Raw genomic sequence first — 56,180 nt, 5'->3', positions numbered from 1 at the left:
AGACCCACCTGGCGTCGGGCGCCATGCCGGCCAGCCACTTGCCGCAGCTCTGCAGCACCACCGGACCCGAGGTGATGTGCTGGGTGCCGGTGTTGAGGTCGCGGAAGAACCGCTGCAGCGGGCCGCGCCGGATGAGCGCCGTCGCCGCCCATTTCTGCACCGTCTGGCCGACCGCGTGCACCGACCAGGTCGTGTGGTTGAGCATCAGCCGGGTCAGGGTCTCCTGCTCGGTGGACAGCAGGTCGCCGCGGTCCAGCGTCGCCTCGTTGCCGGCCCAGGTCTCCATGGCCCAGGCCCGCGCCGCGCGCAGCCGCGCCTCGGCCCCGGCGTATTCGGCGTGGAACTGGTCGGTGTCCACGGCGGCCCCGGGCCCGCCCGTCCGCGCCGCGGCGTAGGACTTCAGCTCGTCGAGCATCCGGCGCCCCACGCCCAGCGCCCAGCCGGTGTGGCAGACGCCGGACATGTTCGCCAGGCCCATCCGGTAAACGGCGCCGCCGTGGAAGGTCGTGGTGGTGGCCGCCTCGTGCACGTGGGTCTCGGGCACGAACACGCCGTCGAGGGTGTAGTCGATGCTGTGGGTGCCCGACAGCCCCATCACGTCCCAGTTGTCGATGAGCGTGCCCTGCTCCTTGGGCAGGGTGAACACCAGCACGCGGCCGGTCTCCTCGCACAGCGCGGCGGTGTGGATGTGGGTGGCCATGTTGATGCCGGAGGCGAAGCCCCAGCGCCCGCTGACCCGGTAGCCGCCCGGGGCCCGCACGGCCCTGCCGGGGCGGGTGCCCTGCCCGGCCATGAGGGCGTGGCGGCCCGCGGGCACGTCCGGGTACAGCTCGGCGACGGCCTCGGGGCCGAGGTAGGCGGCCGTGGTGCCGGCCACCATCTGCAGCGCCATGTAGCTCCAGCCCGCCGACGCGTCGGCGTAGGAGATTCGGGCGATGGTGTCGATGACCTGGCGGGGCGAGAACTCGTAGCCGCCCAGCTCGCTGGGGATGCCTACCCGCAGGGCGCCGGTGGACAGCAGGGCCTCCACGGCCTCGTCGGTGAGGCGCCCGAGCCGCTCGCCCTCGTCGGCGGCGCCGTCGAGGACGGGATGGAGGTCCTCCAGCCGCTTCAGCAGCGGTTCGAACTCGTCGCTGACGTGGATGCCCCGTTTCGGGGCGAGGGGAGTGGTCGCCATGGCGGATCAGCTCCTTGCCTGCGCATGCTCGTGTGCGGTGATCCAGTCGAGGACGGGAGTGATCGTGCGGTCGGAGTTGGCTTCGAGGGTGAGCCCGTGGCCGTTGCCGGTGATGCCGTGGTCGGGCAGGTGGAGCTGCTCGGCGCGCGCTCCGGCCGCGGTGAGGAAGGCGACGACCTCGGGTGCGAAGTCCGCGAAGTGCGAGGCGCCGCCGGTGACCACGGCGACGGGTACCCCGGCCAGCGCGGGGATGCGCAGCGTCGCCGGGTCGGCGGCGCGCGCCTGCGCGGGGCCGGCCAGCGGCGGGTCGTAGGCGATGGGGGCGGCCGTCAGCCCCCAGGAGAGCGTGCCCATGCCGGGGATCTCGGCGAACGCGGGGCCGACGGGCTCCACCGCCGCGATGGCCGCCACCGCGCCGGGCCGGGCGTCGGCGGCCAGCCAGCCCACCGGCCCGCCGGCCGAGTGGGTGACGACGACGGCGGGGCCGGTGATGTCGAGGAGGCGGCCGATCCGCTCCGCGTCCAGGCGCTGGGACTCGGCGAAGTCGGCGGGCAGCGGCCCCATCGCCGCCACCAGTTGATCGACGTGGGCCGACCCGGCGCCGCCGTAGGTCCATCGGGTCTGCTCGGCCGCGGCGGTCTCGGGGAAGAAGACGGCCTGGGCCGCCTCGTAGGTGAACTGGGGGCCCATGGGCCCGATGACGTCGGGGTGGAACGGGGAGCGGCCGTGGCCGCACCGGTCGACGATGTAGACGGCGAAACCGGCCTCGACGAAGCGGGCGGCCCAGCCGGGGCGGCCGTCGGGTGTGCCGGTCCAGTCCGTGCCCTGTCCTCCGCCGCCGTGGACGAGGATCAGGGGGAGGGGGCGCGGGCTGTCGGCGGGGGCCTCCCAGTAGACGAACATGGGGGCGCGCTGGCAGGTGCCGTGGTCGGTGCTGACGCGGTCTCCGGGGATCCAGAACCGGCCGCGGCGCACCGCCGGTCCGGGCTCGGCCGTTGTGTGGGGCGGGTTCAAGGAGGTCATCGTTCCCCCTGTCTCCGGCGAACGGGACGCCGGCGGGCGGGGCCGCCGGGGGTGGGTGCGGCCGCTGCGCTGCGGCCGGAATTCCGCGCGGCAGGGCTCACCTTAGGCGGCTCCCGCCGGAGCGGATAGGGAATGCGCGCACCCGGGTGTGGGATGCGCGCACGATTCGCCGGATTCCGCGGCGCTGTTCTCTGGAGTATTCGCCATCGGGGCCGGCGGGTGCGGTGCGGCCCCAGTTTTTGCGGGCGGCCGGTGATGTTTACGAGGCGGGAGGGGAACCGCCGGTCCCGTATCGGCGCATCCGGATTCGCGTGTTGCGACCCCGTTTTTGCGGGCGCTCCGCCTTGTTATGATGCGCATCACACCGGGCCGGGGCGTGCGAGCGCCGGCGCCCCGCGGGCCCGGTCCCGCTCCGTATGCACGGGAGACGAGGACGGTGTCGCTGATAGAGGGCCTGAAGTCCTCCGGGCTGATCGCCGAGGACCTTCCCCCGCCCGTCCGGTTCGGTTCCTGGACCGACGCGGTCGCCCGCAGCGTGCTGCATTTCGAATTCGACTGCGACCGCCCGGGAAGTTTCCGCGGAGCGCTCAGCGACCGGTCCCTGGCCGGAGTGGCGTTCATCGACATGGAATGCGGGCGCCACGCCGCCCACCGCGGCCCCGAATCCATTTCCCCCCGCGACGCCGGATACTACATTCTGACCTTGCAGCTCTCCGGGCGGTTCCGGCTGACCCAGGACGGGCGCACCGCCGTGCTCACCCCCGGCTGCTTCGCGCTGTACGACTCCGCCAAGCCCGCCAGCGTGGTCTCCAGCGACGACTACAAGTCCACCTGCATCAAGTTTCCCCGCGAGCGGGTCGGCGCCGGGCCGGACACCCTGGCTGCGATCACCGCCACCGCGTTCGAATGCGGTCCGGGCCTGCCCTCGGCGGTCTGGTCGGCGGTGCTGGGGCTCAACCGCGAGCTGGAATCCCTCGGGGCGAGCGGGCCGCTGGCGGTGCGCGGCATGATGGAACTGGTGACCACCCTGCTCGCGAGCCGCCTCGGGCGCCGGCCGGCCGTCGACCGCCGCGCGGAGCTGCGCGACCGCATCCGCGAGTACATCGACGCCCACCTGCCCGACCCCGGCCTGACTCCCGGCGCGATCGCCGCGGCCCACTACATCTCGCCGCGCCACCTGCACCAGCTCTTCGAGCAGGACGAGGACACCGTGGCCGGGTGCATCCGCTCCCGGCGCATCGAGCGGTGCCGGCGCGACCTCGCCGACCCGCGCCAGGCCGAGGTCCCGGTCTCGGCCGTGGCCGCCCGCTGGGGCTTCGCCGACGCGTCCCACTTCGGCCAGGTGTTCAAACGCCACACCGGCCAGACCCCCGCCGAGTTCCGCCGCACCGCCGCCCGCCACCCGGCACAACCGTGATCGCCGAGCAGCCCTGGAACGGCCGCGCGAGGGGCGTCCGCGCTCGTGCCGGGAGCTTCTGACCGGGACGGCGCGCGGGTGGCTGGAGAGGTCCCCGCGTCGGCTGGCGGTGATCGGAGGGGCCTCGGGGGTGGTGATGGTCGGTCTGGGGATCCGGCTGGCGTTCAGCGAGCGGCACTGACGGCCCGGACGGTCCCGGGTATCGGTGTCCGAGCACGCCGGCCGGCACCCCACCGGTGCCGGCCGTGCGCGATCGGCCCCGCCTGCGTCAGCGGCGGGCCGCGGCGGGGGAGTGCTCGGCCAGAACCTCGGCCAGCGGGGTGCGCAGGCGGCAGTTCTCCAAGCGGAACGAGCGCATCAGCGTGTCGATCTCCTCTTCGGTGACGCCGCGGAACAGCTCCGCGAACTCCTCCACCAGCGGCTCCGAGAGCAGGATGTGCCGGACGAGCTCCTGGATGTCGCGCGAGGCGCCGAAGGGGAAGGGCGCGTAGTCGGGGAACTCCCGGGCGAACAGGTCCCGGATCGGCTGCATGACATGGGCGATGCCCTCCTCGGTGCCGCCCCAGGCGTCGGCGCCCAGCCGGGCCTTCTTCTCGGCCATCGGCGCGATCCGGCGCATCCAGGGCGAGTCGGGCGCGGCGTAGGCCACGCCCTGCAGCCCGATGTCCTTGTAGAGCCAGATCGCCCAGCTCGCCCCGTAGCGGTCGTAGATCTCCAGCTGGTCGCGCAGCACCTGGTAGCGCATCGCGTCGGCCTCGGGGTCGCCGGTGTAGACGGGGCCGAACTCGCCCACCCACACGTGCAGGCCGCGCTCCAGCATGTAGGCGCTGCGCCGCCGGAAGGTCTCCTCCAGCACGTCGCGGTCGACGTAGGTGCCGCGGCTCACCCCGGGGTAGGGGCCGCCGTCGACGAACCCCGGCAGCGCGTAGTCGTGGTTGGTGTAGACGACGCCGTCCCAGGGCTCGCCGAACATGTGGAAGTCCTGGGAGTACCGGTTGCCCTCCAGAAAGATCACGTGGTCGGGGTCCTGGGCCCGGATCGCCTCATAGAGCCGGGCGTAGAACGGCATGATCATCTCTTCGCTCGGGTCGGCCGGCTCGTTGATCGGGTTGTAGCCGGCCACCCACGGGTTGCCGCGATAGCGGCGGGCGATGGCCTCCCACAGGTGCACCGCGCGGTCCTGGAAGTGCTTGTGCCGCCACAGCAGCGCGCGGTGGGTGGGATTGTCGGAATGCCAGTGCTGGTTCTGGTAGCCGGGCAGCGCGTGCAGGTCGATGATCGTGTAGACGCCGTGGCGCGCGCAGGCGTCGATCACCCGGTCCAGGTGGCGGAACCCCGACTCGTCGATCTCGAAGGGCCGCATGTCGTCTTCGAAGTGCCGGTAGTTGATCGGCACCCGGAGGAGGTTGAGGCCCAGCGAGGCGATGTAGCGCGCGTCCTCCTCGGTGAAGAAGTGCTCCAGGAACCGGTCGAAGAACAGCCGGTACCTCTCCTCTCCCAGGACCCGCCGGATGGACTCGCGATGCGCCTCCTCGTTGGCCGGGTATCCGGTGATGAAGTTCTCCATGTTCATCCACCCGCCCAGGCCGAAGCCGCGCAGGGTGACAGCGGTGCCGTTGCGGTCCACGAGCGTCGAGCCGCGGACGGACAGCAGAGCCTCGCCGGTCAAACCTGACTCCTCTCAACCGTGGGCGGTGCGCCGAGGGCTGCCCGAGGCGCACCGCCCGTTGCAATCACCTGCCGAAACCGGCAGCCAGTCCCCCCAGGAGCTGCCTGCGGGCGACGATGTAGAGGACGATGATGGGCAGCGTGGACAGCAGCACCGCGGCCATCAGCCCGGGGACGTTGACGCCGTACTGGCCCTGGAACTGCTGCAGGGCCAGCGGGATCGTCCGCACGTTCGCGCTCTGGGTCAGCACCAGGGGGAACAGGAAGTTGTTCCACGCCTGCAGCGCGTTGTAGATGACCACGGTCACCAGCGCCGGACGCGAAAGCGGCAGCACCAGGGTGCGCAGCGTGCGCCGGTGCCCGCCGCCGTCGAGCTTCATCGCGTCGAAGAGCTCGTTGGGGATGTCGCGGATGAAGTTCACCAGGATCAGCACCGTCAGCGGGATGCCGAAGGCCACCTGGGGCGGGATGAGGGCGTAGAGGGTGTCGTACAGCCCCAGCTCCACGATCAGCAGGTAGACGGGGATGATCGCCGCCTGCAGCGGGATGGCCAGTCCCATCAGGAAGGTGTTGAAGACGGCGCGCATGGTGCGGCTGCGGATCCGCGCGATCGCGTAGGCGGCCAGGAAGCTGACGAAGACGATCAGGGCCACCGACAGCGCGACCACGAACAGGCTGTTGGCGAAGTAGAGCGCGAGCCCGCTGCGCAGGACCGCGGCGTAGTTGCTCAGCACCGGCTCCAGCGGCGGCAGCCACGGGCTGCCTTCGAGGTAGTCGCCCTGCTCGCGCAGGCTGCTGATGAGCATGTAGTAGACGGGGTAGAACGCCGCCGCGAACCAGACGATCCCCATCAGCGGCACCAGCGGGAAGGACCACCGCGGGCGGCGTGTGGGGGGCCGGTCGCCGGCGGCGCCGGTTCCTTCGGCGGAACCGCCGTGTGTGCGTGCCAAGGTCTAGGCTCCCTCCGCCTGGCTCTCCATGCGCGAAAAACCCGAGATCCGGAGCAGGACGAGGGAGAAGGCGAGCCCGAGCGCGACCATCAGGATCGCGATCGCGCTGCCGTACCCGAACCGGGTTTCCTGGAAAGCGGTGATGTACATGTGCAGGGGCAGGATCCGGGTGGAGCCTTCCGGGCCTCCGCCGGTGAGGATGAAGACGATGTCGAAGTAGGTGATCGACCCGTTCACGATGAGGATCGAGGACGTGATGACGGTGTACTTGAGCTGCGGCAGGGTGATGGAGAAGAACTGCCGGATCCTGCCCGCGCCGTCGATGCGCGCGGCCTCGTAGAACTGCTGGGGGATCTGGCGCACGGCCGCCTGGTAGAGCAGCGTGTGCAGCGGGATGAACTGCCAGGCGATCACGACGATCACCGCGTATATGGCGGTGCTGGAGTCGCCCAGCCAGGGGTGGGCGATCGCGTCGGCCCCCGCCGCGCGCAGCAGCGAGTTCACCGCTCCCTGGGGGCTGAGGATCGCCTGCCAGATGAGCCCCACCGCCACGGCGGAGAACAGCAGCGGCAGGAAGTAGAACACGCCCAGGACGGCCCGGTAGCGCTGGTGTCCGGCCAGGAACACCCCCAGCAGGATGGCGGCCGGGGTCTGGAGCAGCCAGGACAGGGCGATCACCAGCAGGGTCAGCTTGATGGAGTTCAGCGTCGCCGGGTCGGTGAACGCGCGGGCCCAGTGGTCCAGGCCGGTCCACTGCGGCGGAGTGATCCCGTTCCACTGCAGGAAGCTCAGGCACAGGGCGGCGATCAGCGGTCCCAGGGCGAATACGGAGAAGAACAGCAGCGCCGGCGTCAGCAGCAGCGGCGCGCGCCAGTCACGTCGTTCGGACACGAGTCTCCCCTGTGTCGGGGTGGGTGGCGTGGGCGTGGGGCGTCGCCGTCCCGGGCGGGCCCCGGGGCGGGAGCGCTCAGGGCTCCAGGGTCTGGTTCATCCGCTGCGCGAACTGCTCGGGGGTGATGCTGCGGGCGAACACGCGGCCCATGTTCGTCAGCAGCTCCTGGGCGGCTTCGGGCGGCAGGGCCTGGTCCCAGGACAGGTCGAAGTAGGGGGCGCCCTCCACCAGCCGGTAGATGAACAGCAGCCAGTCGGAGCGGTCGCTGCGTGCCAGCCGGTCCTCGATTCCGGTGACGGGCGGTGCCAGGCCCAGGCCGATCAGCCGATCGACCATGTAGTCGTTCATTATCGCCTCGTCGAGGAACGCGACCGCGTGCTCGCGGTTCTGCGATGCGCTGGTCAGCCCGTAGAAGTTGGTGAGGTTGCCGGCCACGGCGTCGGGGGAGCCGCCGGCGCCCTCGACGCGGGGGAAGGGGAACCAGCCCAGGCGGTCGGCCGCGAAGTCGGGGGCGTCGGTGACGAACCGCTGGTAGTTCCACGCGCCCTGCAGCAGCATGGCCGCCCGCCCGGAGTACACCAGCTGGGTGTCCTGGTTGGTGTCGGCGTTGATCGCGGCGAACCCGTCCGGGAACGCCCCGGCGGCCACGAGCTCCTGGATCATGGCGACGGCCCGCTCGAAGGCCGGGTGGGACCAGGCTCCGGGCTCGCCGGCGAGCACGGCCTGCAGGGGCTCCCGGTCGGCCAGGCGGTTGACGAGGTACTCCAGGTACATCATGTTCGTCCACAGGTTCTGGCCCGCGAGCGAGATCGGGGTCAGCCCCGCGTCGGAGAGCACCTCGACCGCCTCCAGCAGGTCGCTCCAGGTGGCCGGCGGGCGCAGGCCGTGCTCGGCGAAGAGGTCGGTGTTGTAGAAGAAGACCTTCGGCGCGGTGCCCGACTTGGGGACGCTGTAGACGCGTCCGTCGAAGGTCACCGCGTTCATCACCGACGGAAAGTAGCGGTCCGTGCCGACCGACGGCGGGATGGGCGCCGCCTCTCCGGCGTCGACGAACGCCTTGAGCTGGCCGCCGCCCCAGTTGTGGAAGACCTCGGGCGGTGTTCCCGAGATCATCGAGGTCCGCAGCCGGTTCTTGTAGGGGTCGTTCTGGAAGTACTGGACGGTGACGGAGGGTCCGCCGTAGCGCGCGTTGAAGCGCCGGGCGACCTCGTTGAGCAACTCTTGTTCGCTTCCGGTGGATATGTCCCAGATTGTGGCTCCCGTGCTCGTCCGGGAGCTGCCGATGCCGAATCCGCAGCCGGACATCAGCAGGGAGAGCGAGGCCGCCGATCCCGCGGAGAGCAGGTGGCGGCGGGAGAGTTCCCTGGCCATGGGCGTCCTTCGTGCTCGGTGCGCGGCGCCGTACCGTCGTCGGGGGTGTCGGGGCCGTAGCGGTGCGGCGCTTCGCACACGGACTGCTCCAAGCGACGCGGAGCAATGGCGTTGTGACGCTGCTAATTTGTGCTGTGATCAAACTAATTCGGGTGGTGAGCGGCGGTCAAGGGGCGGGGGAGATCCCCGTCACAGCACAAGCCGGGCCGGGCACCGGAATCGCCGCCGCGGCGGCGCTGTTGGAGTCTGCGTGACGCGAGGCGAAGCGGCGCGGCCGGTGGAGGTCGTGGTTGCCGGCGCGGGACAGGCGGGGCTGTCCGGCGCCTACTACCTGCGGCGTGCCGGGCTGGAGCCCGGACGCGGTTTCGCGGTCCTGGACCACAACACCGGACCCGGAGGCGCCTGGCGGCACCGGTGGGACACCCTCACCACCGAGACGGTGAACGGGGTGCACTCCCTGCCCGGCATGCCCTGGACCCCGCCCGACCGCCCCGCCCCGGTGAACGCGGTCGTCCCGCGGTACTTCGCCGCCTACGAGCGCGAGTTCGACCTGCGCGTGCACCGCCCCGTGAGTGTGCGCCGGGTCCGCGAGGGCCCCGACGGGCGGCTGCTGGTGGAGACCACCGAGGGCACCTGGTCGGCGCGCGGCCTGATCAACGCGACGGGGACCTGGGAGCGCCCGTTCTGGCCGCACTTCCCCGGCCGTTCGTCCTTCCTGGGGCGCCAGCTGCACACCGCCGACTTCGCGGGCGGCGCCGAGTTCGCCGGACAGCGCGTGGTGGTGGTCGGCGGCGGGGGTTCCGCCGCGGACATGCTGGTGGACCTGGTGGGGGTCGCGCGCAGCATCACCTGGGTGACCCGCCGCCCGCTCAACCTCATGAGCGGCCCCTTCACCCCGGAGCGCGGGCGCGCCTCCGTGGCGGTGATCGCCGAACGGGTCCGGCGCGGCGAGCAGCCCGGCAGCGTCGTCAGCGCGACCGGCCTGCACCTGCCCCCGGAGCTCTCCCGCGCCCTCGACGACGGCCGCGTCGTGCTGGAGCGCGTCTTCGATCGGGTGACCCCCGAAGGCGTGGCCTGGGACGACGGCCGGTTCGTGCCGGCCGACGCCCTGCTGTGGGCCACGGGCTTCCGGCCGAGTGTCGCCCACCTGGGGCCGCTGAACCTGCGCGAGCCCGGCGGCGGGATCCGCGTGGAGGGCACCACGGCCGTCGCGGACCCGCGCGTCCACCTGATCGGCTACGGCCCCACCGCCAGCACCATCGGTGCCAACCGGGCCGGCCGCACCGCGGTCCGCCGGCTCCGCGACCACCTCGGCGGGTTCGACACCGCCGCGGAGACCCCACTCGCGGTCTGAGCACCCGCCGCCGGGCCGGAGCGGTCCCGCTAACTGGGGCGCCGCCGCGGCTCTCGGCGGAGCCGGCGCCGGACGCAGCCGCCGTCGCGCCGACCCGCGGGCATCAGCCGGACCAGGGCGCGGCGCCGGTGCGGGGCCCGTCGCCGCCGCCCGGATCCGGCGCCCCGCCGCGCCGGCGGTACTCGCCCGGAGTGGCGCCGAACGCGCGGCGGAACGCCAGATGGAAGCCGGTGGCCGAGGCGAAGCCGACGCGGCGCGCCACCTGCTCCTGGGGCAGCGACGTCTCGGTCAGCAGCCGCGCGGCCTCCTGCATCCGGCGCTGAGTGAGGTGGCTCATCGGCGCCTGCCCGACAAGCGAGCGGAACCGGGCGGCGAACAGCGACCGCCCCACCCCGGCCTCCGCGGCCAGCGACCGCACCGTCCACGGCTCGGCGAATCGTGTCTGGACGGCCAGCAGGCCCGGGCGCACCACCGGGTCGCCCAGCGCGCGCATCAGCGGCGGATCCGCGCCGATCGCACCGCGCAGCGCCAGCACGAAGACCAGCTCGAAGGCGCGCAGCGCGACCAGCCGCCCGCCGGGCCCGGTGTGCGCGGACCCCTCGGCCAGCCGGCGCAGCGTGTCGGCCAGCAGCGGCTCGCGCGCGACCGCGGCCCCCTCCAGCACGAGCACCGGCGGCAGCCCGCGGTACAGCGGCGCCGCCGCGGCGCGGTCGTAGTGCAGTCCGCCGCACAGCACCAGCGCGGCCGGGCCCGAGCCGCCGATCTCCACGGCGCGCACGGCGCCGGGAGGGCGGCGGGGCAGCAGGTCGGAGAGCGCGACCGCGGCGCGCCCCGGCCGGTCGGCCACCCGGTGGGCCGTGCCGTGCGGGAACACCGCGAGGTCCCCGGCGGCCAGCCGCAGCGCCGTCCCGTCAGGCATCTCCACGGCACACTCGCTCCGGTGGACGTAGTGCAGCAGCGCGCAGTCCTCGCCGTCACCGGCCACGCCCCAGGGGGCCCGCGCACTCCACCGGCTGTAGAAGACGCCGCGCAGCCGCAGCGGCGCCAGGAGTTCGCTGAGAAGGTCGGTCTCGGTGTCCATGGACGGTTCTTAAGGATGCGCGGATCTCGGTTTATCGATCCTACGCCGGTACCGGACCGACACTGGGCCGTGCACGGAACCGACCAGGAGAGGGGACCGCTTCCCATGTCCACCACCAGTCACCCGAACGGCCCGGGAGCCCGGACGGCCGCAGAAGCGCCCGGGAACGCCGGAGCCGACACCGGACTCGATGCCGACCTCGGCGCCGTCCGCGCGGAGGCGGAGCGGCTGCACGCGGTGATCGAACGGTGGTTCGCCGGTTCCAGCGCGGCCGCCGACGCGGACGCCGAGCTGTTCGCCCGGGCTCAGGCGCCCGACTTCTCGTTCGTCGGCGCCGACGGCGGTACGGCCGAGCGGCAGGCAGTGCTGGAGGCGTTCGCGGGCGCCCGCGGCCGCTCTCCGGGCCTGCGAATCCGCATCGAGGACGTGCGGCTGGTCGCGGCGGATAGGGAGGTCGTCGTCGGCTCGTTCCTGGAACGCCACCTGGACGCACCCGGTGCGCGCTCCCGCCGCTGCACCGCGGTTTTCCGCCGCGACCCCGACACGCCGCACGGGCTGCGCTGGCTGCATCTGCAGGAGACGCACACGCGGGGATGACCGCGCCTGTCCAAGCGCCGTCCGCGGCCGCCCCCGACGAGCCGGCCGGCGGCATCGCCGCGCGCCTGGCCGCGCGCAGCCGCGGGCCCGCCGCCGGCCGCCGCCTCAGCCCGGCCGCTTCCTCCTGCTGAGGTAGTTCTGCGCGAGCACCACCGCGATCAGGAACGCGCCGCTGACCACCTGCTGGTAGGCCGAGGTCAGGCCGCTGATCGCGTTAATGATGTGCTGGATCGACTCCAGCAGCAGCACGCCCACCAGCGACCCCGACACGAACCCGTAGCCGCCGACCAGCAGCGTACCGCCGATGACCACCGCCGAGATGGCGTCCAACTCGATGCCGATACCGAAGATCGTCACCCCCGACCCCAGCCACACCGCGTTCAGCGCCCCGGCGAGCCCCGCGAGCAGGCCGGAGAGCGTGTAAGCGGCGATCTTGGTGCGGGCCACCGGAACCCCCATCAGCGCGGCCGCGTCCTCGTTGCCGCCCACGGCGTAGACCTGCTGGCCCCACCCGGTGCGCCGCAGCAGGATCCCCCCGGCCGCGAAGAGGGCGAGCACCGCGAAGACCGGGTAGCCGATCCCCAGGAAGCGGTCCTGCACCAGCGGGGTCAAGGCGAGCCCATCGGGGATCACATAGGTCTCGGTGCCCTCGTCGGACACCGCCAGCATCAGTCCCCACGCGCCCAGCATGGTCGCCAGCGTGACGATGAACGGGGCCAGGCGCGCGCGGGCGATGAGCACCCCGTTGAGCATCCCGATCAGAGCGCACACCGAAAGCGGCAGCGCGAGCGCGGCCAGGCTGCCGTACTGCGACGCCCACGCCGCCAGCACCCCGGCCAGCCCGAAGACCGTGCCCACCGACAGGTCGATGCCGCCGGTGATGATCACGAACGTCATGCCCAGCGCGATGATCGCGGGGAACGCCGCGCCCACCGCGATGTGGTTCAGGTTGCCCACGCCCAGGAAGCCGTCGAAGGCCAGCGCCGCACCGGCCAGCACCGCCACCAGGACCACCAGCGCGCCGTGCCGCTGCACGAAGTCGGTCGCCGACCCGCCGGCTGGCGCCCCGCCGCTCCCGATGCCCCGGAACGGGCGCCGACCGCCCGGGCCGCCCGGCTCCGAAGCGGCCTCCCTGGGCGCCGCCGTGCCCGTACGCTCCACCGCCGTCATCTCCTCCCCCGTTCCCTCGCCACGTAGACGGCCGCGATGATCACCGCGGTCTGGGCGATCTGCGTCCACGACGGCGGCAGGTCGTGCTTGATCAGGGTCGACACGAGCAGCTGCATCAGGACCGCGCCGGCCACGGTGCCGGCGACCCGCATCCGGCCGCCCTGCAGCGGCGTACCGCCGACGACCACGGCCGTGATCGCCGACAGTTCGATCAGTTGCCCGATGGAGTTGGGGTCGCTGGCCTGGAGCCGCGCGGTGGCCAGCACGCCCGCCACGGCCGCGAACAGGCCGCACAGCATGTAGACGGCCAGCAGGGTCCGCCGCACCGGCAGGCCCGACAGTTCGCTGGCGCGGCGGTTGCCGCCGATGGCCACGAGCCTGCGGCCGAAGACGGTGCGCCGCACGACGAAGGCCACCACAGCGATCAGCGCCGCCGACACCCACACCAGGTAGGGGACGCCCAGCAGGTCGCCCGCGCCCAGCTCGCGGATGCCCGCGTTGCGGATCCCGTCGAGCTGGGGCAGCAGCACCAGCGACAGCCCGCGCCCGCCGATCATCATCGCCAGCGTCGCCACGATCGCCTGCACACCGGCGAAGGCCACCAGGGCGCCGTTGACCGCGCCCGCCGCGGCGCCCGCCACCAGGGCGACCAGGATCGCCGCCACCGGCCCGTAGCCCAGGTACAGCGAGATCATCGCCGCCGCCAGCGCCATCACCGACCCCACCGACAGGTCGATGCCGCCGGTGGCGATGACCAGCGCCATCCCCAGGGAGAGGATGAGGACCGGGGTGACCTGCACCGCCTGGGTGCGGAAGTTCTCCACCGACAGGAAGTGCGGCGTGAAGGCGATGTTGAACACCAGCAGGGCCGCGACGCCGACGTAGACGCCGTACTCCTGCAGCCAGCCGATGACCCGCTCGCGGTCCCCGCATACAGCCGGCACGTCCACCGCTGTCACGGCTCCACCTCCCGGTCCGCGCCCGCATCGCCGCCGGCACCGGCTCGGCCGGCCCGGGCGATGGCCTGCATCAGCGCGCCCTCGCTCACCTCACCGCCGCTCAGCTCGCCCACGACGGCGCCGTCCTTGAGCACCACCACCCTGTCGGCGCCCTCGATCAGCTCCTCCAGGTCCGAGGAGATGAGCATGACGCCCAGCCCTTCGGCGGCCAGTTCGTCGACCAGGCGCTGCACCTCGGCCTTGGCTCCGACGTCGATGCCGCGCGTGGGCTCGTCGAGCAGCAGCACCTTCGGGTTGAGCGCCAGCCACCGGGCCAGCAGCACCTTCTGCTGGTTGCCGCCGGAAAGCTCGGCGACCTTCTGCCGGGTCCCGGCGCACTTGATGCGCAGCCGCTCGACGAACACCTCGACCACGCGGTCGATGCGCCGCTCGGAGACCAGCCCGAAGCGGGCCAGGCGCGGCATCGCCGCCAGCGCGATGTTCTCCCGTACCGACAGCTCCGGGACGATGCCCTCGCCCTTGCGGTCCTCGGGCAGCATGCTGATCCCGGCGCGGATCGCCGCGGCCGCCGACCGGCGGCGCAGCGGCACCCCCGCGACGGCGACCCGGCCCGAGCGCAGCGGCAGCGCACCGGCGATGGCGCGGGCGGTCTCCGTGCGCCCCGAGCCCAGCAGCCCGCCCAGGCCCAGCACCTCGCCGGGGTGGATCGCCAGCGAGACGCCGTGCAGCCGCCGGTGCGCGTCGAGCCCTTCGGCCACCAGCACCGGCTCGGCCGCCCGCTGCTCGTGGGCGCCGCCGAAGGTGGTGGCGCCCTGCCGCTCGACCTGCGCCATCTCCCGGCCCAGCATCAGCGAGATCAGCCGCAGCCGCTCCAGGCCGGCCATGGCACCCGTGTGCACCACGCGGCCGTCGCGCAGCACGGTGACCCGGTCGCAGATCCGGTACAGCTCGTCCAGCCGGTGGCTGACGTAGACCACCGTGATGCCGCGCTCGCGCAGCCCGCCGATCACCGAGAACAGGGTCTCGACCTCGCGCGGCTCCAGCGACGACGTCGGTTCGTCCATGATGACCACGCGGGCGTCGGCGACCACCGCGCGCGCCAGCGCCACCATCTGCCGCGCGCCCATGGACAGCCGGTCCAGGGGCCGGGTCACGTCGACCTCCACCCCGTAGTCGTGCAGGATGCGGGCGGCGTCGCGGTGCATCCGTCCGAAGTCGATCAGCCCCAGCCGCCGCGGTTCGCGTCCCAGGAACAGGTTGCGCGCCACGCTGAGCAGCGGAATCAGGTTCACCTCCTGGTAGATGGTGGAGATCCCCGCCTGCTGGGCGCGCAGCGGCGTCTCGAAGCGCACGGGCGCCCCCCGGTAGCGCACCTCGCCGGAGTCGGGGGCGTGGACTCCGGTGAGCACCTTGATCAGCGTCGACTTGCCCGCCCCGTTCTCGCCGACCAGGGCGTGCACCTCGCCGGGGGAGAGGTCGAAGTCCACACCGTCGAGCGCCAGCACCCCGGGGAAGCGCTTGGTGAGGCCGCGGGTGCGCAGGATGGGGCCGACCGCCCCGGCCCCGTCCTGCGCCGCGGCGGCTGTCATCGCCACCGCGGCCTCCCGCGGGGAGCCGGCGGGCCGCCTGCGCGCCTAGTAGGCATTGGACAGCTCCTCCTCGGCGTTGTCCCGGGTGTACTCCCGGTCGGAGATGATCAGCTCGACCGGGACGTCCTCGCCCTTGCCGAAGGACTCGTGGGCGTCGAAGGCCAGTGGGCCGAAGCGGGGGTTGGACTCGATGACCGCGTAGATCCAGCCGTCGATGATGCCCTGCACGGCCGCCTCGGTGCCGTCCACGGTGACGATCTTCACGTCGCCCGGCTGCTTGCCGGCCCCGCGCAGCGCGGTGACGGCGCCGATACCCATCTCGTCGTTCTCGGCGTAGACGCCGTCGATCTCCGGGTTGGACTGGATGAGCTGCTCGGTCACCGACTGGCCGCCTTCGCGGGTGAACTCGCCCGTCTGCTCGAACACGACCTCGATGCCGGGCGCCTTCTCCTCGATGCGCTCCTTGAAGCCCTCGGTGCGCTCGGTGGTGACGTTGTTGCCCGCGGTACCCAGCAGGATGGCGACCTCGCCCTCGCCGCCGAGCGCCTCGATCATCCGGTCGGCCGCGCGCCGCCCCTGCTCGACGAAGTCGGAGCCGATGAAGGTGACGTAGTCCTCGCAGGGGTTGCCGTTGATCTCCCGGTCGATGGTGACGATCGGGATCTGCTTGCGCTCGGCTTCGGCCAGCACCGGCTCCCAGCCGTCGGAGTTGAGCGGGGCGACGATCAGCAGTTCGGCGCCCTGCGACATCAGCCCCTGCACGTCGCTGATCTGCTGGGCGAAGTCGGACTGGGCGTTGGCGGTGATCAGTTCGACGCCGCGCTTTTCCGCCTCGCTCTTGATGGAGGCGGTCTCGGTGATGCGGAACGGGTTGGACTCCGCCTCCGACTGGGAGAAGCCCACCGTCATGTCCTTGAGGTCGAACTTTTCCATGCCGAACTGCTCGATGTTGCAGGTCTGGTCGCTGCCCGCGGCGTCGTCGAGCTCCTGGGCCCGGGCCTGGCCGCCACCCGCGGTCTGGCCGCCGCCGGCCTCGTCCTCGCCGCGCGCGCAGGAGGTCGCGAGCAGTGTCAGCGCCGTGCAGGCGAGTGCGGTGAAGACCGTTGCCGTGCGGCGGGGGGAGCGCCCGGCGCGGTCGAAGGGAACGGTTGCCATTTTCAGCCTCCACCAGAGAAGGATGTGCGGGCCGATCGCGAGGCCGCGCGGTGCGCGTGCTCGCCGAGGGGCCGCCGGTGGTCCGAACAGGGGATCGGCCTCGGCGGGAGCCGAGGGGGACAGGGACGGGTCGCGGAGGGTAGGGGGCGAGCGCGCCGGATCCGCCGGGCGTGCCCGGGGCGGCGCGGGCCGGACGCGGCCGCGCAGGCGGGCCGACCGAGGTCCGTGCCGCGCGGGTGGTGCCGGTGGTGCGGTGCCCGCGGGGCGCGCCGCCCCGCGGGCACCGGGCGGGGCCGGAGGCGGATCGGGCCGGCCCCGCTGCGGTCACTGCGCCCAGGGATCCTCGATCGCCCAGGACACGTCCTGCTTGAACAGGTGCGAGGTCTCGTAGGGCTCCGGGCCGCCCATGCCGGCGAGCCAGAGTTCGGAGTCGTAGTGGCGCAGGTACTGGTCGGGGAAGTTGTAGGAGCGCAGCGACACCCCGGACCCGGACAGGCCGGGCACCGCGCACCAGGTGGCGTCCTCGCGGAACAGCTCGGAGCCGTCGGGTGCCTCGCGCCGCACGCGGGACTCGCGGTGGCGCAGGTACTCGTCGGGGTAGTTGAGCGACTCGAGGGAGTAGCACCGCTCGTCGGCCAGGCCGGGCACGATGCGCCAGGTCGCGTCCTTCTTGAGCACGTCCGGGCTGTCCTCGCCGACCACCTCGGTGAATCCGAGCGCGTCCCGGTGGCGGATGTAGCGGTCCTCGTGCCCGGGTGTGGTGACCCGCAGCGAGTGCAGCTCGCCGACCGGAAGCTCGGCCGTGCCGCCGACCGGCCGCCCGGCGATCAGGTCCGCGTGGGCGGCGCGCACCCGGGCGGCGTCGACCTTGAGCCGCCGGCGGTCATAGGTCCACAGGCCGTTGAGCTCGTTCTCGACGTCGGTGATCTCGGTGTAGATGGCGGCGGAGATGCCGTTGGTGCGCTCCAGCCGCTGCACACCCGCCGTGAGGCCCTCGTAGCGCGTGGTCAGCGCCTCGCTGTCGGAGACCATCTCGTAGCCGAACCCGTTGCCGGGGCTCCATTCGTGGCCGTCGACCCGCAGTCCCAGGCCGCCGTACTCGCCGAGGACCGCGATCCGGGAGTCGGTGGCGGGATCCGGGTCGCCCGGGCCGACGTAGATGTGGGAGTCGATGACGTCGCCGTTGCCGGTGTCGTGCCAGCCCGAGGCGCCGGTGACCAGCCGCGAGGGGTCCATCCGCTCGACCTCCGCGGTGATGCGGGCCCCGTCGTACTGGCCCCAGCCCTCGTTGAAGGGGATCCAGTGCGTGATGGAGGGGAAGCTGCGGTGCTGGTCGACCATCTCGCGCAGCTCGTGCTCGAACCGGTCCTGCGCCGCCTGGCCGGGAGGGCCGTCCATGGAGGGCATGTCCTGCCAGACCAGCATGCCCAGGCGGTCGGCCCAGTAGTACCAGCGGTCGGGCTCGACCTTGACGTGCTTGCGGATCGTGTTGAAGCCCAGGTCCTTGGCCGCCTGGATGTCGAACTTCAGTGCCTCGTCGGTGGGTGCGGTGGAGATGCCGTCGGGCCAGTAGCCCTGGTCCAGCGGGCCCATCTGGAAGACGTACTCGCCGTTGAGGACCGGGCGCAGCACGCCGTCGACCATCTCGGTGCCGATGGAGCGCATGCCCGCGTAGCTCTCGACCCGGTCCCACACCTTGCCGCCGCGCTTGAGGGTGACCTCCACGTCGTAGAGGAAGGGGTCGGCGGGGGACCACAGGTGCGGGTCGGGCACCGGCACCTCGATCGCGGAGCCCGGTTCGCCGCGGGCCCGGCCGACCACGGTGCCACCGTCGCGGACGGTGACCTCGGCGGTGGCGCCGCCGGCGCGGGCGGCGTGGACCACGGCCTTCAGCGTCTCGTCCTCCAGGTCGGGGGTGAGGTCGACGCGGGTGGTGTGCGCGGGGCGGACCGGCTCCATCCACACCGTCTGCCAGATGCCGGAGTAAGAGGTGTAGAAGATGCCGCCGGGGTTGTCGCGCTGCTTGCCCACCGGCTGCTGCCCGGCGTCGGTGGGGTCGTGTACGCCGACGATGATCTCGTTCTCGCCGTCGCGCAGCGCGTCGGTGACGTCCAGGGAGAACCGGTCGTAGCCGCCGCGGTGGTCGCCCACCTTGGTGCCGTTCACCCAGACGTCGGCCCGCCAGTCCACGGCGTCGAAGTTGATCTTGACGTGCCGGTCGCCCCACGAGTCGGGGACGGTGAAGGTGCGGCGGTACCACATCCGGTCGGTGTCCTCGCCGATCCCCGAGAGCGCGGACTCCACGGGGTAGGGGACGAGGATGCGGCGGCCGAGGGTCTGGCCGAAGGGCGGCGCCTCGCCCTTCTCGGCCGGGGCCCACTGCCATTCGCCGTTGAGGTTGCGCCACTCGTCCCGCTTCATCTGCGGGCGCGGGTACTCGGGCAGCGCGTTGTCCGGTGCTACGTCGTCGGTCCAGGGGGTGGTCAGCGGGGGCTCCAGCGGGGTCCACTCGGCGGCCTGCGCGGGGGAGGCGGCCGTGAGGGGCAGGACGAGTGCGGTCGCGGCCGTCGCCAGCACGGCCGGCAGGGAACGGCGTCGGGGGGAGGGGGCGGAGTTGGCGGATGGGGAGTCGGGATCGGGCAGGAAGCGTCTCATCCGAAGCCTCCGGTTATGGGAGATGTGCCGAGCGGCCTGCGTCACGGACCGCCGACGGATCCCGCGTTTTTACAACGTGGGAAATCCAGCTATCTCAAGATGAGAGCACAGTCACACCCGGCTGTCCAGACCCCGGATCGGGATCCCCGGCGTTCTCGGTCGACGCACTGCAATGCCGTGCATCGCGGACTTCCCGTGAGCAGAACCCCTGTGTGGTCGGCCGCCGATGCTGTATAACGATGTAAAAGACAGCTCGACTCCGGGCCGGGCACCCCGACCACGCCGAAGGACCCGGTCGGCCCGTGCGTCGGCATGCGCCTTCATCCGGCACCGCGCCGGACGTCCCTCCGTAGGCTCGGAGCCGGACGGCGCGGACGCGAGCCGAGCAGGGCGCACGTGCGGAAGGGGGCGCTGTGGTCATCAGCCTGAAGGACGTCGCCGCGCGGGCGGGCGTGTCGGTCAAAACCGTGTCGAACGTGGTCAACGGCTACCGGCACGTCACTCCGGCGACCCGGCAGCGGGTGCAGCAGGTCATCGACGAGCTGGGCTACCGGCCCAACCTCACGGCGCGCCACCTGCGCAAGGGCCGCACCGGGATCATCGCGCTCGCCCTGCCCGAGCTGGGCAACCCCTACTTCGCCGAACTCGCCGACGCCGTGATCAGCTACGCCGCCGGCCTGGACTACATCGTGCTGCTCGACCACACCAACGGCCGGCGCGACCAGGAGGTCCTCTTCGCACAGGGCTTCCGGGCGCGGCTGATCGACGGGCTCATCCTCAGCCCGATCGAGCTGGAGAACGAGGACCTGCTCGCCCGCGGCCACGACGCGCCCCTGGTGCTGCTGGGCGAGCGGGAGTACGAGGCGCCCTACGACCACATCGCCATCGACAACGTCGCGGCCGCCCGCACGGCCACCCGGCACCTCATCGACCTCGGCCGGCGCCGCATCGCCTTCCTCGGCGCCCGCCACGGGCGCGCCCGCCAGACCGCCCACCTGCGGCTGCGCGGCTGGCGCGAGGTCCTGGCCGAGGCCGGCCTCCCGCACGGCGACGCGCTGGTCGCCACCACCGACGGCTACGCCCGCGAGGACGGCGCCCAGGCCATGGCCCGCCTGCTGGACTCCGGCGCCTCGCCCGACGCCGTGTTCTGCTACAACGACCTGGTCGCCATCGGCGCCATGCGCGCGCTGAGTGAACGGGGCCTGCGCGTACCCGAGCACGTGGCCGTGGCCGGCTTCGACGACATCGAGGACGGCCGCTACTGCTCGGCCTCCCTGACCACGATCGCCCCCCACAAGCAGGCCATCGCCCAGGCCGCGGTCGACGCCCTCATCGACCGCCTGGACGGCGACGACGAGGCGAAGCACGCCGCACCGCGCCACATCCGGCCGGGCTTCGCCCTCGTGCGTAGGGAGAGCACGCTGGGAAAGCCGTAAGGCCGCCCGCGGGGAACGCGGTCGGACTCCTCCTGAGCACCCGCCGCGCCCGGCTTCGGCGCCGATCGGCGATGGCGGCGGAGCCCGCGCGGTCCGGGGCGGTTCCCGCCCCTCACGCCCGCGAGGCCAGGCGGTGCCGGTGCGCCTCCACCCATTCTTGGGAAAGCCGCACCTCGCGCACGGCACCCGAAGCACGCAGCCGGACCATGGCGGGATCGCCTGCGGCAGCACCGGCCTCGATGCCGCGACGGCACCGCTCCTGCCACCACAGGATCCTGTCCACCACATCCGACCGGTCGGCGTGCCCATAGGCGTGGCAGACCACGCCGATACGGCGCGCCGCATCGCCGACATCGGCGAGGGCCGGTCCCAGCCGGAGGAACTGCCAGCACACGTGCGCCAGGTCGTCGATCCTGCGTCCGGGGGCGGCCAGATCCCAGTCGATGAAGGCCGCGGGCCGCAAGCCCGCTCCCATGTCGCGGTACACGGTGTTCTTCGGCGCGAGATCGTTGTGGCAGACGACCTCCCCATCGCCGGCCAGTGCGGATCCCGACGTCAGGTCGTGGAACTCCCGAACCAGAGCCGCCGCGCGCACCAGGCTCGCGTCGGAGGCCACCGCGGCCGGCTGCACCGGCTCCCACGCCACATGGCCGGGGATGAAGCTCAGCACGTCACGCCCCCGGGCGTCGGTCCCCAGGAACCGGGGAGCGCCGTCCCACCCCGCGTCCTCGAACAGCTCCAGAAGCGCGCGGACGAAGCCGCTGCGCGCCGTGGGCGGACGATGCACCGCGCAGCCGATGCGGACGACCCCGCTCCGGGAACCGCCGGGCATGGAGAACTCCGCCATCCTCCCATCGTCGCCGATGGCCGGATGGCGTTGGTCCTGTGCGGCATCGCGGACGGGAGGTGATCAGGGGAGGGCGCCGCGGTCGTCTCGCCCGCGACGTTCACCTGTTGACCACGGCCTTGCCCGAGGGGCGGGAGCGTGCCCGTGCTGTGGTCGCGTGGACCGCCGCCCGGTGGGGATTCGCGGGCGGATGGAGCCGCTCGGTGGTGCGGGGTCAGAGCCCGGCCGCGGCCGGGGCTTTGCGTACGTGGGCGGCCAGCGGCGCGATGATGTGCGCGGCGTCGCGGTGGACGCCGCGCAGGGTGTTGGAGGAGAAGGAGCGCTGGAACTCCAGACCGACGTAGGCCAGTCCGGGGTGGGTGGCCGAGAGGCCGCCGGTGTGGCGGGGCGCGCCGTCGGGGCCGAGGGCGCCCAGGGGACGCAGGTAGCCGAGGTCGGGCCGGTAGCCGGTGGCGAAGATGACGGCGTCAACGGGTTCGCGTCGGCCGTCGGCCCACACGACGGCCTCGCCGTCGAAGGCGGTGAACATCTCCCGCCGGTCCAGGCGGCCTGAGCGCAACGCGTTTTCGTAGTCGCCGGTCTCCATGACGAGCGTGCCGCCGACGTAGTGGATGAGCCACTCGGGAGGCAGGTGGTCGAAGCCGGTGGTCACCAGCCAGTCGTGCAGGTCGCGGCCGTTGCGGCGTTGCTGGAGGAAGCGGATGGGGGCGCGGGTGGCCAGGGTCGCCGACGCGGTCGCGGCCAGTTCGTAGCCGATCTGGACCGCGGAGTTGCCGCCGCCGACCACGACGACGCGCTTGCCGGCGTATGGCTCGGGGGTGCGGTACCGGGCCGCGTGCAGTAGTTCGCCGGTGAAGCCCTCTTGCCCGGGCAGTACCGGCAGGTGGGGGTTGGCGAAGGAGCCGCTGGCCGCGATGAGGCCGGCTGCGCTCAGGGTGCGGCCGTCGGCGGTGTGTACAGCGAATCGGGCGCCGTCGGCTTCGATCGCCTCCACCCGGGTGCCGGTGCGGATCTCCACGTCGAGGCCTGCGGCGTAGCGCTCCAGGTAGGCGCTCACGTCGTCGCGGTGCGGGTAGCGGTCGGGGCTGCCGGGGAAGGGCGCGCCGGGCATCGCGCTGTGGCGGGCGGGGGAGAAGAGGGTGAGGCTGTCGTAGTAGTGCGGCCAGGAGCCGGTGGGGCGCTCTTGGGCTTCCAGGACGAGGGGGTGCAGGCCGGCGTCGCGGGCCGCGCGGGCGGCGGCAAGTCCGGACTGGCCGCCGCCGACGATGATCACCGTGTCGTCGTGCAGGTTCATGAGTCCATCATATCGTAAAATCGTGAAATGACGATATGACGATCTGGAATCATGGGGGACATGAGCGAGTCGGCAGGCGTGCAGGGCTGCGAGGGTTTGGCATCGGATGCGGCATGCGGGGCAGAGGGCTCCGCCGAACTCAGCGAGGCCACGCACGACTTCCTCAAGGCCCTGGCCAGTCCGACCCGCCAGCGCATCATGCTGCTCTTCGCCCAGGGGGCGGAGCTGTCGGTCGGGGAGGTCGCCGAGCGGATCGGCATCGGCCAGTCCACCGCGTCCCAGCAGCTCGCCCTGCTGCGCAGGGGCGGCATCCTCGCCTCTCGCCGCGAGGGCAAGATCGTGCTCTACCGCTCCGACCGCGAGCGCAGCCTGGCGGCGCTGGACGACCTCCGCACCTACTTGCGCTACTGCTGCTGAGTCGACCGCGGGCGGCTGCCGCGGGACGCCAGAGCGTCATGCGCGGTCGGGTTTCCGCGGGGTGGTCGGGGAGCCGGTGAAGAAGCGGCGCGCCCACAGGGAGACGTAGACGAGTCCGACCAGGACGGGCACCTCGATCAGCGGTCCGACCACGCCCGCCAGCGCCTGGCCCGAGGTGACCCCGAAGACCCCCACGGCCACGGCGATGGCCAGTTCGAAGTTGTTGCCGGCGGCGGTGAAGGCCAGGGTGGCCGAGCGGTCGTAGGGCAGCCGGATCGCCCGGCCCAGCAGCATCGACAGCCCCCACATCAGCAGGAAGTAGACGAGCAGGGGCACGGCGATACGGGCGACGCCGAGGGTATGGGAGGTGATGGCCTCGCCCTGGAGGGCGAAGAGCACGACGACGGTGAACAGCAGGCCGTAGAGGGCCAGCGGGCCAATGCGCGGCAGGAAGCGCTCCTCGTACCAGGTGCGGCTCTTGGCACATTCCCCCAAGGCGCGGGTCAGGTAGCCGGCGACCAGCGGGACGCCGAGGAACACCAGCACCATCGCGGCGATCTCGGCCGCGGAGACGTCGATACCGCTCTGGTCGAGCCCCATCCAGCCGGGCAGGGCCTCCAGGTAGAACCAGCCGAGCAGGCCGAAGGCCAGGACCTGGAACAGCGAGTTGAGGGCGACCAGCACGGCCGCGGCCTCGCGGTCGCCGCAGGCCAGGTCGTTCCAGACGATGACCATGGCGATGCAGCGGGCCAGTCCGACGATGATCAGCCCGGTGCGGAACTCGGGAAGGTCGGCCAGGAAGATCCAGGCCAGGGCGAACATCACCGCCGGTCCGATAAGCCAGTTGAGCACCAGGGAGGAGGCCAGCAGGCGCGTGTCGCGGGTGACCGCCTCCAGCCGGTCGTAGCGCACCTTGGCCAGCACCGGGTACATCATCACCAGCAGGCCGATGGCGATCGGCACCGAGATTCCGCCGGCTTTCACGGCGTCCAGTGCGCCTTGCAGTCCGGGGACCCAGCGGCCCAGCAGCAGGCCGGCGGCCATGGCCAGGCCGATCCACACGGGCAGGAAGCGGTCCAGCGTGGACAGGCGCCGCTGCTCGGCGGTGGCGGGCGCCGCGGTGCCCGTATCCGATCGGGCCATGCCGGGCCTCCTTGTGGACGGCTCTGCTCTATGGGGGCCGGGGCCACCTTACATCGAACTGGATTGATATCAGACTCGGCTGATAGATTGCGGAGTGCGGCCGCCGCCCGCGGCCGCACCGGCTGCCGGTGCTGCCGGTCCAGGTCGGCGTAGAAAGGCCGGTCCCGTGGCGGACAAACCGCGTGTGCTCTTCGTCTGCGTCCACAACGCCGGCCGCTCCCAGATGGCGGCCGGACTCCTCACCCGCCTCGCGGGAGACCGGGTCGAGGTCCGCTCCGCCGGGTCCGCGCCCGCCGAGCAGGTCAACCCGGTCGCGATCGAGGCCATGGCCGAACTGGGCATCGACATCACCGCCGAGCAGCCCAAGGTCCTGACGGCCGGCGCCGTCGAGGCCAGCGACGTCGTGATCACCATGGGCTGCGGCGACACCTGCCCGATCTTCCCCGGCAAGCGCTACCTCGACTGGGATCTGGACGACCCCGCCGGACAGCCGCTGGAGAAGGTGCGGCCCGTGCGCGACGAGATCCGCCGCCGCGTGGCAGGGCTGCTGGAGGAACTGGGCGTGCCCGCGCGCGAGTGAGTCGCCTCCGGCCGCCGGGGAACGTGCGTCCCGCAAGTGCGGCCGAACCTCCGGCGGCGCCCCCTCAGCAGGGCCGGTAGCGGTCCCGCGCCTCAGCGGCCTGCGCGGCGAGGTCCCGCAGTCCGTCGGCGAGATCGGCGATCGCCTCAGGGCGGAGCCGGTAGTAGGTGTAGCGCCCGCGGGGCTCGGTCTCCACCAGCCCGGCCCGGCGCAGCAGCCGCAGGTGGTGGCTGATGGTCGTCTGCCGGGCCCCGGTCTGCTCGATCAGATGGCACGTGCACATCTGCTCGGTGGCCAGCAGCCGCACGATCCGCGCCCGCAGCGGGTCGCCGAACAGGCCCACGGCGGCATCGGCGACGGAGTCCTCGGGTGACATCAGCATGTTTCGATGTCACCACGCCCGACTGCGGCCGTCAACGCCCCGGAACCGCCCGGCGGCGCCTTCGGTCCCGCCGCGGCCGGGACCCGGAGACCGCCGGGCTCGCCGACCCGGCCGGACCGGTCGCGAGGCGAACACCGCCGACGCCGGACCGTCGAGCCCGTTCCGCCGCCGCCCGGCCGCGACGGGGAGGACCCGACGCCTCCACGCGAGGGGCCCGCCCGGTTCCGCGGGCAGCGGGGACGGGGTGCTACCGTCGTCGGCGCCGTGGTGAACGGGAAACCGGTGTGGAACCGGTGCGGCCCTCGCCACTGTGATCGGGAGCGCTGTGTTCGTTCGTTCGGCGAACGGGCCACTGGGGCACGAGCCCTGGGAAGGCAGGACACGGCGCGTATCGACCCGTCAGCCAGGAGACCGGCCACGGCAATGCACGACCCGATTCCACGAGGACCTGGAAAAGGCGGTCTCGACCTTGGCCCCCGCATATGCGCAATCGTCCCGTGCCGCGTCCGCGCTGATCGGCGCATGCCTGATCGCCGCCTGCGGCGCTCCCGCCCCCGAGCAGTCGGCCGCAGGCACCACCCGCACCAACTGCGGCATCGATGTCACCGTCGACGCTCCCCCCGAGCGGCTCTACGCCGCCTACCAGCCCGGCATCGAGGTCGCGCACGCGCTCGGCCTCGGCGACCGGCTGGTCGGCACGGCGTTCCTGGACGCGGAGGTGCTCGCGGAGTACGCCGACGAGCAGGCCCGGGCCGACTACGTCCCCTCGCTGCCCAGCAGGGAAGGGCTGCTGGCGACCCGGCCCGACTTCGTGCTCTCGGGCTACAACAACATCTTCGCCGAGAACAGCGGGGACAGCTCGGTCGGCACCCGTGCGAGCCTGCACGAGCTCGGCGTGCAGACCTGGATCCTGAGCCCGCTGTGCCCGAGCGAGGACGGGCTGACCGATCGCGCCATCGACCCGGCCTCGGTCACCGTGGACGGCGTCTACCACGATCTTCGCGGCCTCGGTGCCCTGTTCGGCGCCGAGGACGCCGCCGAGCACGTGATCAGCGATATGCGCGAGCGGATCGCGACCGTAGAGGCGCAGGTGGACGGGGCCGAGCGGCCCACCGTCGCGATCGTCTCACCCGGAGAGGACGGCGGGTACCGGGTGGCCAGCGGGATCGACTTCGGCACCCGCATCATCGAGCGCGCCGGGGGAGTCAACGCCTTCGCCGACCTGACCGGGCAGCGCAACCTCGACGTGGGAGCGGAGGAACTCGTCGAACGCGACCCCGACGTCATCCTCACCGACCTCTGCTGCGGCGCGGACCTGACGCGAGCCGACGCCCGCAGCGAGGTGCGGGCCATCATGTCGGATCCGGCACTGGCGGGAGTCACGGCCGTCGCCGAGGGCGAGGTGCACCCCTTCCTGTTCGCCGATCGGGCGGCCGGGGTCCGGGCGGCGCACAGCATCGAGCTGGTGGCCTCCCGCCTCCATCCCGACCTGGTCGGGCAGTAGCCCGTGGCCGGCTCGACAACCGCTGCGCGGTCCGGGCCTGCGGCGGGCCCGATCCCGCGCAGCGGAAACGGCGGAAGCCTGTTCACCGGAGGGATCGGCAGAACGGCCGGGCTGGTGCTGGCGTGCCTGCTGCTGGCGGCCGCATCCGCCCTGTCGGTCCTCGTCGGCAACTACGACCTGAGCGTGGCCGATGCTCTCTCCGCCCTCGCCTCGCCCGGCGGCGGCGACGCCGACCGCGTCGTGTGGCACGTGCGCGTGCCGCGAACCGCCACCGGCGTGCTCGCCGGGATGGGGCTCGGCGCGGCGGGCGCCGTGATGCAAGGGCTGACCCGCAATCCGCTGGCGGGGCCGGGGATCCTCGGCGTCAACGCCGGGGGGGCCTTCGCCGTCGTGTCCGCCATGGCCTTCCTGCAGGTGAGCTCCCTCGCCGGCCACCTGTGGTCGGCCTTCGCCGGAGCCGCCCTGGCGGCGGTCTTCGTCTACGCGCTCGGTTCCCTGGGCGGCGGCGCCTCGCCGGTGAAGCTGGCACTGGCCGGGGCCGCCTTCAGCGCCATGGTCGGCTCCGCGACCACCGCCATCACCCTCCTCGACCCCTCCGTGCTCAACGACTTCCGGTTCTGGACGGTCGGCTCGCTGACCCGGTCTGGATCGGGGGACCTGGCGGTCGCCGCCCCCGCCGTGCTGGCCGGTGTCGGCCTGGCCGTGCTGATCGGCCGCGACCTCAACGCGGTCGCCCTCGGCGAGGACATGGCACGGAGTCTGGGCACCCGGGCGCTGGCGGCCCGGGCGCTGGGCGCCGTCTCGGTCGTGCTGCCGGCCGGCGCCGCGACGGCGATCGCCGGGCCGATCGGGTTCGTCGGCCTGGTCGTCCCCCACATGGCGAGAGCGCTGACAGGTCCGGACTACCGGTGGATCGTCCCCTGGTGCGTCCTGCTGGCGCCGACCGTGCTCCTGCTCGCCGACGTGCTCGGCAGAGTGCTGATCCGGCCCGAACAGCTGCAGGTGGGCATCGTGACGGGCCTGATCGGGGCCCCCTTCTTCATCCACCTGGTCCGCACGCGCAAGGCGGCCCGGCTGTGATCGCCGGCGACCGCGACGCGCTCCTGCTGCGCGGCCCGCGCGACGCAGTGGTGTTCCGGCTCGGGCGCCGGTCCGCAGCGCTGGCCGCGATCACCTGGCTGCTCGCCGGCTGCGCGGCCGTGCTTTCGCTGAGCCTGGGCCGGTTCGACATCGAGACCGCCGGCGTGCTGCGGGTCCTGGGCGGAGGCGGCACGCTCATCGAGTACGACGTCGTCGTGCGCAACCGGCTGCCGCGCGCGGCCACCGGCCTGGGAGCCGGTGCGGCCTTCGCGCTCTCCGGAGCGATCCTGCAGCGGATCGCGGCCAACCCCCTGGTCAGTCCGGACGTGATCGGCGTCAACTCCGGAGCCGCCTTCGGCGCCCTGGCGGTACTGACCGTCTTCGGCGGCTCGGGACTGCACACCGTCGCGGGCGCCCTCGCGGGGGCGGGGGCGACCGCGGCGGCGATCTTCGCGCTGTCGGCCAAGCGCGGCCTGAGCGGCCACCGGCTCGTGCTGGTCGGCATCGGGGTCGCGGCCATGCTGACCTCGGGCGTGTCCTTCCTGCTCACCCGGGCCGACTACCACGGGGCGACGGCCGCGGCCGCCTGGCTGACCGGAAGCCTCGCCAACCGCGGCGGCCTGCACGCGGCGATCATCGCCGCGGCCCTGGCGGCGGCCGTGCCCGCCCTGGTCGTACTGGCCCGCCACGTGCGGCTGCTCGAACTCGGCGACGAGCTGGCCGGCGTGCTCTCCAGGCACGCGGGCAGGGCAAGGACCGCCCTCGTCGCCGTCGCGGTGGGGCTCGCCGCGACGGCCACCGCCGCAGCCGGCCCCATCGGGTTCATCGCTCTCGCGGCGCCCCAGATCGTCCGCCGGCTGCTCCCCGGACGCGGCGCCGCCTTCGCACCCACCGCGGCGGTCGGCGCCCTGCTCACGGTCTCCGCGGACCTCGCCGCCCGGATGCTGTTCGCTCCGGTCGAGCTGCCCGTCGGCGCCGTGACCGGGGTGGTGGGAGCACCGGTGCTGCTGTACCTCCTCGCCCGCGCCAACCGGATCGGACACGCAGGATGACATCGCACTCCCCATCGGCGGCCACGCTGGCCGCCACCGGCCTCAGCCTCGGATACCGGTCCCAGACCGTCGTCGACCGGGTCTCGGTGGCGCTGCCGCCCGAGCAGGTCACCGTGATCGTCGGACCCAACGGCTGCGGGAAGTCGACCCTGCTGCGGGGACTGGCCCGGCTGCTCAAGCCGCGGGGCGGGGCCGTCCTCCTGGACGGTGCAGACATCGCCCGGCTGCCGGCCAGGAGCCTCGCCCGGCGGCTGGGGCTGCTTCCGCAGCAGCCCGTCGCCCCGGACGGGATCACCGCCGCCGATCTCATCGCGCGCGGGCGCCACCCGCACCAGCGGTGGTTCCGCCAGTTCAGCGACACCGACGCCGCGGCGGTCTCCCGGGCCATGGCCGCCACCGGTGTGACCGAACTGGCCGAACGTCCGATCGAGGAGCTCTCCGGAGGCCAGCGCCAGCGGGTGTGGATCGCCCTGGCGCTCGCGCAGGACCCCGATGTGATGCTCCTCGACGAGCCGACGACCTACCTGGATCCGGCCCACCAGGTCGACGTGCTGGAGCTGCTCACCGGCGCGGACACCCGGTCGGGCCGGACGATCGTGCTCGTGCTGCACGACCTCGGCCTCGCCGGCCGCTACGCCGACCATCTCATCGTCATGAAGGACGGGGAGATCGCCGCGCAGGGGGCGCCCTCGCAGGTGGTCACCGCCGAGACCGTGGAGGCCGTGTTCTCGCTGCCGTGCAGGGTGATCGAGGATCCGCTCACGGGGACGCCGATCGTGCTGCCGCGGCCCCGCCGCTAGGACCGCGCGTGGGCAGTGGTCCGGCATCCGTTCGCGACGTCCTCCCCATGGGCTCGCAGGGTCGGGCGGCTCCCGAGCGCGGGTGCGGCGGTCCACCCTGCCCGAACACGGCCTCGACGAATCCGGTTCACCAGCCGGCGCACGCGTATCCGGGTACACCCCGGCGAACCCGTTTCCGTTGGTAATCGCCGCCGTGCATTCTCGCGGAAGTGTCTCCCCGAGTTCTGCGGATCGCGGGTCGGGCCGCCTTGTCTGGAAGGGTGGAAACCACCTCGGGATATCGGTCGGGCGCGAAGTCGCCACCGCGCAAAATTCCTGGTCGAAAAACGTCTTCCGAGGTCCTGGATCGGGTCGCGGAACGCCGCCCCGGCACCGGATCCCGGGCACGGGAAGTGCACCTCCGCACGCGCCGATGAGGCCCGCCGGGTTCTCCCGTCGCCGTTCTCCTGGGCGGGCATTCCCTGGCGGCAGGGGAATATGAGAAGCTGTCCGCCGAGGCTGCGGATTGTCCGTCGTCGAGGCCGCGGAAAGCGGCACGGAAAACGGAGTCGTGCAATGTCCGAACAGGCTGATGCGGCCGCGTCCGCAGCGCGGGGCCGGGTAAGAACCGGACGGTTCGACTGGCCCGGTCTGCAAGCCGACCTGCGCGGCGCGGTGCCCGATGCCGCCATCGCGCTGGTGATCACGGGCGCGGTCTTCGCGTGGCTGTACGCCCGGGTGGAGAACGGGACCTCGGCGACGATCCGGGTCATGCCGATGCTCGCCGATGCACCCGAGTTCTGGATGTACTGGCTGTGCCAGGCGTTCGGCTGGTCGGGGCTGCTGTGGGCCTACATCACGGTCCTGTTCGGCCTGCTCCGGTCCGGGCCCCGCCCTGCGTGGGGGTGGCTGACGGTGCCGCGGGTGGAGAAGCTGCACCGCACGACGAGCCTGACGACCATCGGGCTGATGTTCATGCACGCCTTCATGTTCTTCGCCGACCAGGTCCGGGCCAACCAGCAGGACCACTCCTGGGCCGGCGGGCTCCTCACGGCCTTCGCCGACGTCTTCGTCCCCGGCGTCTACTCCTCGGGCACCGGCCGCATCGCGATCCTGCTCGGCCTGCTCGCGCTCTATCTGGCGATCCCGCTGGGCCTGGCCTTCTACCTGCGTCAGCGGACCGGTTCGCGCATGTGGCGGGCCCTGCACCGATTCATCATCGTGGTCTACATCCTCAGCGTGTGGCACACCCTGCTGTATGGCACCAACGTCTGGTACGACGGCCCCTTCCGCACCCTGGTGTGGGCGCTGCAGCTGCCCCTCGCCGGGCTCCTGCTGCTGCGGTTGCTTACGCCGGCACGCCCGAGCGAACGGCTGCGCCTGCGGGGCCCGGGCAGGGAGTCGCGCCCGCTGCCCTTGACGGCGCGGCTCGCCGGCCGACTCGCCGTTGTGGCAGCCCTCCTCGGCCTGCTGGCCGTCATCGCCACCGGAGCCGACGGAGGCCGTAGGCCGGGCGGCGAGTCACCGGGGCTGTGGCCCGAGCAATGGGTGATCTGGACGGGCCTGCTGGTGCTGACGCTCGTGCTGGTGGCCGTCGCCCACCGCCTGCGGCCGTCGGCGGCCGCACGCCCATCGGGATCGCAGGCCGGCGGCAGGCGGCGGTAGCGCGACGTTCGAACACGGCTCCTCGGCAGGACGCGCGGGGCCTGCCGTACGGGCTGTTCCCGCTGGTCTGCGCGGGCGCCGCAAACCGGCTGAACCCGGTCCCCGCCGCACGTGCGGCCCGCTCCCTCCCGATCACGGCGCTAGGCTCACCGCCGCCCGCGCCCCGGGCCCTCGCCGAGCGCGGACGGGTGGCGCAGTGCAGGCTGAGGCCGCGGATAAGGAATCCGCCCGACGCTTCGAGCCGGGATCGCCCTCCATCCTTGCCCCGTCTGCGACCGACGCAGTCGACTGGCCTCCCGCCGGTATCCGGCCGCCGCGCGCCCACCCGACGCGGCCGCGCCATCCCGAAGGCGGAGCCGAACCATGTTGAGAGGGACCATGCCAGACCAGCACACCCCCGTCCTCATCGTCGGCGGCGGAGTCACCGGACTCTCCGCTGCTCTGTTCCTGGCCCGGCACGGAGTGCCCTGCACGCTCGTCGAGCGCCACCCCGATGTGCTGCCGCATCCGCGCGCCCGCGGCCTCACCCCGCGGACGATGGAGGCCTACCGGCAATGCGGGCTGGAGCAGGCCCTGCGTGCCGCCTCCTATGCCGGCCCGGACTTCGCCTGGCGCCCGGTGAAAGCCGACACGCTCGCCGACGACGCCTACGAGGTCCCCGAGGAGCCGGGTGAGGACGACGGATCGGCGGCGAGCCCGACCGGGTTCTGCCCGGTCGACCAGGACGTCGTGGAGCGCATCGTCCGCGCGAAGGCCCGAAAGGCCGGCGCGGTCCTGCGCTACGGCGTCGAACTCGACTCCTTCGAGCAGGACGGCGGCGGTGTGACGGCCGTGCTCGCCGACCGCTCCTCGGGCGCCGAGCAGGTCCTGCGTGCCGACTACCTCGTGGCGGCCGACGGCATCCACAGCGGCGTCCGGCAGCGGCTCGGGATCGCGACCGAGGGGCCCGGGACCCTGTACGACACCCTCACCGCGCTCGTCGACGCCGACCTCGCTCCGGCGTTGCGCGGACGTGCGGTCAGCATGGCCTACCTGCAGCGGCCGCGCCCCTTCACCATCCTGATGCCGCACGACACCGAGGGCCGGAAGTGGGTGTTCGGCACCGGCTACGACCCCGCGCAGGAGTCGACGACCGACTACACCGACCAGCGGGTCGCCGAGATGGTGCGCGAAGCGGCCGGCCTGCCCGGCGCGCAGGTGGCGCTGCGCCCGCAGATTCCGGGAACCGACCGCACGGTATTGGGCTTTCCCATCGCCGCGCAGATCGCGACCGAGTACCGCAAGGGCCGGGTGTTCCTGGTCGGCGACGCTGCGCACGTGTGGCCCCCCACGGGCGGGCTCGGCGCCAACGCCGGCATCCAGGACGCGCACAACCTGGCCTGGAAGCTCGCCGCCGTCATCGCCGGCGAGGCGGGCGCGGCCCTGCTCGACACTTACCACGACGAGCGGCGAAGCGTCGGTACGGCAACGATGCGGCAGGCCATGGCGCTGTTCGGGAGCCGGATGGGTCCGGGCGCGGACGAGGCGGCGCTCGACTACGCGGCGGTGTCGCTCGGCTACCGGTACCGTTCGGCCGCGGTCGTCGGCGCTCCCGCGGACGCGGCCCCCGTGCCGCCGCACCTGCTGGAGGGCGCGCCGGGAAGCCGCGCGCCGCACGTGACGGCATACCGGAACGGGACCGTGATGTCCACACTCGACCTCTACGGTGCGGGATTCGTACTGCTGGCGGGACCGCAGGGAGCGGCCTGGACGAAGGCCGCGGCCGGGCGCGGCCTCGCGGCGCACCGGTTCGGAGCCGACCTGTCCGACGCCTCGGCCGAGCACGGCATCGGCGCCGAAGGCGCGCTGCTGGTGCGCCCGGACGGGTTCGTCGCCTGGCGCAGCCGGGCCGGAAGCCGGGACCCGGCCGCCGACCTCGACCGTGTCCTCGACCAGGTGCTGGCGCGCTGAGTCCGCCGCCCGGACGTTGGGCGCCCGCACAGCGGCCGCGTCCAGCGCGGTCACGGCTCGAACAGGCCCAGGCGGTGCGCGGTCGCGGCCGCCTCGCCCCGCGTCGCGGCCCCGAGCTTGCCCAGGATGCGGGAGACGTGCACGCTCGCCGTCTTGACGCTGATGAACAGCTCGGCCGCGATCCGGCGGTTGCTGCTGCCCTCGGCCACCAGACGCAGGACCTCGGCCTCGCGGGCGGTCAGCCCCAGCCTCTCGGCCGGGGTCTTCGCGGCGGGCGCCTCGTGCTCCAGCACCACGTGGGCGCCGCGGGCCAGGACCTCGATCTCCTGCAGCAGGGCGGCCGCTCCCAGGTCGCGGGCAGTCGCCGCGGCCGACCGCAGCAGCGCGGGGACCCCGCCGCGGTCCTTGCCCCGCCCCTCCTCCTGAGCGGTGCGCATGGTCGCGTAGGCCTCGCGATAGGGATCTGCGACCGCTTTCCACGCGGCCGCGGCCGCCGACCACCGAGCGTCGCCGAGTTCGGCTGCGCACTCGGCGGCGAAGGCCGCCCACGGGGGCGTGTCCCGCCGCAGCCCGCCGGCGGTGGCGCGAACCCGTTCGCGCAGGCTCGCGTCGCCCTCGCGGACGGCGGCGCGAGCCGCCACCGGCAGCAGCGGCCAGGCGTCGGCCTCGTTGCCGGCGCGGGCCGCTCTGTCCAACCCCTGGACGACGATCCGCCGCGCGTCCTCGGGCCGGTTCTCCGCGAGCGCCACCTCCGCCTCGACCCGGAGGTACGGCAAGGCGTAGACGGGCGGGGCGGCCTCGCCCCCCACCAGGGGCCGGGCCAGCGAGCAGCGCTCCCGCGCCGTCGGCAGGTCGCCGCGCCGCAGCGCCGCCTCGCCGCTCAGCGCGAGCAGCACGCCGGCGAACCCGCTGGCCGGGTCCTTGCGCAGGGCCAGCGCGGCCGCCTCCTCGACGCGGGCGTAGCGTCCCATGGCGTTCAGCGCGGTAGCCAGTACCGCGGTGAGGAGCGCCCCCAGCGTCCGCTCCAGCCCGGCGGCACGGCAGGACTCCAACCCGGCCTCCGCCGTGCCGACCGCGGCCTCGTACCGCCCCAGCGACACCTCCACGATCGCGAGGTTGACCCTGGCCCGGGCCGAGCCGATCGTATCGCCGCGCTCGGCGCACTCCTCCCGGACCGAGTGGAGCACGGACAGCCCGACCGCGCGGTCGCCGATGCGGGTGAGCGCCGTTCCCAGCGTGATGCGGGCGTTTGCCGCCAGCGCGGCGTCGCCGTTGTCGGCGGCGAGCCGCAGCGCCTGCTCGCCGATGTCGCGCGCCCTCTCCCAGCGGCAGTCGGCCATGAACACGGCGCCGGCCAGGTCCAGCACCGGAGCCTGCTCGGCGGCCGGGACCCCCTCCAGCCGCCCCAGCGCCTCCTCCGCTGCGGCGGCGGCACCGCCGCGTCGCAGGTTGAGCAGTGTCAGCGCACGCAGTGCGAGCAGCATCGCCTCCTCGCCGGGGGTGCCGGGGGCGCCCTCGGCCAGAGCGCGCTCGATGAGGTCCAGTGCCAGGACGTCCTCGCCTGCCCACGCCGCCGCCTCGACGGCGCGGCGGAGCAGCGCGGGGCGGTCGTGCTCGGCGATGCGCAGCGCCCGTTCCAGCAGCCGGGCCTGCTCGGCGCGGGCATTGAGGCGTTCGGCGGCGTCGGCGGCCTCAAGCAGGGCGGGGAGCGCCTGCTCCAGGTCGCCGGCCCCGTACCAGTGGTGCGCGGCCTCGGAGGCGCGGCGCTCCGGCGCGACGAGCGACGGGTCACTCTGCAGCGCCCGGGCGTACCTGCGGTGGTACCGCCTCGCCTGCGCGGGGAGGAGGTCGTCGCGCACCGCTTCGCGAAGCAATGCGTGGGCGAAGGCGTAGCTGTCGCCGGAGGGCACCAGCAGGCGGGCGTCCACGGCGGTCCGCAGCCCCGCGATCAGCTCGGCCTCGTCCAGGCCGGCGACCGCCGCGATCAGGTCGTGGGAGACGGGTGCGGCGCTGAGCGCGGCGAGCCGCACCAGCTCGCGCACCCGGTCGTCGAGCCGCCGCACCCGCCGCAGGACCAGATCGGCCAACGACGGGGGCAGCACGTCTTCGGCGGCGAGCTCGCGGACCGCGAGGGTGTTGCCCCCGGTCCGGCGGAAGACCTCGTCGACCCGGCGCTCGGAGAACCGCTCCGGCGCGAGGGCACCGATGAGTCCGGCCGTTTCGGCCCGGCCCAGCGGGGGCAGGTCGATCCGGTGCGCGCCGGGCAGCCGCCCGAGCTCGGCGAGGAAGCCGACCAGCGGATGATCGGGGCCGATGTCGTCGGAACGGTAGGCGGCCGCGGTCACGACGCGGCTGTCGCGCAGCGTCCGGACGAGGTAGCGCAGCAGATCGAGCGTGGACCGGTCGGCCCAGTGCAGGTCGTCGACGGCCAGCAGCACGGTGCGCTCCTGGCCGAGGCGCTCCACCAGGGCGGTCAACGCGTCGAACAACCGGGCGGGGCCGCCGCGGTCGTCCGGTTGCGGACCGCCCGTGCGCGGCAGCAGGGGAGCCAGGGCCGCGGCGTCGGGGGCCAGTTCGGCCACCCGTTCCCGGCCGACCTGCCGCACGAGGTCGCGCACCATGGCACGCACCGGCACCAGCGCCAGCCCTTGCGAGCCCAGTTCGATCCCCGCTCCGCGCACGACCCGAGCGCCCGCCGCGGCGAGGTTCTCGGCGAAGTGCTCGAGCAGGAAGGTCTTGCCGATGCCCGCCGCACCGCCGACGGCCACGAACTGCGGGTACCCGGCCTGCGCGCCCTGGACCGCCTCGCCGAGAACGGCGAGCTGCGGCCGGCGTCCGATGAGCTCCACGCTGCCGATCATGCCGGACCCCCCGGGCACCGTCCTTTCGGGGTGCCTCCTGCGCGACCGGCCGCGCGGAATAAGTCCCCGGTTAGGGCATCGTCCCGATTCCCGCTCGGGGACCCCTCCGCGACCGTTGGAGCATCGGATCGCCCACCGGATCGGAGCACCTCCCATGGGACGCCTCACCCGCCGCGCACTGCTCGCCTGCGGCCTGATCGGCCTGCCCGCGCTCGCCGCCGGCGGCGGGTTCGCGGCGGCGTTCGCGGGCGCCCGGACCGGAACGCTCGGGCGGGTCGCGTTCACCCGACCGCTGGCCGTGCCCCCGCTGGCGGAATCTCGCCTGGACGGCGCTGGGCGCCGCGTCTTCGACCTGGTAGCAGAAGCGGGCGAGACGGACTTCCTCCCGGGCGGCCCCACCGTGACGTGGGGAGTCAACGGCGGCTACCTGGGGCCTACGCTGCGCGCCGCGCGCGGGGAGCGGGTGCTGATCAACGTGCGCAACGACCTGGGGGAGCCGACCAGCCTGCACTGGCACGGAATGCACCTGCCCGCGGCGATGGACGGCGGCCCGCACCAGGAGATCCCGCCCGGCCGGAGCTGGGCGCCGGCGTGGACGGTCGACCAGCGCGCCGCGACCCTGTGGTACCATCCCCACCCGCACGGGCGGACCGCGCGGCACGTCTACCGGGGGCTCGCCGGGCTCTTCATCGTGGACGACCCCGGGTCCGAGCCGGAGGGCCTGCCCCACCGCTACGGGGTCGACGACATCCCGGTGATCGTGCAGGACAAGAACTTCGACCGGAACAACCAGCTCGACGAGGACAGCCCGGCTCTGAGCGACGTCGGGGTGCTCGGTGAGACGATCGTCGTCAACGGCACCGTCGCCCCGTATCTGCGCGTCACCACCGAGCGGGTGCGGCTGCGCCTGCTCAACGCCTCCAACGCGCGGGTCTACCGCTTCGGCTTCGCAGACGACCGGCCGTTCCGGCTGATCGCCACCGACGGAGGGCTGCTGCCCGCCCCGCACGAGACCACCCGGATCCAGCTCTCACCGGGCGAGCGCGCCGAGATCGTGGTGGAGGCGGTTCCGGGGGAGCGGGCCGTGCTGCGCAGCTACCCGCCGCGGATCGGCACCAACTTCTGGGACGAGCGCTTCAGCGGCGGCGACGACGCGTTCGACGTGCTGGAGCTGCGCGGCGGCTCCGACCTGGAACCCGCCGGAGTGCTGCCGGCGGTGCTGGCCCCGGCTCCCGCGGTGGACCTCGCCGAGCCGGCCGCCGAACGCGCCTTCCAGCTCACCGGCCGGGAGATCAACGGCAAGCTGATGGACATGGGGCGCATCGACTTCGCCTCGGCCGTGGACACCACCGAGGTGTGGGAGGTGGTCAACATCGACGGCACCTACCACAACTTCCACGTCCACGACGTGCAGTTCCAGGTTCTCAGCGTCGACGGGCAGAAGCCGCCGCCCGAACTCTCGGGCTGGAAGGACACGGTGTTCCTGCCGCCCTATCGCAAGGTCCGCATCGCGCTGCACTTCACCGACCACACCGACCCGGACACGCCGTACATGTACCACTGCCATGTCCTCTACCACGAGGATCAGGGCATGATGGGCCAGTTCACCGTCGTCGAACCCGGTCAGGAGCCCGGCCCCGCCGAGATGCCGGCGCACGGCGCGTGACTTGGCGATGCGCGGACCGGACGCCGGTTGCGGAGTCGCCTGAAAATGCACGCCGACGCCGATAGCGGTGGCCGAAGGGCCTTCCGCGTGTGCGATGAGGCCGTTGGAGAAGCGCGGTCCAGCCGGCTGGGCGCAGCCCTGCCCCCTTGTTCAAGCCGCTTTTGGCTTCTGCTCGGGTTGCATTGACGCGAGGTGGGGCAGCCCGCCCATGGTCAGTGCTGCCAACGACGATGGACGGTGACCACTATGATCGAGAAACTGTCCCAGGCCGGAATCACCTCCGACATGGCCTACGCCGCAGGGGCCGCCTCCATCGGCCTGAGTATCTTGGCCTGGTCGGCCTCGAAGGCGAAGGAAGACGCCGGTACCGATCGTGCCGACCGGTGGGGGATGTTCATCGGCGAATGGGCCCCGACATTCTTCGCGTTGGGCGTCGCGCTCCGATTGGAGGAGACACGCAGGTAGCGCCTACCCGAATGGGAGGTCGACTCCCGGGACGGGCCGAGGCTGCCGTTCGTGGACCGGTTAAGCTCGGGCCCGTCAACAACTGCTGAATGCCCGCCGGACCGGGAGGCCGTGTGACCGCACAGTTGCCGGAAACCGACTACTCGCCACTGCTGCGTACCGACTTCACAGATGACGCGGCGTGGCAGGTGCTACTGGAAAGGCTCGGCCGCGACTGGATGACCGTTCTGGCCGACCGCGGTCACCAAGGGCTGTCCGTGCCGGAGCTGGTGGGCCTGGTGCCGGAGGGCAGTCGCTATCCGGTGCTCGTCGTTGCCGACGGCCGGACATTCTCCGCAGATGAGCGCTCGCTATTGCTCATCGACGTCGACGAGGAGCCCGGCCGGACGGTTCGGGTCGCGCCCGCGGCGGTCCCGTCCGTGGTGGGAAACCTGGCGATCCGGAACCGGACTTTCGACGACTACCTGGACGCGGTCGACGGCGCCGGCGTCTATCAGCTCTCCGACGGTCATCGCCGGGCGCTCGCCGAACTCCAAGGGCACGGACGAGCCGGCGCGCCCCCCGGCGTGGCCCGGGCGGCGGGTCCGGTCCGTGCCGCCCGGCCGAGTCGGCGCGGTTCCCCCGTACAGCCCTCGATACGTCGGCCCGGCGACGCCGCAGAGCCACCGAGTCCCGGCACGCCGCCGGGACACTGACCCGCACGCCCGCGCCGGGCCCGCGGCCGCCGCGGGCCCGGCGACTTTTAGGAGGCTTCCGCGGCCGCGAGAGAGTCGGCCACGGCGGACGGCTCGCCGAGGTAGCCGTTCACCATCGCCCCGTCGCGCAGGATCATCAGCTGCCGCGCGGCGGAGGCGACATCCGGCACCCCGGCCTCCGCGGCGATGTCGGCGAACTCCTCCAGCATCCATCCGCGGTGCGCGTCGGCCTGGGCGGTGCTCCTCTTCGTGACCTCGGCCATGACGGGGCCGCTCCTGACGGTCGTGCTGGTCGTCTATCCGCTCTTCGACGCGGGAGCCGTCCTGTGGCAGCTCCGCGTCGCCCCGGACGCGGAACGCTCGAAGGTCTCGGGCCGGTTCAACGTGGTCGTCAGCGTCGTCGTGGCCATCGTCCTCGGCGCGGCGTCGACCGTGTCCATCGCCGCCGCCCTCGGAGTCTGGGGTGCGTGGGCGATCGGCTCCGGCATCCCCCAGCTCATCACCGCCATCCGCAACCGGCGCTCCGGCGGCCAGGTCCCCCAGATACTCAGCGGCGCCATCTCGGTGCTGGCCGGGGCCTCGTTTCTCGCCCAAGCCGTCCAGGGCGGCGCCAACATCGCCGGTGCGGCCGGCTACGCGACCCTCGGCGGGATCTTCTTCCTGATCTCCGCGATCCGCCTGAGCATCCTGCTGCGGAAGAAGGCGGCCTGACACCGCCTGCGACCGAGGCGTTCGGCTACGCCGGATCGCCATCGCCAGGCGGGCCCATCCCAGGGAATGCGCGGGGAGCGCTGCCGTCGACACCGCTGATCGTCGGCAGCCCCGCCTGTGGGTCCGGCGGCACCGCCTGGACGTGCTCCCGGCCGCTGCGTCCGGAGGTGTCGGCACCAGGGACGGTCGGGCGGGGTGCAGGACTCATCGGCCCCCGCCTCACGCGTCTGGGCTCGGGCGCACGCGGGGATGGTTCCAGGACGTCCGCACTGGCGCTGGCGAGATGCCGCCGTGGTCCCCGCGCATGTGTCAACGTCGCCCGCAAACGGACCACTCGACCACAGGTGAGCACCGCTCAGTGACTCGTTTGAACATCCTGAGGCGCCAGATGACGTTCGAGTCCACGGTCGAATGACGGTCGAACGCCCAGGAGCCCGACCACCTACCTCGGTGGTCGGGCTCCTGACCTGCTTTAACGTGTCGGGACGGCGGGATTTGAACCCACGACCCCTTGACCCCCAGTCAAGTGCGCTACCAAACTGCGCCACGTCCCGGTGTCCGGTGGGCTGCCGCCCTGCGGACGAGTAAGACTCTATCGCATCTGCGGGGCTGCTCGCGCCACGTTCGGGGCGCTGTCGGGCGCCCGGGCGGGGTTGCCCGGCAGCGGGCTACGGGACCTCGCCCGGGAGGGCGCGCAGGTGGGTGTCTGCGGCCGTGAGGGCGGTTTCCGGGAAGACGGTGATGCCGTGGTCCTGGAGCAGGCGGGTGGTGATCCCCGGGCCCGGAGCGGTCGTGCCGGTGAAGGTCCCGTCGTAGACGCGGTGCAGGCCGCAGGACGGGCTGGACTCCTTGAGCAGGGCGGTGCGCACGCCGTGCCGGCGGGCCGTGGCCAGGGCCGCCCGGGCGCCCTCGAGGTAGTGGCGGGTGACGTCCTCGCCGTGCGGCGTGCGGATGCGGGCACGGCCCTCCAGGACGGCTCGGGCGTCGGCCCCCGGCTCGATCTCGGCGGGCGGGCGCGGGACGGGCAGGCCGCCGGCCACCTCCGGGCAGTGGGCGACGATGCGCCCCTCGGCGCGCCAGCGCTCGATCACGGCGTCCTCGACGGTCTTGGCCCGCCCGTCGAAGCGCACCCGGCTGCCCAGCAGGCACGCACTGACCAGGACGCGGTTCGCCGGCGCCGAGCCCGCGGCGCCCGCCGCCTCACGGCGCAGCGCGCTCTCCCCGCCTCCGCTGGGCCCCGCCGCGGCGGGTGTGGCTGCCATGGACCGCCCTCCGGCTCCGGTGTCCCCGATCGTCCGGCGCGCGCCGGTGCGGCGTCCCGCCCTCCGGCGGGTCGGCTGGTCGGCCGCGCGCACGCTCGCCCGCCCAGCCTACGGGCCGCCCCTCGCCGGCGGTGTGCTTCGGCTTCGTTTGCAAAGGCCGCCGCGGGGTTACTGGGAGACGGTGGGGAGCAGGCGGCGTCCCTGGTCCGCGGTAAGGAGTTGGTTGGCCATGAGCGGTAATACGCGCGAGAAGCGGCTGGACTCGGGGATGGAGGAGATCGGCGGGCTGGCAGCGCTCGTGCCCGCCCAGGCCCGCGCCGTCGACCTGGTCTACCGCCCGCTGGGCTCCGCCGGCACCGACAGCGACGGACAGCACGATGTGGCGGCGGCCGCCGCCCGCACCGCGGTGGCCGGCGAGATCGAGCGGCTCCGCCCCGGCGAGCCCTACGTCCTCCACCAGGGCCGCGTGGACGACTACCCCGGCATCGCGCCGGAGCTGGCCTCGGACGTGCAGCTGGTCTTCGGGGTGGTCTACCGCTTCGGCGAGTGAGCGCCGACTGCGCAGCGCAGCCCCGCGCCTACGCCGAACCGCCCCCGCCGGTCGCGCGGGAGTCGCCGAGTCGCACGCCATGACCTGGGCATTCGTCGGAGAGGGGACCCCGGCGCCGATCGCTTCGCGAGGGAGTGGCACTGTGCACATCGCCCGCGGTGCCGGAATGCGCCCCAGGCCGCGGCGGTTACCGCTGGGGGCAGAAAGATCGTGCACTTGAGCAATGGGGGATTTTCCATGACCACGGTTCCCGACGTGACGCTGAACAACGGGGTGCGCATCCCGCAGCTCGGGTTCGGTGTCTGGCAGGTGGACGGCAGCGAGGTCGTCGACGCCGTCAGCACCGCCTTGGAGACCGGGTACCGCAGCATCGACACCGCCGCCGCGTACGGCAACGAGGAGGGCGTCGGCGAGGCGCTGCGCCGCTCCGGCCTGCCGCGCGAGGAGGTGTTCGTGACCTCCAAGCTGTGGAACAGCGACCAGGGCTACGACAGCACGCTGCGCGCGTTCGACGCCACCATGGAGCGGCTCGGCCTGGAGCAGCTCGACCTGTACCTGATCCACTGGCCCATGCCCGCCCGCGACACCTTCGTCAGCAGCTGGAAGGCCATGGAGCGGCTCTACGCCGAGGGCCGCGTGCGCGCGATCGGCGTATCCAACTTCCACGCCGACCACCTGCGCCGCATCCTCGACGAGGGCGGCATCGTGCCCACGGTCAACCAGATCGAGCTGCACCCCCGCCTGACCCAGGAGGAGCTGCGCGGCTTCGACAAGGAGCACGACATCGCCACGGAGGCCTGGAGCCCGCTGGGCCAGGGGCAGGTCCTGCAGGACTCCACCATCGCCAAGATCGCCGAAGCCTACGGCAAGACGCCGGCTCAGGTGATCCTGCGCTGGCACCTGCAGCTGGGCAACATCGCCATCCCGAAGTCGGTGACCCCCGAGCGGATCCGCTCCAACTTCGACGTCTTCGACTTCCAGCTCTCCAGCGGAGACATGGACGCGATCTCCGGGCTCAACGAGGGCCGGCGCTTCGGCCCCGACCCGGAGACCATGAACGCGGCCTGACCGCCGCCGCGCGGCGAGCACCGCCGCGCCACCGGTCTGCACGCAGCGGCCGATGCGCCCCCGAGCCCCCGGGGCGCATCGGCCGCTGCGTTTCGGCGCCGGCCGCGGCGTGGCCGCGAGGCAGGAGGGGCGTGCGGCGTCAGGCCAGATCGCGCCGCTTGGCGGCGTCGGCGAGCGTGGCCTGGGTACCCCGCCGGGCCAGCCGCACCACGTAGACGATCCCGCCGACGACGATGGCCGCGGGCACTCCCACAACGGCGATCAGCCCGATCAGGGCCACGATTCCGATCTCTCCCATGCCTTCATGCTAAGCGAGGCGGCCGCGCGCGGCGACGGCCTCCGGCCGCGCTGGGGACGCCCGCGCCGGCGGCCTCCCCGGCGCCGCCCCGCGAGCACTCGCCCGCGCCGGCCGCCTCGGCGAAGCGTTACCGCCCGGCAGCGCCCGGCCACCGCGGATGCGACACTTCTGCCCGGGGACGCGCGATCGCCCGGCAGGGCGGGAGGCGGCACAGGTCCCCGCGGCCGAGGCGCCGCCGGCGGCGAGTGGGAGGCACGATGGCGAGCAGGCACGTTTTCGCGTACGGGGAACACCCCAGCCGGCTGGTCCACATCCACCAGCCCGATGACGACGACCGCGCCCCCTTCCCCGTCGCCGTGCTGCTGCACGGGGGCTGGTGGCGCGACGCCCACGACCTGCGCCTCATGGATCCCCTCGCCGCCGAGCTCGCCGAGGCCGGGTGGCTGGTCTGGAACGTGGAGTACCGGCGCACCGGCGGCGACGGCGGCGGCTGGCCGCAGACCCTCGACGACGTCCGCGGCGCGCTCGACCTGCTCGGCGCCCGGCTGGAGGAGGGCGCCGAACCCGGCGACCCGGGCCGCGTGGTCGCCGTGGGCCACTCCGCGGGCGGCCACCTGGCGCTGCTGGCCGCCCCCGGCTCCGCTGTGACGGCGGTCGTGGGCCTCGCCCCCGTCACCGACCTGCGCGCCGCCGCCGAGGCGGGCCTCGGCGAGGGCGCCGTCGCCGACTTCCTGGGCCCGCACGCCGCCGACAGCGCATTCGCGGCGGCCGCGCCGCTGGAGCGCCTCCCGCTGGGCCTCCCGCAGTTGATCGTGCACGGTGACGCCGATCAGCGGGTCCCCGTCGCGCACAGCCGCGCCTACACGGCCGCCGCGCGCGCCGCCGGGGACGCGGCGGACCTCGTCGAGGCCGCCGGCGCCGACCACTTCGCCGTCATCGACCCCGCACACGAGGTCTGGCAGGCGGTGGGGGAGTGGATGGCGACGGCCGGTTCCTGACGGTTCCCGGCGCGCGCGGGCGGTCGGCCCCGCGGCCGGGAGGGTCGCCGGGCGCGGCCGCGTGGCGGTGGGCGGCGGGTGCGGCGCTCAGCGCGGCTTGGCGTAGCCCAGCCGCTTGAGTTCGGCGCCGGCGACCGCGCGGACGTCCTCGCGCTGCTCGGCGCTGAGCCGGTTGCGCCAGGACCCGATGCCCGGCGAGTCGCTGCGCACCAGCTCCACCGCCGACACGCGGGCGCCGGTGAACTCGCGCAGCTGCTCGGCCGTCTCGACCTCGCCGCCGAACAGGTCCTCATAGCGCAGCGTCATCAGCCGGTCGGCCCCCAGCGACCCGCGCAGCCGCGCCGACAGCCGCACGGCGCCGCGCCAGCGCAGCGCGCACTTGCCCGCCGTGGACAGCCGGGGATACTGCGCGCGGTCCTTCTCGTCCTCGATGCCGAAGAAGGGATTGGGCATCTCGTGGTCGAGATTGGCCAGCGCGGGCCGGAACCACGACAGGGCGTGCTCGTCACCGAGCATCGCCGCGGCCACGTCCCGCCCGTCGCGGATGATCTGCACGAACACGGCGTCCTCGAACGCCGCCTGCAGCGCGGTGGCGCAGTAGAGCAGGTCGGGGCTGGCGTCGCCGAACCTGCTGACCTCGCCGGCGTGCCGGCAGGGCGCGGCGGCCTCGCGCGCGGGCACCGGCCCGCCCGGGCAGTACGGGCACGTGCGCGGCGTGAGCTGCCAGGACTCTGCGAAGGCCGCCCGCAGCAGCGCAGCCGTACCCGACGCCCGCTCCTCGGCCATCGAGGGCCGCCGGGCCAGCGCGTAGACGGCGTCCTGGACGCTGCCGTGGCCGGAGCTGATGTGGAAGCCGGGCGCCTTGCCCAGCGCACGGGCGATGAGGTCGACTCCCGAGTGCGGTGCACCCAGGACGAAGACCGGTCGGCGGACCTTCGTCCCGTTGACGAGCAGGATGTAGGGCGGCTGTTTCATGGGCAGGCAGGTGTTTGCGCTGTTCGGCGGGTTCTGGGCCTTGCGCAGCGTTTCGGGCCCGGTACGGCCGGTCGCCGTCTGCTTACAGGCAACCCCATCGGTGTCGAGTGACCTCCGCTTTTCGTGGCGGCCCGGCGCGTCGCCGGACCTCCTCTGCCGGGCGCACGCGGACCCGTCCCGTGTCGCCGCTGCGAAGCGAGATTACCCCGAAGTACCTCATGCGGCGGTATGTCCGGCGGGGTTGTGGATGAGAAGTGGCGCATACGTGATCTTCCCGTGAACCCGCGCAGGAGGCGCTGACACAATGGAGTGTGAAGCACCGCGGCCGCACCGCCGGGGCCGCTCCCGCGCCGGAGCGGGCGGGACGGCGGCCGTTCCGCCGGCCCGCGGCACCGTCCCGAGTCCCGCGGCCGCCGCCCCGACCTTCGAGGACCGCCCATGACCGCAGCCGCCCGCCCCGCCGACGTCGCGCCCCTGCTGGCCGGTGCGCAGCGCATCACCGTGCTCACCGGAGCGGGGATCTCCACCGACTCCGGGATCCCCGACTTCCGCGGCCCGCAGGGCGTGTGGACCAAGGACCCCGGCGCGGCCGCGCTGTTCGACTTCGACACCTACATGTCCGACGCCGACGTCCGCCGCAGGGTGTGGCGGATGCGCCGGGAGAACCCCGCCTGGGATGCCCGCCCCAACGCCGCCCACCGCGCGCTGGCCGACCTTGAGGCGGCGGGGCGGCTGCGCGCGCTGGTCACCCAGAACATCGACGGCCTCCACCAGGCCGCCGGCACCCCCGCAGGCCGGGTCCTGGAGGTGCACGGCACCATTCACCGGGTGGCCTGCATGGAGTGCGGCGTCCGCACCCCGACCCCGGAGGTTCTGGAGCGGCTGGAGGAGGAGTCCGACCCGCGCTGCCGGGACTGCGGCGGCATCCAGAAGACCGACACGATCTCCTTCGGCCAGCGCCTGGACCCCGACGTGCTCGACGCCGCGGTGCGGGCCGCCGCCGAGGCGGAGGTGTTCCTGGCCGTGGGCACCTCGCTGGGGGTGCACCCGGTGGCCGGGCTGTGCGACATCGCCCTGGACAGCGGGGCGTCGCTGGTCGTCGTCAACGCCGAGCCGACCCCCTACGACGACCGTGCGCAGGCCGTGCTGCGCGACCCGATCAGCGAGGCGGTCCCGGAGCTGGTGAAGTACGCGCTGGGGGAGTGAGCCCCGACGGCCCCGGCGCCGCCCGGCGTCAGTGCCAGGCGCCGCTGTTGGCGGAGGCGCCGGCGCCGGGGCTCTGGCCGGCGTCCCTGTCGTCGGTCGGCGGCGGAGGAGACCTGCGCCGGGAGCGGGCTCCCTCCGGCGGGAACCGGGCGTACATGTCGGCGGCCACCGCCGACGCGGAGGGGCGGTCGCCGGCGTCGGCTTCGGCCGCCTCGGTCGCGAGGTCGACCAGCCCCGCGCACGTCCCGCCGAAGGTGTCCGCGAAGTCGGGGATCTGCGTGCTCAACCGGTCGAAGGTCGCCTGCAGGGCCTCCGGCGACGTCGAGCGCGCCGCGTAGACGGTGATGTCCCCCTTGAGGAAGCGCCGCAGCACCCCTTCGAGCGCGGCCCGGTAGTCCGCTGCGTCCGGCGAGCCCACGCAGGCGGCATAGGACAGATCCTCGGCCGCCTGGCGCAGCACCGGAGCCTCGATCGTGCCGATGACCTCGGTCCCCAGCAGCCGCTCGTAGCGCCGCAGGCGCTCCCGCCACGCGCCGCCGGCCAGGTCGGGCAGCACGAGCCGCAGTTGCAGGAGGTCGTGGCCCTGGGCGAAGACCGCGCCCTCCTCCTCGTCTTTGAGCCACGCCACCGGCTCGCGGCTGATCTCACTCATATACGGCAGCAACTGCATCGCCATGCGTGCGGTGGTCCCGGTGATGCGCACCGACGCCGAACGCAGCATGTTGGAGGTGACGGTGCCGTAGGGCAGGGTGATCGAGTAGAGGTCGGTCATCGACACCGGATCGTGGGTGTCGGAGGTGATCTCGAAGCCGATACACTCGCCGACGTTCACCGCCCCGCCGTCGTTGGGGCACAGCACACTGCGCGGCGCGCCGCCGCCGTAGCCGAGGTGGCGCAGGCGGATCGCGTTCAACTGGCCGTGCCACTGCTGGTTGGCCAGGCTTCGCCACTGCCCTGCCAGCGCGCGCCACTCCGCGAGGTTCTGCCAGGGGTGCCTTTTCTCGAACAGGTCGGCGATGTCGATGCCGTCCGGCGCCACGCGGGTGAGCAGCAGAACGAGGTTGGCGGTGTAGGCGGCCTGGCGCTCGGTGATCGGCAGGCGCCGCGGGCGGTAGGCGGTGAAGGCGCGGTGCTCGGGCGGATAGGGCGCCTCGCGGAACAGGTCGACGAGCAGGTCGAGGTACTCGCCGCGCTCGTCGTCGGGACTGCGGTCGATCCGGCGCTCCAGCAGGTCCTGGATGAACTCCGCCGTCGCCGCGCTGCTCGCGAGTACCGCGAACGACGTGAGCGCATACAGGTATCCGTCGTCCATCGGCCGCGCCGCGCGCGGCCGGCGCCGGGCGTGGCGGCGGTCCTCCAGCAGCTCCTCCAGCGCGTCGGTGACGGCGCGCGCCACCAGGTACTCGCCGAAGGTGGCGTGCAGGAACTCGTACACGCTCGCGGTGCCGGAGTCGGTCTCAGACCGCGACTCGTGGACGAAGAAGAACCGGCCGAGCACCTGGTGGGCGTCGCCGACCGCGCCGTGCAGACCGGCCTCGGCGGGGTGCAGCCCGGCGTCGGGCATGAGCACGGCGAGGTCGCCCTCCAGCTCGGCCGCCGCCACGTGCTGCCGGCGCCGGGCGAACATCGCGACCGCGACGACCTCCAACCGGTGCAGCTCGTCCTCGATCGCGCGGGCCTGCTCGGTGTCGCTTAGGTGCGGGTGGTGCTTGCTCACCTCCCGCCGGGCGAACATGGACAGCAGCCGCTCATACAGCTCGCTGCGCGAGAGCGCGCCGCCGGAGTCCTGCAGGGCGTTGGCCTCGGAGTCGTAGATCAGCAGCATGAGCAGCAGCAGCGGCTGCTCGGCGAGTTCCCGGTAGGACAGCAGTACGTCCGCGTCGGGCGGTCGCAGCCCGCGCGAGGCGTAGGCGGCTTCGTTGGAGATGTTCCAGATTCCCACCATCCGGGCGATCTGGTCGTCGTTGAAGGGTTCCAGCCGCAGCACCGGGGTGAGCTCGGGGAAGCGGGTGCGTTCGGCGACCACGGTCCTGCTGGTCACGATGACCGCCACGGGTTGGCCCAGCGCCTCCTGTTGGCGCTGGAACTCCTCGATCTGTTCCAGGTAGTCCGACCGGTTGACGCCGCTTGCCTGCAGCAGCTCGTCGAAGCCGTCGAGGATGATCACCGGCAGCGCGCCGTCGGCGGACTCGGCCAGCTCCCGCCACTCCAGCCGGGTGTTGAGCGCCCCCGCCAAGCCTTCCTCGATCTGCTTGTGCAGGGGAGCGTTGGGCGGCACGGAGCGCAGCTCCACCCGCAGCGCGAAGAAGTCGGTGTTGGACAGCCGAGCGGCGAGCATCTCGGTCAGCACTGACTTGCCGGCCCCGGGGTGGCCGAGGATGACCATCGGCGTCGCAGGGGCTTGGAGAGAGGTGAGAAATCCGGTGAGCAACCCTTCGATATCGTCGTGCACCGGCACGTGCTGCCACAAGTCCTCAGTCGACGGCTGATCGCCGGAGGAGATCAGGGCGAACCGCCCCCGGGGAGTCAGGTAGGCCTCTTCCAGGGTGGGTAGCGACAGCCCCGCCGGAGCCTCGGCGGAGCGCAGCAGGCGGCGCCCCAGCGCCATCCGGTAGACGGCGGCCAGTTCGGTGCGCCGCCGGTTCAGGGTGCGTCGGGGCGCCATCTCCTCGACGAGGCCATGCAGTCGGGTCAAGCCGGTGCCGACCTCGGTGATGCTTCGCCGGGTCGATTCGTGCTCGGACATGCTCGCCCAGACGCCGAACTCGGGAACGTCGGCGGCCAACTGTCGGTACGCCTCGGTGAACCGCCGCTCCGCGAGGACAGGAAGACGGGAAAGAATCATCCCTTCGGCGGCCGTCCGCGTGGTGGAGTCCCACTCCGCCCAGGCGGCAAGACCGGTCAGGAAGGCGATCAGCCGTTGAGCGACGAACTCCCAGTCGTCGCTCAACGGGATCGGGGACCACCGCACGTGGCCGTCGTCCCGCGTGGCACCGAGCGCGCGCACGATGCGGAAGAAGCGTCGATTGAGCAACTCCGTCTGCTCGGCGGCGCTCAACTGGAGGTCGGAGCCCGCCAGCGGGGCGCGCGACTCCTGTAGGACCTCGTCCAGAGCCTCAAACACCGAGACTGCCGCCAGGATGTTGTACGCCGCTTCGACTCTCGCCGTCCGATCCATCCGGCTGATCCCGGTGATCTTCTCGCGGATCCCCGTCAGCGCCTGGCGCCCCATGCGCGCAACCAGGCCGCCCAGGCTCGACAGCCCGGGCACTCCCAAGGCGCCCACACCGCCCTCGGCCAGCTTCTCGGCGAAGTCCAGCACGACCGAGTCGTCCTGCCCCAGAACCTTCAGCGCATCGGCGTAGCCGAGCCTCTTGGCCATTGCGCGGGCGCCCTCTCCTGTTGTGTCACGCGTTGCACGCGGTCGCCTCCACCCCGACGCACCGATTCAAGTACGGCGCCCCGCGGTCCTTCAATCCCGGCGGCGATCCGGCGGGCGGCCGCATCCGGCCGCTCCGCCCCGCCGCCGGTCCGCTACGGCAGCCGCCAGTCGATCGGCTCGGCGCCCTGCTCCTCCAGCAGCTTGTTGGCGCGGCTGAACGGCCGCGAACCGAAGAAGCCGTGCTTGGCCGACATCGGGCTGGGGTGGGTGGACTCCACGCACGGCACCCCCGGCATCAGCGGGCGCAGGTTGCGCGCGTCGCGGCCCCACAGGATGCCCACCAGCGGAACCTCGCGTGCGGCCAGAGCGCGGATGGCCTGGTCGGTGACCTCCTCCCAGCCTTTGCCCCGGTGCGAGGCGGGCTTGCCGGGCTGCACGGTCAGCGCCCTGTTGAGCAGCAGCACGCCCTGCTTGGTCCAGGGGGTCAGGTCGCCGGTGGAGGGCATCGGCAGGCCCAGGTCGTCGCTGTACTCGCGGAAGATGTTGCGCAGGCTGCCGGGCAGCTTGCAGTCGGGGGCCACCGAGAAGCTCAGCCCGACCGCGTGGCCGGGGGTGGGGTAGGGGTCCTGGCCCACGATGAGGACGCGCACGTCCTCGAAGGGCTGCTGGAAGGCGCGCAGCACGTTCTCGCCCGCGGGGAGGTAGGTGCGGCCCGCGGCGACCTCCTCGCGGAGGAACTCGCCCATCCGGCGGATGCGGTCGGCCACCGGCTCCAGGGCCTGCGCCCAGCCGTCGTCCATCATCTCGTTCAAGGGTCGTCCTGGCATGGCAGCACCCTAGCGGCCCGCGGCGACGCTCTCGGGCCGCTCGCGCGAGTCCGCAGGCCCGGCGCCGCGGGCGTTCGGGGCTTCGGAGAGAGGAAGGGCGGCGCCCCTCGGACCCACAAGCGCGGGGCGCGGGGCCTGAGCGGGTTTGCGGGGCGCGGCGCCGTCTGGACTGACGAGCGACTGAGCGAGGAGGCAAGACGGCGCATCAAAGCGCCCCGCACACCCGCGGAAAACGGCTCTCACTCCTCGTTCGCGGGTTCCCCCATGCGTACCGACACCACCCCGGGGGTCCCGGCCAGGGCCGCCGCCAGCTCCTCCATGCGGGTCCCCTTGGCCCCTCCGCGCACCTGCAGGACCAGGTCGATGAGCGCGCTGTCGGGGTCGCCGCTGTCCTTGCGGCGGGTGTCGACCTCCTGCACGGCGTATCCGCGGTCGGTGACCTCGGCCAGGATGGCGCGCAGGGCGCCGCGGCCGTCCTGGTAGCTCACCCTCACTGGGGCGGTCACCGGGCGCCGACGGGTGATCAGCCGCAGCACCGGGGGATAGCCCAGCGCCACCAGGTAGTGGGCGGCCGTCACCGCCGCGGCCACCAGCCACAGCCCGGCTCCGGCGGCCGTCCCCACCGCCGCGACCACCCAGATCGTCGCCGCCGTGGTCAGGCCGCGCACGATGTCCTGGCGCACGAAGATGACGCCGGCGCCGATGAACCCGATGCCCGAGGCGATCTGCGCGGCCACCCGCGAGGGGTCGAGCGTGATGCCGTCGTCGTCGATGACGTCGAAGAACGCGTACTTGCTGACCACCATGAACAGGGCGGCGCCGACGCCGACGAGGGTGTGGGTGCGCAGCCCCGCGTTCTTCTGGCGCAGCTCGCGCTCCAGGCCGATGAGCGTGCACAGCACGAGCGCGACCGTCAGCGACAGCAGCTGCGGCCAGCCCTGGCCCTGCATGCTCTCCGCGATTACCTCCATGGCCGCCCGCTACCCGCTGCGGTGGCGCTTTCCCGCACGATTCGGCGCAGGACACGCGTATCGGTCGGACGGTGCGGGGAACGGGGGGTGATCGGGTCGCCGATGCGGGGGCTCAGCCGCGCCGGTGGCCGTTCTGGTGGGAGAGGTTCAGCGCGGTGGTGACCAGGGGCACGTGGCTGAAGGCCTGGGGGAAGTTGCCCACCTGGCGGCCGCTGCCGGCGTCCCACTCCTCGGCCAGCAGCCCGACGTCGTTGCGCAGCGCCAGCAGCCGGTCGAACAGCTCGCGCGCCTCCTTCTCGCGGCCGATGGACAGCAGCGCGTTGGCCATCCAGAAGCTGCACGCCAGGAAGGCGCCCTCGTCGCCGGGCAGGCAGTCGGCGGCGTCCTCGCGGTCGGTGCGGTAGCGCATCACGAAGCCGTCGATCATCAGGTCGTCGCGGATGGCCTCGATGGTGCCCACGATGCGGGGGTCGTCGTAGGGCAGGAAGCCGACCTCGGGCATCAGCAGCAGCGCGGCGTCGAGCTCCTTGCTGCCGTAGTACTGGGTGAAGGTGTTGCGGCGGGCGTCGTAGCCGTACTCGCAGACCTCGGCGTGGATGGTGTCGCGCAGCGCCCGCCAGCGCTCGATGGGCCCCTCCTTGCCGAAGTCCTCGATCGCGCGCACCGCCCGGTCGGCGGCGACCCAGGCCATCACCTTGGAGTGGACGAAGTGCTGGCGCGGCCCGCGGACCTCCCACAGCCCTTCGTCGGGTTCGTCCCAGCACCACTCCAGGTAGTTGACCAGGGAGCGCTGCAGGCCCCAGACGTGCTCGCCGCCCTGCAGGCCGCTGCGCCGCGCCAGGTGCAGCACGTCCATGACCTCGCCGTAGACGTCGAGCTGGTACTGGCCCACGGCGGCGTTGCCGATGCGCACCGGGCGGGAGTCCTCATAGCCCGGCAGCCAGTCGGCCTCCCACTCGGCCAGCCGCCGCTCGCCCCGCACCCCGTACATGATCTGCATGTGCTGGGGCTCGCCGGCCACCGCGCGCACCAGCCACTCCCGCCAGGCCTGGGCTTCGTCGGTGTAGCCGCTGCGGATCAGCGCCTCCAGGGTGATGGTGGCGTCGCGCAGCCAGCAGTAGCGGTAGTCCCAGTTGCGCACGCCGCCGATGTCCTCGGGCAGGGAGGTGGTGGGCGCGGCGACGATGCCGCCGCTGGGGCGGTAGGTCAGCGCCTTGAGGGTGATCAGCGAGCGCACCACGGCGTCGCGGTACTCGCCCTCGTAGGTGCACTGGTCCACCCACTGGCGCCAGAACCGCTCGGTGCGCGAGAGGGCCTTCTCGGCGTCGAGGTGGTCCGACTCCTCGACCTGGGAGGGGTGCCAGGTCATGACGAAGGGGACCCGCTGCCCGGCGCTGACGGTGAAGGTGGCGTCGTGGAGGAAGTTGTGGCCCTCCATGGGCACCGGGGAGCTCATCCACACCGCGTCGGGGCCGGCGATGGCCACCAGCTCGGTGCCGCTGCGCTGGATCCAGGGCACCACGTTGCCGTAGTCGAAGCGCAGCCGCAGGGCCGTCTGCATCCGGACGGTGCCCGCAAGCCCCTCGACGATGCGCACGAGGTGGGGGGCGCCGCCGCGCGGCGGCATGAAGTCGATGACGCGCACCGAGCCCTCGGGGGTGTCCCACTCGGATTCGAGGATCAGCGTCTCGGGGCGGTAGCGCCGCCGGGCGGCGCGCGGCTCGCCGTTGGCCGGGCGCATCCACCAGTTGCCGTTCTGCTCGTCGCCCAGCAGCGCGGCGAAGCAGGAGGGGGAGTCGAAGTGGGGAAGGCAGAGCCAGTCCACGGAGCCGTCGCGCCCCACGAGAGCTGCGGTCTGCATGTCGCCGATCAGCGCGTAATCCTCAATCCAGCCGGACACGCGGCTCACCCCCTTCTCAACCAAGATCACGTCTACGCGGACGTACCGTATCCAACTCCGCGCCGCCCCGCGGACACGCAAGAGCGCCGCGCGTACGCGCCGCGGCGACGGTATCCGCGCCGGAGGCCGGTGTCGCGGTGGGCCGGTCGGCTGTGCGGCCCGGTGCGGACCGCTGCGGTCACGGTACCGGTTGAAGCGCTTTCCCAGGTCGAGGGCGAAGCAAATGTGCTCTAGGAGATACCCGCCGGATGCCCGGCGGAAGCCCGCTGAGCAGCAGAGGGGTCCTCGATCGCGGGCGGCGCCCCCCGCGGTTGCCGGGATCGGTCAGGCTCCGGGGTTATCGCCCGAGAATCCGTTATTTCGCCGTGACCGGGACCGCGGGTCCGGGGTCGCCGGTGCGCGGACCCGATGCCCGGTTTCGGGGAGTCCGATTCCGCGCCCGGCGGGGCGGTGCGTCAGTCCCGGCCGCCCGAGGGGGTCCGGGCCGGCCGCGGCTCCTCGATCGTCAGCAGCGGCAGCGCGATCTGGGCCAGCGGGCCGATCGCGATCGCGAAGAGCAGCGTGCCCACGCCCACCGTGCCGCCGAGCAGCGCGCCGGCGACCACCACGGCGACCTCGATGCCGGTGCGGGCGGTGCGCACCGACAGCCGGGTGCGCTCGGCGAGGCCCACCATGAGGCCGTCGCGCGGTCCCGGTCCCAGCCGGGCGCCGATGTAGCACCCGGTGGCCAGGCCGGTGAGGACGGTCCCGGCGACCAGGGCGGCCCAGCGCGCCGCGAGGCCCTCCACCTCGGGCAGCAGCCACAGCGAGGCGTCCACCGACAGCCCCACCACCACGGCGTTGCTGACGGTGCCCAGCCCCACCCGCTGGCGCAGCGGCGCCCACAGCAGCATGACCGCACCCGCGGCCAGGATGCTGCAGGTGCCCACCGACAGGCCGGTGTGCAGCGACAGTCCCTGGTGCAGCACGTCCCAGGGCATCGCGCCCAGGCGGGAGGCGATCAGCAGTGCGCAGCCCAGCCCGAACAGGCACAGCCCCGTATACAGCTGCACCAGGCGGCGCCCCCGCGGCGGGGGCACCAGGGGGTGGAGGAACGCGCGCCGGACCGTTCGCGCCGAGTACGCCAGGACGGAGGGTGGGGAAGGCCGGGACGGGGACACGCGGTGCCTTTCCGGTTCGGAGACCGCGGCCGGTGGGCCGCTCGAGTAATGTTGGCTCTGCTCCGTCCGGGAACGACAGTGCCAATTGCGGAAAGTGGCCCCTCGTGGTTGGTGAGCGCCGGATCAACGGCCATCTCCTCGCCCGGCTCATCGGCCCCGAAGCCGACGGCCGGCCCTACTACCTCGCTCTGGCCCGCGCCGTCAGCGGGCTCATCCTCGACGGGCGGGTGCCCACGTTCACCCGCCTGCCGGCCGAGCGCGACCTCGCCGCGGCCCTGGGCGTCAGCCGCAACACCGTCACCGCCGCCTACACCTGGCTGCGCGAGAACGGGTTCCTCGACAGCCGCCGGGGCGCCGGCAGCTGGACCGTCCTGCCCGACAGCGGCACCGGCACCGGTTCCGGGGTGCTCATGCCCCACACCGACACGGTCGACCTGGGCGTGGCCGCTCCCGCCGCCGTCGACGGTATCCAACGGGCCGCCCGCCTGGCGGTCGACCAGTTGGCCGCCCACGTCGGCGGCATCGGCTACAACCCGCGCGGGCTGCCGGAGCTGCGCCACGCGATCGCCCGGCGCTACGTCGAGCGCGGCCTGCCCACCGACCCCGAGCAGATTTTCGTCACCAGCGGCGCCATGCACGCCGTCGCGCTGCTGATGGACATGCTCACCGAGCCCGGCGACAGCCTGCTGATGGAGTCGCCCAGCTACCCCCACGCCCTGGACGCCGCCCGCAGGCTGGACGTGCGGGTGCGCACCGCCGGGGTCACCCCCTCGGGCTGGGACATGGACCACGTGCTCGACGCGTTCCGCCGCGCCCGGCCCGCCGTCGCCTACCTCATCCCCGACTTCCAGAACCCCACCGGCGTGCTGATGGACGACCGGGAGCGCGCGGCCGTGGCCGCCGAGGCGCGCCGCGCCGGCAGCGCGCTCATCGTCGACGAGGGCGTGGCCGAGCTGGCGATCGACTCCGGAGACCTGCCCGCCCCGCTGGCCGCACACGACACCGACGGGCGCGTGTTCACCGTCGGCTCGGCCGCCAAGACCTTCTGGGGCGGTCTGCGCATCGGCTGGGTGCGCACCACCCCGCCCATGGTCGAGCGGCTGACCACCGCCCGCCAGCGCCTGGACCTCTCCAGCTCCCTGCTGGACCAGCTGACCGTCACCCATCTGCTCGCCGACACCCTGCGCATCCGCGCCGAGCGCAGCCGCCAGCTGCGCCGCAACCGCGACGCCCTGGTCACCGCGCTGCGCGAGCACCTGCCCGACTGGGAGTTCACCCGCCCCTCGGGCGGGATGGTGCTGTGGGCGGGGCTGCCCCGCGCCGCGGCCACCGCTCTGGGCGAGAGCGCCGCCCGCCACGGCGTCCACCTGGCGCCGGGGCCGCTGTTCGGCGCCGACGGCACCCTGGAGCGCCGGGTGCGCCTGGCCTATGCCCACCCGCCCGAGGTGCTGGCCGAGGGGGTCCGGCGGCTGGCCCGCGCCTGGGCGGAGACGCTGTCGCGGCCGGGCGCCGCGCGCCGCGGCCTCTACGGCTGAGCGCCGGCGCCGCCGGGAACGTCGCCGACGCGGTCTTGCCGCGCCCGCCGAACCGTGGTCCGATAGGCCCACCAATGGTGATCCAGCACACACCTGAAGAGTGGGGCCCGCCATGGAGCACAGCGCGAGCGGCACCGACAGCGGCGTCCTGCGGGCGCGGCGCGAGGTCGACGCCGAGATCGACGGCCTGACACTCGTCGACTGGCTGAGGCAGGCGGCCGAGGACCACGGCGACCTGCCCGCCCTCTCCCAGCGCGCTCCCGAGGGCGCCGGGGACGAGTGGAGCACGCTCACCTGGGCCCAGTACCGGCAGGCCGCGCTGGAGACCGCGGCCGCGCTGATCGAGTACGGCCTGCGGCCCGGCGAGGTGGTCGCGCTGATGCTGCCCAACCGGACCGAGCACCTCGTCGCCGACATGGGCGCCGTGCACGCCGGCGGCGTCCCCCTCACCGTCTACGCCACC

General features: G+C 73.1%; 48 protein-coding genes, 1 tRNA gene and 1 riboswitch (2 of these 50 cut by a window edge). Of the genes, 22 read left to right on the top strand and 27 right to left on the bottom strand.

Annotation, left to right across the window (positions count from 1 at the left end; translation table 11 throughout):
- Both FZ103_RS24655 and FZ103_RS24650 read right to left on the bottom strand, forming a co-directional pair.
- Positions 1-1,177: the 5' portion of an acyl-CoA dehydrogenase family protein gene (locus FZ103_RS24655; RefSeq protein WP_156004610.1), read on the bottom strand. The gene continues 29 nt to the left of window position 1, outside the view; the window shows 1,177 of its 1,206 coding nt (coding positions 1-1,177); its start codon is at positions 1,175-1,177; its stop codon lies off the left edge, out of view.
- A 6-nt stretch (positions 1,178-1,183) separates the two neighbouring features.
- Positions 1,184-2,200: an alpha/beta fold hydrolase gene (locus FZ103_RS24650; RefSeq protein ID WP_156004608.1), complete on the bottom strand. Its 1,017-nt coding sequence runs from the start codon at positions 2,198-2,200 to the stop codon at positions 1,184-1,186.
- A gap of 436 nt (positions 2,201-2,636) precedes the next feature.
- Here FZ103_RS24650 and FZ103_RS24645 point away from each other — a divergent pair, with 436 nt between their 5' ends.
- Positions 2,637-3,617 carry a helix-turn-helix domain-containing protein gene (locus FZ103_RS24645; RefSeq protein ID WP_222936847.1) on the top strand — a complete coding sequence of 327 codons (981 nt, stop codon included), beginning with the start codon at positions 2,637-2,639 and terminating at the stop codon, positions 3,615-3,617.
- A gap of 268 nt (positions 3,618-3,885) precedes the next feature.
- Here FZ103_RS24645 and FZ103_RS24635 read toward each other — a convergent pair whose 3' ends face one another.
- From FZ103_RS24635 to FZ103_RS24620, 4 genes are all read right to left on the bottom strand, one after another.
- On the bottom strand, positions 3,886-5,286 hold the full coding sequence (locus FZ103_RS24635) for a glycoside hydrolase family 5 protein (protein ID WP_156004605.1): 1,401 nt from the start codon (positions 5,284-5,286) through the stop codon (positions 3,886-3,888).
- A 64-nt stretch (positions 5,287-5,350) separates the two neighbouring features.
- A complete protein-coding gene (locus FZ103_RS24630; protein ID WP_255430294.1) occupies positions 5,351-6,235 on the bottom strand; it encodes a carbohydrate ABC transporter permease in 885 nt (294 codons plus the stop codon).
- Between the two features lie 3 nt (positions 6,236-6,238).
- Positions 6,239-7,126: a sugar ABC transporter permease gene (locus tag FZ103_RS24625; protein ID WP_343233703.1), complete on the bottom strand. Its 888-nt coding sequence runs from the start codon at positions 7,124-7,126 to the stop codon at positions 6,239-6,241.
- 76 nt (positions 7,127-7,202) lie between these two features.
- Positions 7,203-8,498 (bottom strand): extracellular solute-binding protein, encoded by a 1,296-nt coding sequence (locus FZ103_RS24620; protein ID WP_156004603.1) that lies wholly within the window; start codon positions 8,496-8,498, stop codon positions 7,203-7,205.
- Positions 8,499-8,748: 250 nt separating this feature from the next.
- On the opposite strand from FZ103_RS24620, the gene FZ103_RS24615 reads away from it, so the two are divergent.
- Positions 8,749-9,852, top strand: a complete 1,104-nt coding sequence (locus FZ103_RS24615; protein WP_343233702.1) for an NAD(P)-binding domain-containing protein — start codon at positions 8,749-8,751, stop codon at positions 9,850-9,852.
- 103 nt (positions 9,853-9,955) lie between these two features.
- On the opposite strand, the gene FZ103_RS24610 is transcribed toward FZ103_RS24615, so the two are convergent.
- A complete protein-coding gene (locus tag FZ103_RS24610) occupies positions 9,956-10,933 on the bottom strand; it encodes an AraC family transcriptional regulator (protein ID WP_156004600.1) in 978 nt (325 codons plus the stop codon).
- 105 nt (positions 10,934-11,038) lie between these two features.
- On the opposite strand from FZ103_RS24610, the gene FZ103_RS24605 reads away from it, so the two are divergent.
- Positions 11,039-11,530, top strand: a complete 492-nt coding sequence (locus tag FZ103_RS24605; protein WP_186356821.1) for a DUF4440 domain-containing protein — start codon at positions 11,039-11,041, stop codon at positions 11,528-11,530.
- A 105-nt stretch (positions 11,531-11,635) separates the two neighbouring features.
- On the opposite strand, the gene FZ103_RS24600 is transcribed toward FZ103_RS24605, so the two are convergent.
- The 5 genes from FZ103_RS24600 to FZ103_RS24580 all read right to left on the bottom strand — a co-directional run bounded on the left by FZ103_RS24600 (position 11,636) and on the right by FZ103_RS24580 (position 19,058).
- Positions 11,636-12,691: an ABC transporter permease gene (locus FZ103_RS24600; RefSeq protein ID WP_343233701.1), complete on the bottom strand. Its 1,056-nt coding sequence runs from the start codon at positions 12,689-12,691 to the stop codon at positions 11,636-11,638.
- Positions 12,692-12,696: 5 nt separating this feature from the next.
- Positions 12,697-13,659 carry an ABC transporter permease gene (locus FZ103_RS24595; RefSeq protein WP_186356820.1) on the bottom strand — a complete coding sequence of 321 codons (963 nt, stop codon included), beginning with the start codon at positions 13,657-13,659 and terminating at the stop codon, positions 12,697-12,699.
- Positions 13,656-15,248 (bottom strand): sugar ABC transporter ATP-binding protein, encoded by a 1,593-nt coding sequence (locus FZ103_RS24590; protein ID WP_156004712.1) that lies wholly within the window; start codon positions 15,246-15,248, stop codon positions 13,656-13,658. Before FZ103_RS24590 ends, FZ103_RS24595 begins: the two co-directional genes overlap by 4 nt.
- Before the next feature lie 45 nt (positions 15,249-15,293).
- Entirely contained in the window at positions 15,294-16,403 is a 1,110-nt protein-coding gene (locus FZ103_RS24585; protein ID WP_156004594.1) for an ABC transporter substrate-binding protein, read from the bottom strand.
- 324 nt (positions 16,404-16,727) lie between these two features.
- Positions 16,728-19,058, bottom strand: coding sequence for an AbfB domain-containing protein (locus tag FZ103_RS24580; RefSeq protein WP_156004592.1), 2,331 nt, complete (start codon positions 19,056-19,058; stop codon positions 16,728-16,730).
- A gap of 413 nt (positions 19,059-19,471) precedes the next feature.
- Between FZ103_RS24580 and FZ103_RS24575 the strand changes: the two genes are divergently transcribed.
- Entirely contained in the window at positions 19,472-20,494 is a 1,023-nt protein-coding gene (locus FZ103_RS24575; RefSeq protein WP_186356819.1) for a LacI family DNA-binding transcriptional regulator, read from the top strand.
- A gap of 112 nt (positions 20,495-20,606) precedes the next feature.
- On the opposite strand, the gene FZ103_RS24570 is transcribed toward FZ103_RS24575, so the two are convergent.
- Together FZ103_RS24570 and FZ103_RS24565 are read right to left on the bottom strand one after the other, a co-directional pair.
- Positions 20,607-21,341, bottom strand: a complete 735-nt coding sequence (locus FZ103_RS24570) for a phosphotransferase (RefSeq protein WP_156004590.1) — start codon at positions 21,339-21,341, stop codon at positions 20,607-20,609.
- A gap of 214 nt (positions 21,342-21,555) precedes the next feature.
- Positions 21,556-22,635 (bottom strand): NAD(P)/FAD-dependent oxidoreductase, encoded by a 1,080-nt coding sequence (locus FZ103_RS24565; RefSeq protein ID WP_186356818.1) that lies wholly within the window; start codon positions 22,633-22,635, stop codon positions 21,556-21,558.
- A gap of 60 nt (positions 22,636-22,695) precedes the next feature.
- Between FZ103_RS24565 and FZ103_RS24560 the strand changes: the two genes are divergently transcribed.
- Complete coding sequence (locus FZ103_RS24560) at positions 22,696-23,052, top strand: helix-turn-helix transcriptional regulator (protein WP_156004588.1); 357 nt, start codon at positions 22,696-22,698, stop codon at positions 23,050-23,052.
- Positions 23,053-23,088: 36 nt separating this feature from the next.
- Here FZ103_RS24560 and arsB read toward each other — a convergent pair whose 3' ends face one another.
- A complete protein-coding gene (arsB, locus tag FZ103_RS24555) occupies positions 23,089-24,195 on the bottom strand; it encodes an ACR3 family arsenite efflux transporter (protein ID WP_156004587.1) in 1,107 nt (368 codons plus the stop codon).
- A 166-nt stretch (positions 24,196-24,361) separates the two neighbouring features.
- Here arsB and FZ103_RS24550 point away from each other — a divergent pair, with 166 nt between their 5' ends.
- Positions 24,362-24,775 carry an arsenate reductase ArsC gene (locus FZ103_RS24550; protein WP_186356817.1) on the top strand — a complete coding sequence of 138 codons (414 nt, stop codon included), beginning with the start codon at positions 24,362-24,364 and terminating at the stop codon, positions 24,773-24,775.
- Positions 24,776-24,839: 64 nt separating this feature from the next.
- Here FZ103_RS24550 and FZ103_RS24545 read toward each other — a convergent pair whose 3' ends face one another.
- Positions 24,840-25,157: a helix-turn-helix transcriptional regulator gene (locus FZ103_RS24545; RefSeq protein WP_156004586.1), complete on the bottom strand. Its 318-nt coding sequence runs from the start codon at positions 25,155-25,157 to the stop codon at positions 24,840-24,842.
- Positions 25,158-25,405: 248 nt separating this feature from the next.
- Positions 25,406-25,592, top strand: a riboswitch (cobalamin riboswitch).
- 34 nt (positions 25,593-25,626) lie between these two features.
- Between FZ103_RS24545 and FZ103_RS24540 the strand changes: the two genes are divergently transcribed.
- The 6 genes from FZ103_RS24540 to FZ103_RS24515 all read left to right on the top strand — a co-directional run bounded on the left by FZ103_RS24540 (position 25,627) and on the right by FZ103_RS24515 (position 33,187).
- On the top strand, positions 25,627-26,661 hold the full coding sequence (locus FZ103_RS24540; protein ID WP_156004585.1) for an ABC transporter substrate-binding protein: 1,035 nt from the start codon (positions 25,627-25,629) through the stop codon (positions 26,659-26,661).
- 3 nt (positions 26,662-26,664) lie between these two features.
- On the top strand, positions 26,665-27,741 hold the full coding sequence (locus FZ103_RS24535; protein WP_343233700.1) for an iron ABC transporter permease: 1,077 nt from the start codon (positions 26,665-26,667) through the stop codon (positions 27,739-27,741).
- On the top strand, positions 27,738-28,793 hold the full coding sequence (locus tag FZ103_RS24530; protein ID WP_343233699.1) for an iron chelate uptake ABC transporter family permease subunit: 1,056 nt from the start codon (positions 27,738-27,740) through the stop codon (positions 28,791-28,793). The genes FZ103_RS24535 and FZ103_RS24530 overlap by 4 nt, the downstream gene beginning before the upstream one ends.
- The gene (locus FZ103_RS24525; RefSeq protein ID WP_156004584.1) at positions 28,790-29,593 is read left to right on the top strand and encodes an ABC transporter ATP-binding protein; all 804 of its coding nucleotides are present in this window, start codon (positions 28,790-28,792) and stop codon (positions 29,591-29,593) included. The genes FZ103_RS24530 and FZ103_RS24525 overlap by 4 nt, the downstream gene beginning before the upstream one ends.
- A gap of 555 nt (positions 29,594-30,148) precedes the next feature.
- Positions 30,149-31,237, top strand: coding sequence for a ferric reductase-like transmembrane domain-containing protein (locus tag FZ103_RS24520; RefSeq protein WP_156004583.1), 1,089 nt, complete (start codon positions 30,149-30,151; stop codon positions 31,235-31,237).
- A 378-nt stretch (positions 31,238-31,615) separates the two neighbouring features.
- Entirely contained in the window at positions 31,616-33,187 is a 1,572-nt protein-coding gene (locus tag FZ103_RS24515; protein WP_156004582.1) for an FAD-dependent oxidoreductase, read from the top strand.
- A 50-nt stretch (positions 33,188-33,237) separates the two neighbouring features.
- Here FZ103_RS24515 and FZ103_RS25920 read toward each other — a convergent pair whose 3' ends face one another.
- On the bottom strand, positions 33,238-36,036 hold the full coding sequence (locus FZ103_RS25920; protein WP_222936846.1) for a helix-turn-helix transcriptional regulator: 2,799 nt from the start codon (positions 36,034-36,036) through the stop codon (positions 33,238-33,240).
- Between the two features lie 166 nt (positions 36,037-36,202).
- Here FZ103_RS25920 and FZ103_RS24505 point away from each other — a divergent pair, with 166 nt between their 5' ends.
- From FZ103_RS24505 to FZ103_RS24495, 3 genes are all read left to right on the top strand, one after another.
- On the top strand, positions 36,203-37,714 hold the full coding sequence (locus FZ103_RS24505; RefSeq protein ID WP_156004580.1) for a multicopper oxidase family protein: 1,512 nt from the start codon (positions 36,203-36,205) through the stop codon (positions 37,712-37,714).
- 246 nt (positions 37,715-37,960) lie between these two features.
- Positions 37,961-38,179, top strand: a complete 219-nt coding sequence (locus FZ103_RS24500; protein WP_156004579.1) for a hypothetical protein — start codon at positions 37,961-37,963, stop codon at positions 38,177-38,179.
- Between the two features lie 113 nt (positions 38,180-38,292).
- Positions 38,293-38,874, top strand: a complete 582-nt coding sequence (locus tag FZ103_RS24495) for a DUF6924 domain-containing protein (protein WP_156004578.1) — start codon at positions 38,293-38,295, stop codon at positions 38,872-38,874.
- Between the two features lie 47 nt (positions 38,875-38,921).
- Here the strand turns inward: FZ103_RS24495 and FZ103_RS25230 are convergent, their stop codons facing one another.
- Entirely contained in the window at positions 38,922-39,137 is a 216-nt protein-coding gene (locus FZ103_RS25230; protein WP_222936845.1) for a hypothetical protein, read from the bottom strand.
- Between FZ103_RS25230 and FZ103_RS24485 the strand changes: the two genes are divergently transcribed.
- Positions 39,136-39,585 carry a DUF308 domain-containing protein gene (locus FZ103_RS24485; protein ID WP_222936844.1) on the top strand — a complete coding sequence of 150 codons (450 nt, stop codon included), beginning with the start codon at positions 39,136-39,138 and terminating at the stop codon, positions 39,583-39,585. The two genes, FZ103_RS25230 and FZ103_RS24485, sit on opposite strands and share 2 nt — an antisense overlap.
- A 480-nt stretch (positions 39,586-40,065) precedes the next feature.
- Here FZ103_RS24485 and FZ103_RS24480 read toward each other — a convergent pair.
- Positions 40,066-40,139: transfer RNA gene (locus FZ103_RS24480), tRNA-Pro, on the bottom strand.
- A gap of 114 nt (positions 40,140-40,253) precedes the next feature.
- A complete protein-coding gene (locus tag FZ103_RS24475; protein WP_156004576.1) occupies positions 40,254-40,847 on the bottom strand; it encodes a DUF523 domain-containing protein in 594 nt (197 codons plus the stop codon).
- 229 nt (positions 40,848-41,076) lie between these two features.
- On the opposite strand from FZ103_RS24475, the gene FZ103_RS24470 reads away from it, so the two are divergent.
- Together FZ103_RS24470 and FZ103_RS24465 are read left to right on the top strand one after the other, a co-directional pair.
- Entirely contained in the window at positions 41,077-41,397 is a 321-nt protein-coding gene (locus FZ103_RS24470; protein ID WP_255430292.1) for a hypothetical protein, read from the top strand.
- Between the two features lie 237 nt (positions 41,398-41,634).
- The gene (locus tag FZ103_RS24465; RefSeq protein ID WP_156004575.1) at positions 41,635-42,465 is read left to right on the top strand and encodes an aldo/keto reductase; all 831 of its coding nucleotides are present in this window, start codon (positions 41,635-41,637) and stop codon (positions 42,463-42,465) included.
- A gap of 139 nt (positions 42,466-42,604) precedes the next feature.
- Here the strand turns inward: FZ103_RS24465 and FZ103_RS25040 are convergent, their stop codons facing one another.
- On the bottom strand, positions 42,605-42,763 hold the full coding sequence (locus FZ103_RS25040; protein WP_186356815.1) for a hypothetical protein: 159 nt from the start codon (positions 42,761-42,763) through the stop codon (positions 42,605-42,607).
- A 257-nt stretch (positions 42,764-43,020) separates the two neighbouring features.
- Between FZ103_RS25040 and FZ103_RS24460 the strand changes: the two genes are divergently transcribed.
- A complete protein-coding gene (locus FZ103_RS24460) occupies positions 43,021-43,761 on the top strand; it encodes a S9 family peptidase (RefSeq protein ID WP_156004574.1) in 741 nt (246 codons plus the stop codon).
- 87 nt (positions 43,762-43,848) lie between these two features.
- Here FZ103_RS24460 and FZ103_RS24455 read toward each other — a convergent pair whose 3' ends face one another.
- Positions 43,849-44,736, bottom strand: coding sequence for a sulfotransferase (locus tag FZ103_RS24455; protein WP_156004573.1), 888 nt, complete (start codon positions 44,734-44,736; stop codon positions 43,849-43,851).
- 438 nt (positions 44,737-45,174) lie between these two features.
- Here FZ103_RS24455 and FZ103_RS24450 point away from each other — a divergent pair, with 438 nt between their 5' ends.
- Positions 45,175-45,942, top strand: coding sequence for a Sir2 family NAD-dependent protein deacetylase (locus FZ103_RS24450; protein ID WP_156004572.1), 768 nt, complete (start codon positions 45,175-45,177; stop codon positions 45,940-45,942).
- 28 nt (positions 45,943-45,970) lie between these two features.
- On the opposite strand, the gene FZ103_RS24445 is transcribed toward FZ103_RS24450, so the two are convergent.
- The 5 genes from FZ103_RS24445 to FZ103_RS24425 form a co-directional block, all read right to left on the bottom strand.
- Positions 45,971-49,324 carry an NACHT domain-containing NTPase gene (locus FZ103_RS24445; RefSeq protein WP_156004571.1) on the bottom strand — a complete coding sequence of 1,118 codons (3,354 nt, stop codon included), beginning with the start codon at positions 49,322-49,324 and terminating at the stop codon, positions 45,971-45,973.
- 152 nt (positions 49,325-49,476) lie between these two features.
- Positions 49,477-50,151, bottom strand: a complete 675-nt coding sequence (locus FZ103_RS24440; protein ID WP_156004570.1) for a uracil-DNA glycosylase — start codon at positions 50,149-50,151, stop codon at positions 49,477-49,479.
- Positions 50,152-50,390: 239 nt separating this feature from the next.
- Complete coding sequence (locus tag FZ103_RS24435; protein ID WP_255430291.1) at positions 50,391-51,122, bottom strand: MgtC/SapB family protein; 732 nt, start codon at positions 51,120-51,122, stop codon at positions 50,391-50,393.
- Positions 51,123-51,234: 112 nt separating this feature from the next.
- On the bottom strand, positions 51,235-53,022 hold the full coding sequence (locus FZ103_RS24430; protein WP_343233695.1) for a glycoside hydrolase family 15 protein: 1,788 nt from the start codon (positions 53,020-53,022) through the stop codon (positions 51,235-51,237).
- A gap of 455 nt (positions 53,023-53,477) precedes the next feature.
- A complete protein-coding gene (locus tag FZ103_RS24425) occupies positions 53,478-54,149 on the bottom strand; it encodes a hypothetical protein (protein WP_156004703.1) in 672 nt (223 codons plus the stop codon).
- A gap of 137 nt (positions 54,150-54,286) precedes the next feature.
- On the opposite strand from FZ103_RS24425, the gene FZ103_RS24420 reads away from it, so the two are divergent.
- Positions 54,287-55,717 carry a PLP-dependent aminotransferase family protein gene (locus FZ103_RS24420; protein WP_186356814.1) on the top strand — a complete coding sequence of 477 codons (1,431 nt, stop codon included), beginning with the start codon at positions 54,287-54,289 and terminating at the stop codon, positions 55,715-55,717.
- Between the two features lie 112 nt (positions 55,718-55,829).
- Positions 55,830-56,180: the 5' end (the start) of a long-chain fatty acid--CoA ligase gene (locus FZ103_RS24415; protein WP_156004569.1), read on the top strand. Its footprint extends 1,542 nt past the window's final position; 351 of the gene's 1,893 nt are visible here — the first part of the coding sequence; its start codon is at positions 55,830-55,832; the stop codon falls past the right edge of the window.

It is taken from the genome of Streptomonospora sp. PA3 (assembly GCF_009728995.1).
In the GTDB taxonomy this organism is placed as follows: Bacteria; Actinomycetota; Actinomycetes; order Streptosporangiales; family Streptosporangiaceae; genus Streptomonospora.
The sequence above is the reverse complement of the archived record's forward strand: the minus strand, read 5'-3'. Positions and strand labels throughout refer to the sequence as shown.

Excerpts from the sequence above, each read along its gene's own strand:
- FZ103_RS24650 (WP_156004608.1), bottom strand. The coding sequence starts at position 2,200 with ATGACCTCCTTGAACCCGCCCCACACAACGGCCGAGCCCGGACCGGCG.
- FZ103_RS24620 (WP_156004603.1), bottom strand. The coding sequence starts at position 8,498 with ATGGCCAGGGAACTCTCCCGCCGCCACCTGCTCTCCGCGGGATCGGCG.
- FZ103_RS24610 (WP_156004600.1), bottom strand. The coding sequence starts at position 10,933 with ATGGACACCGAGACCGACCTTCTCAGCGAACTCCTGGCGCCGCTGCGG.
- FZ103_RS24605 (WP_186356821.1), top strand. The coding sequence starts at position 11,039 with ATGTCCACCACCAGTCACCCGAACGGCCCGGGAGCCCGGACGGCCGCA.
- FZ103_RS24590 (WP_156004712.1), bottom strand. The coding sequence starts at position 15,248 with ATGACAGCCGCCGCGGCGCAGGACGGGGCCGGGGCGGTCGGCCCCATC.
- FZ103_RS24585 (WP_156004594.1), bottom strand. The coding sequence starts at position 16,403 with ATGGCAACCGTTCCCTTCGACCGCGCCGGGCGCTCCCCCCGCCGCACG.
- FZ103_RS24580 (WP_156004592.1), bottom strand. The coding sequence starts at position 19,058 with ATGAGACGCTTCCTGCCCGATCCCGACTCCCCATCCGCCAACTCCGCC.
- FZ103_RS24570 (WP_156004590.1), bottom strand. The coding sequence starts at position 21,341 with ATGGCGGAGTTCTCCATGCCCGGCGGTTCCCGGAGCGGGGTCGTCCGC.
- FZ103_RS24565 (WP_186356818.1), bottom strand. The coding sequence starts at position 22,635 with ATGAACCTGCACGACGACACGGTGATCATCGTCGGCGGCGGCCAGTCC.
- FZ103_RS24560 (WP_156004588.1), top strand. The coding sequence starts at position 22,696 with ATGAGCGAGTCGGCAGGCGTGCAGGGCTGCGAGGGTTTGGCATCGGAT.
- arsB (WP_156004587.1), bottom strand. The coding sequence starts at position 24,195 with ATGGCCCGATCGGATACGGGCACCGCGGCGCCCGCCACCGCCGAGCAG.
- FZ103_RS24545 (WP_156004586.1), bottom strand. The coding sequence starts at position 25,157 with ATGCTGATGTCACCCGAGGACTCCGTCGCCGATGCCGCCGTGGGCCTG.
- FZ103_RS24525 (WP_156004584.1), top strand. The coding sequence starts at position 28,790 with ATGACATCGCACTCCCCATCGGCGGCCACGCTGGCCGCCACCGGCCTC.
- FZ103_RS24520 (WP_156004583.1), top strand. The coding sequence starts at position 30,149 with ATGTCCGAACAGGCTGATGCGGCCGCGTCCGCAGCGCGGGGCCGGGTA.
- FZ103_RS24515 (WP_156004582.1), top strand. The coding sequence starts at position 31,616 with ATGCCAGACCAGCACACCCCCGTCCTCATCGTCGGCGGCGGAGTCACC.
- FZ103_RS24505 (WP_156004580.1), top strand. The coding sequence starts at position 36,203 with ATGGGACGCCTCACCCGCCGCGCACTGCTCGCCTGCGGCCTGATCGGC.
- FZ103_RS24500 (WP_156004579.1), top strand. The coding sequence starts at position 37,961 with ATGATCGAGAAACTGTCCCAGGCCGGAATCACCTCCGACATGGCCTAC.
- FZ103_RS24485 (WP_222936844.1), top strand. The coding sequence starts at position 39,136 with ATGACGGGGCCGCTCCTGACGGTCGTGCTGGTCGTCTATCCGCTCTTC.
- FZ103_RS25230 (WP_222936845.1), bottom strand. The coding sequence starts at position 39,137 with ATGGCCGAGGTCACGAAGAGGAGCACCGCCCAGGCCGACGCGCACCGC.
- FZ103_RS24475 (WP_156004576.1), bottom strand. The coding sequence starts at position 40,847 with ATGGCAGCCACACCCGCCGCGGCGGGGCCCAGCGGAGGCGGGGAGAGC.
- FZ103_RS24470 (WP_255430292.1), top strand. The coding sequence starts at position 41,077 with ATGAGCGGTAATACGCGCGAGAAGCGGCTGGACTCGGGGATGGAGGAG.
- FZ103_RS24465 (WP_156004575.1), top strand. The coding sequence starts at position 41,635 with ATGACCACGGTTCCCGACGTGACGCTGAACAACGGGGTGCGCATCCCG.
- FZ103_RS25040 (WP_186356815.1), bottom strand. The coding sequence starts at position 42,763 with ATGGGAGAGATCGGAATCGTGGCCCTGATCGGGCTGATCGCCGTTGTG.
- FZ103_RS24460 (WP_156004574.1), top strand. The coding sequence starts at position 43,021 with ATGGCGAGCAGGCACGTTTTCGCGTACGGGGAACACCCCAGCCGGCTG.
- FZ103_RS24455 (WP_156004573.1), bottom strand. The coding sequence starts at position 44,736 with ATGAAACAGCCGCCCTACATCCTGCTCGTCAACGGGACGAAGGTCCGC.
- FZ103_RS24450 (WP_156004572.1), top strand. The coding sequence starts at position 45,175 with ATGACCGCAGCCGCCCGCCCCGCCGACGTCGCGCCCCTGCTGGCCGGT.
- FZ103_RS24445 (WP_156004571.1), bottom strand. The coding sequence starts at position 49,324 with ATGGCCAAGAGGCTCGGCTACGCCGATGCGCTGAAGGTTCTGGGGCAG.
- FZ103_RS24440 (WP_156004570.1), bottom strand. The coding sequence starts at position 50,151 with ATGCCAGGACGACCCTTGAACGAGATGATGGACGACGGCTGGGCGCAG.
- FZ103_RS24435 (WP_255430291.1), bottom strand. The coding sequence starts at position 51,122 with ATGGAGGTAATCGCGGAGAGCATGCAGGGCCAGGGCTGGCCGCAGCTG.